General features: G+C 65.6%; 55 protein-coding genes (1 of these 55 cut by a window edge). 31 read left to right on the top strand and 24 right to left on the bottom strand.

Annotation, left to right across the window (positions count from 1 at the left end; translation table 11 throughout):
- Positions 1-1,127: the 3' portion of a peptidoglycan-binding protein gene (locus tag ACZ6YI_RS09655; protein ID WP_465778457.1), read on the top strand. 139 nt of this gene lie to the left of the window's left edge; 1,127 of the gene's 1,266 nt are visible here — the last part of the coding sequence; its start codon lies off the left edge, out of view; its stop codon occupies positions 1,125-1,127.
- A gap of 13 nt (positions 1,128-1,140) precedes the next feature.
- A complete protein-coding gene (locus ACZ6YI_RS09650) occupies positions 1,141-1,710 on the top strand; it encodes a relaxation protein (protein WP_465778456.1) in 570 nt (189 codons plus the stop codon).
- A gap of 157 nt (positions 1,711-1,867) precedes the next feature.
- On the opposite strand, the gene ACZ6YI_RS09645 is transcribed toward ACZ6YI_RS09650, so the two are convergent.
- From ACZ6YI_RS09645 to ACZ6YI_RS09620, 6 genes are all read right to left on the bottom strand, one after another.
- Positions 1,868-2,692 (bottom strand): DUF6159 family protein, encoded by an 825-nt coding sequence (locus tag ACZ6YI_RS09645; RefSeq protein WP_465778455.1) that lies wholly within the window; start codon positions 2,690-2,692, stop codon positions 1,868-1,870.
- Between the two features lie 213 nt (positions 2,693-2,905).
- Complete coding sequence (locus tag ACZ6YI_RS09640; RefSeq protein ID WP_465778454.1) at positions 2,906-3,451, bottom strand: carboxymuconolactone decarboxylase family protein; 546 nt, start codon at positions 3,449-3,451, stop codon at positions 2,906-2,908.
- 34 nt (positions 3,452-3,485) lie between these two features.
- Positions 3,486-4,103: a nitroreductase family protein gene (locus tag ACZ6YI_RS09635; protein WP_465778453.1), complete on the bottom strand. Its 618-nt coding sequence runs from the start codon at positions 4,101-4,103 to the stop codon at positions 3,486-3,488.
- Positions 4,104-4,219: 116 nt separating this feature from the next.
- Entirely contained in the window at positions 4,220-5,137 is a 918-nt protein-coding gene (locus ACZ6YI_RS09630; RefSeq protein ID WP_465778452.1) for an NADP-dependent oxidoreductase, read from the bottom strand.
- Between the two features lie 5 nt (positions 5,138-5,142).
- Positions 5,143-6,261, bottom strand: coding sequence for an AraC family transcriptional regulator (locus ACZ6YI_RS09625; RefSeq protein WP_440326610.1), 1,119 nt, complete (start codon positions 6,259-6,261; stop codon positions 5,143-5,145).
- Between the two features lie 47 nt (positions 6,262-6,308).
- Complete coding sequence (locus tag ACZ6YI_RS09620; RefSeq protein ID WP_465778451.1) at positions 6,309-6,932, bottom strand: OsmC family protein; 624 nt, start codon at positions 6,930-6,932, stop codon at positions 6,309-6,311.
- A gap of 215 nt (positions 6,933-7,147) precedes the next feature.
- Here ACZ6YI_RS09620 and ACZ6YI_RS09615 point away from each other — a divergent pair, with 215 nt between their 5' ends.
- The gene (locus ACZ6YI_RS09615) at positions 7,148-8,089 is read left to right on the top strand and encodes a helix-turn-helix transcriptional regulator (protein WP_465778450.1); all 942 of its coding nucleotides are present in this window, start codon (positions 7,148-7,150) and stop codon (positions 8,087-8,089) included.
- Between the two features lie 15 nt (positions 8,090-8,104).
- On the opposite strand, the gene folK is transcribed toward ACZ6YI_RS09615, so the two are convergent.
- The 4 genes from folK to tsaD all read right to left on the bottom strand — a co-directional run bounded on the left by folK (position 8,105) and on the right by tsaD (position 11,440).
- On the bottom strand, positions 8,105-8,593 hold the full coding sequence (folK, locus tag ACZ6YI_RS09610; RefSeq protein WP_465778449.1) for a 2-amino-4-hydroxy-6-hydroxymethyldihydropteridine diphosphokinase: 489 nt from the start codon (positions 8,591-8,593) through the stop codon (positions 8,105-8,107).
- A complete protein-coding gene (locus tag ACZ6YI_RS09605) occupies positions 8,594-9,835 on the bottom strand; it encodes a mechanosensitive ion channel family protein (RefSeq protein ID WP_465778448.1) in 1,242 nt (413 codons plus the stop codon).
- A gap of 27 nt (positions 9,836-9,862) precedes the next feature.
- Positions 9,863-10,222 (bottom strand): dihydroneopterin aldolase, encoded by a 360-nt coding sequence (gene folB, locus ACZ6YI_RS09600; protein ID WP_465778447.1) that lies wholly within the window; start codon positions 10,220-10,222, stop codon positions 9,863-9,865.
- Between the two features lie 174 nt (positions 10,223-10,396).
- Entirely contained in the window at positions 10,397-11,440 is a 1,044-nt protein-coding gene (gene tsaD / locus ACZ6YI_RS09595) for a tRNA (adenosine(37)-N6)-threonylcarbamoyltransferase complex transferase subunit TsaD (protein ID WP_465778446.1), read from the bottom strand.
- Between the two features lie 65 nt (positions 11,441-11,505).
- On the opposite strand from tsaD, the gene rpsU reads away from it, so the two are divergent.
- From rpsU to ACZ6YI_RS09560, 7 genes are all read left to right on the top strand, one after another.
- Positions 11,506-11,721, top strand: coding sequence for a 30S ribosomal protein S21 (rpsU, locus tag ACZ6YI_RS09590; RefSeq protein ID WP_029213735.1), 216 nt, complete (start codon positions 11,506-11,508; stop codon positions 11,719-11,721).
- A 137-nt stretch (positions 11,722-11,858) separates the two neighbouring features.
- Positions 11,859-12,302: a GatB/YqeY domain-containing protein gene (locus ACZ6YI_RS09585; protein WP_465778445.1), complete on the top strand. Its 444-nt coding sequence runs from the start codon at positions 11,859-11,861 to the stop codon at positions 12,300-12,302.
- Positions 12,303-12,433: 131 nt separating this feature from the next.
- Positions 12,434-12,607 carry a DUF1328 domain-containing protein gene (locus tag ACZ6YI_RS09580; RefSeq protein WP_440327235.1) on the top strand — a complete coding sequence of 58 codons (174 nt, stop codon included), beginning with the start codon at positions 12,434-12,436 and terminating at the stop codon, positions 12,605-12,607.
- Positions 12,608-12,658: 51 nt separating this feature from the next.
- Positions 12,659-14,404, top strand: coding sequence for a DNA primase (dnaG, locus tag ACZ6YI_RS09575; RefSeq protein ID WP_465778444.1), 1,746 nt, complete (start codon positions 12,659-12,661; stop codon positions 14,402-14,404).
- 91 nt (positions 14,405-14,495) lie between these two features.
- Complete coding sequence (locus ACZ6YI_RS09570; protein WP_465778443.1) at positions 14,496-15,167, top strand: DedA family protein; 672 nt, start codon at positions 14,496-14,498, stop codon at positions 15,165-15,167.
- 164 nt (positions 15,168-15,331) lie between these two features.
- Positions 15,332-17,644 carry an nSTAND3 domain-containing NTPase gene (locus ACZ6YI_RS09565; RefSeq protein WP_465778442.1) on the top strand — a complete coding sequence of 771 codons (2,313 nt, stop codon included), beginning with the start codon at positions 15,332-15,334 and terminating at the stop codon, positions 17,642-17,644.
- 570 nt (positions 17,645-18,214) lie between these two features.
- Entirely contained in the window at positions 18,215-18,631 is a 417-nt protein-coding gene (locus ACZ6YI_RS09560) for a hypothetical protein (protein ID WP_465778441.1), read from the top strand.
- 37 nt (positions 18,632-18,668) lie between these two features.
- Here ACZ6YI_RS09560 and ACZ6YI_RS09555 read toward each other — a convergent pair whose 3' ends face one another.
- Positions 18,669-19,535 carry a LysR substrate-binding domain-containing protein gene (locus ACZ6YI_RS09555; protein ID WP_465778440.1) on the bottom strand — a complete coding sequence of 289 codons (867 nt, stop codon included), beginning with the start codon at positions 19,533-19,535 and terminating at the stop codon, positions 18,669-18,671.
- A gap of 104 nt (positions 19,536-19,639) precedes the next feature.
- Here ACZ6YI_RS09555 and ACZ6YI_RS09550 point away from each other — a divergent pair, with 104 nt between their 5' ends.
- Genes ACZ6YI_RS09550 through dgoD form a run of 8 tightly spaced genes read left to right on the top strand, consistent with a single transcriptional unit; the run spans position 19,640 to position 27,669 of the window.
- On the top strand, positions 19,640-20,638 hold the full coding sequence (locus tag ACZ6YI_RS09550) for a 2-dehydro-3-deoxygalactonokinase (protein WP_465778439.1): 999 nt from the start codon (positions 19,640-19,642) through the stop codon (positions 20,636-20,638).
- Between the two features lie 27 nt (positions 20,639-20,665).
- On the top strand, positions 20,666-21,658 hold the full coding sequence (locus ACZ6YI_RS09545) for an arabinose ABC transporter substrate-binding protein (protein ID WP_465778438.1): 993 nt from the start codon (positions 20,666-20,668) through the stop codon (positions 21,656-21,658).
- Positions 21,658-23,187, top strand: coding sequence for an L-arabinose ABC transporter ATP-binding protein AraG (araG, locus tag ACZ6YI_RS09540; protein ID WP_465778437.1), 1,530 nt, complete (start codon positions 21,658-21,660; stop codon positions 23,185-23,187). Before ACZ6YI_RS09545 ends, araG begins: the two co-directional genes overlap by 1 nt.
- 4 nt (positions 23,188-23,191) lie before the next feature.
- Positions 23,192-24,193 carry an L-arabinose ABC transporter permease AraH gene (gene araH / locus ACZ6YI_RS09535; protein ID WP_440327989.1) on the top strand — a complete coding sequence of 334 codons (1,002 nt, stop codon included), beginning with the start codon at positions 23,192-23,194 and terminating at the stop codon, positions 24,191-24,193.
- Positions 24,193-25,080 (top strand): SMP-30/gluconolactonase/LRE family protein, encoded by an 888-nt coding sequence (locus ACZ6YI_RS09530; protein ID WP_465778436.1) that lies wholly within the window; start codon positions 24,193-24,195, stop codon positions 25,078-25,080. The genes araH and ACZ6YI_RS09530 overlap by 1 nt, the downstream gene beginning before the upstream one ends.
- 2 nt (positions 25,081-25,082) lie before the next feature.
- Positions 25,083-25,889, top strand: a complete 807-nt coding sequence (locus ACZ6YI_RS09525) for an SDR family oxidoreductase (protein ID WP_465778435.1) — start codon at positions 25,083-25,085, stop codon at positions 25,887-25,889.
- A 5-nt stretch (positions 25,890-25,894) separates the two neighbouring features.
- Positions 25,895-26,506, top strand: a complete 612-nt coding sequence (locus tag ACZ6YI_RS09520) for a 2-dehydro-3-deoxy-6-phosphogalactonate aldolase (RefSeq protein ID WP_465778434.1) — start codon at positions 25,895-25,897, stop codon at positions 26,504-26,506.
- Positions 26,507-26,517: 11 nt separating this feature from the next.
- The gene (dgoD, locus tag ACZ6YI_RS09515) at positions 26,518-27,669 is read left to right on the top strand and encodes a galactonate dehydratase (RefSeq protein WP_465778433.1); all 1,152 of its coding nucleotides are present in this window, start codon (positions 26,518-26,520) and stop codon (positions 27,667-27,669) included.
- Positions 27,670-27,834: 165 nt separating this feature from the next.
- On the opposite strand, the gene ACZ6YI_RS09510 is transcribed toward dgoD, so the two are convergent.
- Both ACZ6YI_RS09510 and ACZ6YI_RS09505 read right to left on the bottom strand, forming a co-directional pair.
- Entirely contained in the window at positions 27,835-28,416 is a 582-nt protein-coding gene (locus ACZ6YI_RS09510) for an rRNA large subunit pseudouridine synthase E (RefSeq protein ID WP_465778432.1), read from the bottom strand.
- Position 28,417: 1 nt separating this feature from the next.
- Positions 28,418-29,254 (bottom strand): class I SAM-dependent methyltransferase, encoded by an 837-nt coding sequence (locus ACZ6YI_RS09505; RefSeq protein ID WP_440327995.1) that lies wholly within the window; start codon positions 29,252-29,254, stop codon positions 28,418-28,420.
- A 125-nt stretch (positions 29,255-29,379) separates the two neighbouring features.
- On the opposite strand from ACZ6YI_RS09505, the gene ACZ6YI_RS09500 reads away from it, so the two are divergent.
- On the top strand, positions 29,380-31,494 hold the full coding sequence (locus ACZ6YI_RS09500) for a TonB-dependent receptor family protein (RefSeq protein ID WP_465778431.1): 2,115 nt from the start codon (positions 29,380-29,382) through the stop codon (positions 31,492-31,494).
- A gap of 134 nt (positions 31,495-31,628) precedes the next feature.
- Here ACZ6YI_RS09500 and ACZ6YI_RS09495 read toward each other — a convergent pair whose 3' ends face one another.
- From ACZ6YI_RS09495 to ACZ6YI_RS09470, 6 genes are read right to left on the bottom strand one after another with little or no spacing between them, the layout of a single operon-like run.
- A complete protein-coding gene (locus ACZ6YI_RS09495) occupies positions 31,629-32,804 on the bottom strand; it encodes an ABC transporter permease (protein WP_465778430.1) in 1,176 nt (391 codons plus the stop codon).
- Complete coding sequence (locus ACZ6YI_RS09490; RefSeq protein ID WP_440327998.1) at positions 32,801-33,535, bottom strand: ABC transporter ATP-binding protein; 735 nt, start codon at positions 33,533-33,535, stop codon at positions 32,801-32,803. Before ACZ6YI_RS09490 ends, ACZ6YI_RS09495 begins: the two co-directional genes overlap by 4 nt.
- Positions 33,532-35,097 (bottom strand): alpha/beta hydrolase, encoded by a 1,566-nt coding sequence (locus tag ACZ6YI_RS09485; RefSeq protein WP_465778429.1) that lies wholly within the window; start codon positions 35,095-35,097, stop codon positions 33,532-33,534. The genes ACZ6YI_RS09490 and ACZ6YI_RS09485 overlap by 4 nt, the downstream gene beginning before the upstream one ends.
- 4 nt (positions 35,098-35,101) lie before the next feature.
- Complete coding sequence (locus ACZ6YI_RS09480) at positions 35,102-35,296, bottom strand: helix-turn-helix transcriptional regulator (RefSeq protein ID WP_440328000.1); 195 nt, start codon at positions 35,294-35,296, stop codon at positions 35,102-35,104.
- Positions 35,289-35,699 (bottom strand): hypothetical protein, encoded by a 411-nt coding sequence (locus ACZ6YI_RS09475; RefSeq protein ID WP_465778428.1) that lies wholly within the window; start codon positions 35,697-35,699, stop codon positions 35,289-35,291. The genes ACZ6YI_RS09480 and ACZ6YI_RS09475 overlap by 8 nt, the downstream gene beginning before the upstream one ends.
- A 1-nt stretch (position 35,700) precedes the next feature.
- The gene (locus ACZ6YI_RS09470; protein ID WP_465778427.1) at positions 35,701-36,633 is read right to left on the bottom strand and encodes an alpha/beta fold hydrolase; all 933 of its coding nucleotides are present in this window, start codon (positions 36,631-36,633) and stop codon (positions 35,701-35,703) included.
- A 380-nt stretch (positions 36,634-37,013) separates the two neighbouring features.
- Between ACZ6YI_RS09470 and ACZ6YI_RS09465 the strand changes: the two genes are divergently transcribed.
- Genes ACZ6YI_RS09465 through ACZ6YI_RS09450 form a run of 4 tightly spaced genes read left to right on the top strand, consistent with a single transcriptional unit; the run spans position 37,014 to position 41,573 of the window.
- Positions 37,014-37,520 carry a Csu type fimbrial protein gene (locus ACZ6YI_RS09465; protein ID WP_465778426.1) on the top strand — a complete coding sequence of 169 codons (507 nt, stop codon included), beginning with the start codon at positions 37,014-37,016 and terminating at the stop codon, positions 37,518-37,520.
- Between the two features lie 54 nt (positions 37,521-37,574).
- Positions 37,575-38,258 carry a fimbrial biogenesis chaperone gene (locus tag ACZ6YI_RS09460; protein WP_465778550.1) on the top strand — a complete coding sequence of 228 codons (684 nt, stop codon included), beginning with the start codon at positions 37,575-37,577 and terminating at the stop codon, positions 38,256-38,258.
- Complete coding sequence (locus ACZ6YI_RS09455; protein ID WP_465778425.1) at positions 38,212-40,560, top strand: fimbria/pilus outer membrane usher protein; 2,349 nt, start codon at positions 38,212-38,214, stop codon at positions 40,558-40,560. The genes ACZ6YI_RS09460 and ACZ6YI_RS09455 overlap by 47 nt, the downstream gene beginning before the upstream one ends.
- Positions 40,557-41,573 carry a Csu type fimbrial protein gene (locus ACZ6YI_RS09450; RefSeq protein WP_465778424.1) on the top strand — a complete coding sequence of 339 codons (1,017 nt, stop codon included), beginning with the start codon at positions 40,557-40,559 and terminating at the stop codon, positions 41,571-41,573. Before ACZ6YI_RS09455 ends, ACZ6YI_RS09450 begins: the two co-directional genes overlap by 4 nt.
- Here the strand turns inward: ACZ6YI_RS09450 and rsgA are convergent.
- Complete coding sequence (gene rsgA / locus ACZ6YI_RS09445; protein ID WP_465778423.1) at positions 41,570-42,628, bottom strand: ribosome small subunit-dependent GTPase A; 1,059 nt, start codon at positions 42,626-42,628, stop codon at positions 41,570-41,572. The two genes, ACZ6YI_RS09450 and rsgA, sit on opposite strands and share 4 nt — an antisense overlap.
- 120 nt (positions 42,629-42,748) lie before the next feature.
- Between rsgA and ACZ6YI_RS09440 the strand changes: the two genes are divergently transcribed.
- The 5 genes from ACZ6YI_RS09440 to ACZ6YI_RS09420 all read left to right on the top strand — a co-directional run bounded on the left by ACZ6YI_RS09440 (position 42,749) and on the right by ACZ6YI_RS09420 (position 47,034).
- Positions 42,749-43,993 (top strand): aminotransferase class I/II-fold pyridoxal phosphate-dependent enzyme, encoded by a 1,245-nt coding sequence (locus tag ACZ6YI_RS09440; RefSeq protein ID WP_465778422.1) that lies wholly within the window; start codon positions 42,749-42,751, stop codon positions 43,991-43,993.
- Positions 43,993-44,604, top strand: coding sequence for an SGNH/GDSL hydrolase family protein (locus ACZ6YI_RS09435; protein ID WP_465778421.1), 612 nt, complete (start codon positions 43,993-43,995; stop codon positions 44,602-44,604). The genes ACZ6YI_RS09440 and ACZ6YI_RS09435 overlap by 1 nt, the downstream gene beginning before the upstream one ends.
- 188 nt (positions 44,605-44,792) lie before the next feature.
- A complete protein-coding gene (locus tag ACZ6YI_RS09430; RefSeq protein ID WP_465778420.1) occupies positions 44,793-45,665 on the top strand; it encodes a UDP-2,3-diacylglucosamine diphosphatase in 873 nt (290 codons plus the stop codon).
- A 73-nt stretch (positions 45,666-45,738) separates the two neighbouring features.
- Positions 45,739-46,662 (top strand): Grx4 family monothiol glutaredoxin, encoded by a 924-nt coding sequence (grxD, locus tag ACZ6YI_RS09425; protein WP_465778419.1) that lies wholly within the window; start codon positions 45,739-45,741, stop codon positions 46,660-46,662.
- A 195-nt stretch (positions 46,663-46,857) separates the two neighbouring features.
- The gene (locus ACZ6YI_RS09420) at positions 46,858-47,034 is read left to right on the top strand and encodes a type II toxin-antitoxin system CcdA family antitoxin (protein ID WP_465778418.1); all 177 of its coding nucleotides are present in this window, start codon (positions 46,858-46,860) and stop codon (positions 47,032-47,034) included.
- 140 nt (positions 47,035-47,174) lie between these two features.
- On the opposite strand, the gene ACZ6YI_RS09415 is transcribed toward ACZ6YI_RS09420, so the two are convergent.
- Together ACZ6YI_RS09415 and ACZ6YI_RS09410 are read right to left on the bottom strand one after the other, a co-directional pair.
- The gene (locus ACZ6YI_RS09415) at positions 47,175-47,849 is read right to left on the bottom strand and encodes an SDR family NAD(P)-dependent oxidoreductase (RefSeq protein ID WP_465778417.1); all 675 of its coding nucleotides are present in this window, start codon (positions 47,847-47,849) and stop codon (positions 47,175-47,177) included.
- A complete protein-coding gene (locus tag ACZ6YI_RS09410) occupies positions 47,846-48,307 on the bottom strand; it encodes a VOC family protein (protein ID WP_465778416.1) in 462 nt (153 codons plus the stop codon). Before ACZ6YI_RS09410 ends, ACZ6YI_RS09415 begins: the two co-directional genes overlap by 4 nt.
- A 130-nt stretch (positions 48,308-48,437) precedes the next feature.
- Here ACZ6YI_RS09410 and ACZ6YI_RS09405 point away from each other — a divergent pair, with 130 nt between their 5' ends.
- Together ACZ6YI_RS09405 and ACZ6YI_RS09400 are read left to right on the top strand one after the other, a co-directional pair.
- Positions 48,438-49,382 carry a LysR family transcriptional regulator gene (locus tag ACZ6YI_RS09405; RefSeq protein ID WP_465778415.1) on the top strand — a complete coding sequence of 315 codons (945 nt, stop codon included), beginning with the start codon at positions 48,438-48,440 and terminating at the stop codon, positions 49,380-49,382.
- Positions 49,383-49,584: 202 nt separating this feature from the next.
- A complete protein-coding gene (locus ACZ6YI_RS09400; RefSeq protein WP_465778414.1) occupies positions 49,585-51,069 on the top strand; it encodes a hypothetical protein in 1,485 nt (494 codons plus the stop codon).
- A 25-nt stretch (positions 51,070-51,094) separates the two neighbouring features.
- On the opposite strand, the gene ACZ6YI_RS09395 is transcribed toward ACZ6YI_RS09400, so the two are convergent.
- Both ACZ6YI_RS09395 and ACZ6YI_RS09390 read right to left on the bottom strand, forming a co-directional pair.
- On the bottom strand, positions 51,095-52,435 hold the full coding sequence (locus ACZ6YI_RS09395; RefSeq protein ID WP_465778413.1) for a cobyrinate a,c-diamide synthase: 1,341 nt from the start codon (positions 52,433-52,435) through the stop codon (positions 51,095-51,097).
- A gap of 81 nt (positions 52,436-52,516) precedes the next feature.
- The gene (locus ACZ6YI_RS09390) at positions 52,517-53,647 is read right to left on the bottom strand and encodes an acyltransferase family protein (protein WP_465778412.1); all 1,131 of its coding nucleotides are present in this window, start codon (positions 53,645-53,647) and stop codon (positions 52,517-52,519) included.
- Positions 53,648-53,901: 254 nt separating this feature from the next.
- On the opposite strand from ACZ6YI_RS09390, the gene ACZ6YI_RS09385 reads away from it, so the two are divergent.
- Positions 53,902-55,653 carry a GGDEF domain-containing protein gene (locus ACZ6YI_RS09385; protein WP_465778411.1) on the top strand — a complete coding sequence of 584 codons (1,752 nt, stop codon included), beginning with the start codon at positions 53,902-53,904 and terminating at the stop codon, positions 55,651-55,653.
- Positions 55,654-55,759: the final 106 nt, after the last annotated feature.

Raw genomic sequence — 55,759 nt, 5'->3', positions numbered from 1 at the left:
TGGGATATAGAAGCGTCGGCCAAGTCGTCGGCGCTGTTTCGAGCGCGGCCAGACGGAACACTACCCAAGAGATCCAGGAGGCGATCGACTCAAGGGATCCGCAACGGATGGCTCACATCCTTTACGAGGATCGAGCTGATCTCGGCAACACGCAACCCGGTGATGGCTGGAAATTTCACGGACGAGGTTACTTTCAGTACACGGGTCGCGAAAACTATCGCCAGTTCGGCGATAAGTTCCATGTTGATCTCGTGGATAACCCTGATTTGGCCGCCGATCCAGATATGGCGGCTACACTTGCCGTTTCTTACTGGAACGACCGCGTCCCGGAGGCTGACAGGCGCGATCCTTATGCCGCCGGCTATGCAATCAACGGCGGAGATAATGGTGCACAGGCTCGGGCGGATCGGTCTGAGGCGTGGGCGCGCGTAATCACTCCAGAACTCATCGAGCAGGTACGAGACGGTCGCATCGACATTGCCGGGCTGACCAATATAGGTGCAGAAGACCATCGGCGTGCGCGTAGTCCTGCTTCGACAACGCTACGTCTTGGTGGCTCCGGGCAAGCGATCGGTGAGCTTCAAGGCAGCTTGTCAGCGCTCGGCTACACAGGGCCGGACGGAAGGCCTCTGATTGCAGATCGCGACTTCGGGCCAGCAACAGATTACGCCGTGCGTCAGTTTCAGGTCGACCATGGTCTCATCGCCGATGGCGTGGTCGGTCCGGCTACGCGCCGGGAGGTTAGCAACCAGGAACTCGCCAATCGTCAGGCTATTCATCGCAATGAGCTCGGGAAAAATGGACTCGATGCTTACCGCGAGCTCGGAGAGTCAGGCCGCGACGGCCGCGACGTCAACGGCAGCAGAAGCAATTCAGCTCCCGGGGCGCACGACCGCATCAACGAGATGCTCGAAGCCGCCCGCAACGGCGACTGGAACCGGTTCCGCCAGGAGACGCAGGCCTTTGCCGACATGCCGCCGGGCCAGCAGCTTCAACAGAATGCCGTGCAACAGGCCAACCAGATCGAACAGCACGCGGAGCAGCAACGCGCCGCCCAGCTCCAGCAGCAACAAAACGAACAGCAACAGACCCAGCAGCAGGCACACGGCCCGCGCATGGTCCGCTGACAAAGGAACCCCAATGGAAGAAAAGGAAGTCCTGACGCTGGTCAGCAGCACGGCGCTCCTCATGAAGCAGTTCGAGCGGCGCTGCTCCATGATCGAACGGCGGCTCGACCAGACATGGCAAGCGCTGGAAGGTCTCACCAGCCATGTGCCGACGGCGGTACAGCGCTCGGCGGACGGAGTATTGCGCGAGATCCCGGTCCAGATCATGGATCGTGTCCGGGCCGGCATCGATCGCCCGGTCAGCGAGTATGAGCTGCGCCTGCAGAACGCCTCTGGCTCTGCGATGGAGGCTACGCGCGTCGTCGCCGATCAGATGACGCGCCTCGAGAAGCTGCACCGCCACCTGGTCTGGAAAGTCATGGGCGTCGTCGGCGGCGCCATCGTGCTGCTGCTAGTGGCGGCGATCTGGTTGTCGTCGCATTACATGGACGTGATTCTGCAGAACCAGCTATCCGCGGACCTGCTTAAGGCGTACAACAGGGCGGACGTCACGCTATGTGGCGACCAGCTTTGCGCGAATGTGAATACGAAGGGAGCGAAGGCGGGTGCCCAGGGGCAGTATCTGCCGGTGAATCCGCGGTGAGGTGATCTGGCCGCGCCGGTGGCGCAGATCGCGCGCGAGCGCGCTCCCACAAGAGGGCACCGGCGCCCGGCAGTTGTGGGAGCGTGCTTGCACGCGATCCGAGCCGCGACAGCCCCACAACGAAGAAGGCCCGGCATCACTGCCGGGCCTTCCTGTTTTACTTCTTCTGGCGGAATGCGGTTTCCAACAAGGCGCGATCGAAGCCCTGCCCCGGGTCGCCGTGTTCGGCGTAGCGGTAGAGCGCCGCGGCGTAGACACCGTGCATGGCGTTCTGGAACAGGCCGAGCGCCACGACGGCGATGACCGCGACCACACCCACGGCGACCATCAGCGCGATGGAGCCGGTCGACGCCGCGCCGACGAACAGCGCGATGCTGACCACCATCACGCAGAACGTGAGGAGGCCGCCCGCGAGGCCGATGCCGGCGTTACCGATGATGTTCTCGCCCCAGGTGCGCTTCACCAGCGAGGCGCTGTCCTTCAACGCTTCCACCGGGCCGACGTTCTGCGCGGCAAGCACCGGCACGACGAGGAAGGTGGCGACGGTCCAGCCCACGCCGAGCAGGCCGGCGACGAGACGGCCAACGATACCGGCGCGTTCCTGGATGGCACGCAGGATCATGCCGACCGTGGCGGAGATAAGGGCGTAGCCGACGATCGACGGCAGCTTGCTCCACGCGGCGCGCAGGCCATCGTTGAGCGTCGGGTTGCCGCCATCGAGGCGAATGAACGCCGCGGCCGCCAGTGCGGTGTTGAAGAAGATCACTACGCCGTACTGGACGAAGTAGAACAGGAACGAGACGGCGAGGAATACCGGCGAGACGTGCCGGCCGCCATCCTCAAGGCCCGTGCGGTGCCCTTGCCAAAGCGAGATCACCGGCCAGGCGAACGAGGCGATGACCACGAGCGAGGCCAGGCCCGCAAAGAGCGGGAACAGCATCAGCTCCTTGTCCTGGCGGAGGATGTTGGCGCTGGATTTCATCAGCGCCCAACTGCGTGCGAACTTGCCCATTTCCGTTGGAACCCCTGGTGCGTTGCGGTGGCGGTGTTTTAGCACCCCGGCCGGGGCGAGCGCCACCGCGGGGCGATCCGTCTGGGCTGACGGACCGCCCCACCTGTCCGGCGGAAGGCGCGTGGCACCTGCCCTACAGGCACCGGCCCCGAGCTACGCCCCGCGCCCCGCCGGCACCGGCGATCAGATGGCGCCGGCCGGCGTCACGGCCGGGAAGTCCTTGTCGTGGTCGAACACATTGTTAAAGAAGTTCGTCAGCGAATACATCGCCACGAGCGCGACGATCTCCATCACGTTCGCATCGGTATAACCGGCCTCGCGGACCTTCTCGAGATCGGCCTCGCTCACGTGCCCCCTCGCCTCGATGACCTTGCGCGCGAACGCCACGGCGGCGTCACGCTTCGCATCGGTCGCCCGTCCCTTGCGGGCGAGGATGATCTCATCGCCGGGCAGCTTCGCCATGTGTTCCGCGGTGAAGCTGTGCACCGACAGGCAGTAGTTGCAGCCATTCACTTCTGAAACGGCCAGGCCGATGCTGTCGCGGGTCTTCACGTCCAGCGCCTTGCTCAGCGAGCCGAGCAGGACAGCCCATGCGTTGAAGGCGAGCGGGCTCTGCGCGAAAGCGGCCAGCATGTTCGGGGTAAACCCGATGTTTTTGGTAAAGGCATCAAGCGTGGGCTTCGAGTCGGCCGGGACCTGGTCGGCCATGAGTGCGGTGGTTCTTGGCATGACGTTTATTCCACTGAGAGCTAAGAAAGGGAGATCAGGCGAAGTCGAGGACTTCGGCGAGCGGGCGGCGCGGCTTCTGCGCCCAGTTACCGGCGCGTTCCGGCCCGACGGAAAGCAGCATGACCGGCACCTCGTCCTTGCCGAGGCCAAACTCGCGGGCTACGGCGACATCATCGAAACCGATCATCGGCGTCGAACCCCAGCCGAGCGAACGCGCGGCGTAGATCATCGCGGCGGCACCGAACGTACCGGTACGCACCGCTTCGTCGCGCTGGCGCTGCGGGAATTCCTTGTACAGGCCACGCGCGGGAAGCTCCCACTCGGGCACCATCGTTGCCGGCATCACGCCAGCCGCGACGAGCGGCGCAAGGCGATCGGGGATCACGCTGGAATCAGCCAGCTGGCCGACGACGATGAAGGTGACAGCCGCATCGGTCACTGCAGGCTGGTTCCACGCGATTGGGCTCAGTTTCGCCTTGGCTTCCGGCGAGCGCACGGCGATGAAGCGCCAGTTCTGCAGGTGGAACGAGGTGGGTGCGGTCGTGCCGACATGCACGAGTTCGCTGATCTGCTCATCGCTCAGGACTGCGTCCTTGTCGTAATACTTCGCGGCGGTGCGGCTAAGAATGGTGTTGATGACTTCGTTGCTCATGATGAACTCCGGTGACTTTGGGATGGAATGACGCGCAGGAGGGCCCGTGCCTCTCCCGAAAGGAAAGGGGTGTGTTGGAGCTTTGGGAAACGGAGGGGGCGCTTCGCCCCGGAAGGTCAGGAGCGGGGGCGGAAGATGGACTTGCCCTTGCGGCGGTCTTTCGCATTCATCGATGCGATCGCGTCATCCAGGGAGGAGACCTTGCCGATGTGCGTTTTCAGCCGGCCATCGCTAACGCGCTGTGCAATCTCCGCCAGCTGACCGCGGTCGGCTTCGACGACGAAATCGATGACGCGGATGGTGTCGGGCAACCCTTCATAGGGCCCCACGACCGAGACGAAGACACCGCCCGGCCGGACGAGGCGCGCGGATCGCTGGCCGATATCGCCACCGATCACGTCGAACACGAGATCGACCTCGCCGACGTCTTCCAACGCATCGTGCTCGAGATCGACGAAGTCGTTGGCGCCGAAACCCAGCGCCAGCTCACGATCGGCCGCGCGGCCCGTGCCGATCACATGCGCTCCGGCCGCGCGTGCCAGCTGCACGACAAGCGCACCGACCGCGCCGCCCGCGCCATGCGCGAGGACCCGCTGTCCCGGCTGCAGCTGCCCGTGCACGAACAGGCCCTGCCAGGCGGTGAGTCCGGAAATGGGCAGGCTTGCGGCGGACACGAAGTCCACATCGTCGGGCAACGGGGCGAGGTTCCGCGCTTCGATCGCGGTGTACTCGGCGAGCGATCCGTCGCGGTACCAGTCGGCGAGCCCGAACACCCGCTGGCCGATCGAGAAGCCCGTGGTGCCATAACCGATGGCCGTGACCACGCCTGCCAGCTCATGGCCGACGACGGAGGGCGTACGATCGCGACCCAGCCGGTCGGCCCAGGTCGACGGCCACTCAAGCTCAGTGTTCACGAAGCCCGCCGCGTGCACTTCGACGACGACGTCGTTGATCGATGCCTTTGGCTGGGGCCGCTCGGCTAGTTTCAGCCCGGCCATCCCTGCCGCCTGGTCAGTCGCCACGATCGCTTTCATGAAGATCACCTCGGGTCGGATACCGCGTTCTGAGCGTAGTTTCCGTCCACTGCCGGTGCAGAGGGTCCGCGCGTGGAGTCCACCGTTCCACGCCGGTACTCCGACGGATCCATGCCGAACACCTTGCGGAATGCGCGGGCGAAACTGCTACGGCTTTCGTATCCGGTGTTGCGCACTACCTGCTCGATGGAGACCTGGCCGGTCTGGAGTTGCTCGGCTGCCTGGCGCATCCGCAGGTCGCGCAGGACGTTCATGGGCGGCTGGCCGACGATCTCGGTGAACCGCGCCATGAAGGCGGAGCGGCCGAGGTATGCACTCTGTGCGAGGGAACTGACGGTATGCGGCGCACCCGGGTTGCTCGCCATTTCCGCGAAGGCACGGGCGATCTGCGGGTCGCGCAGCAACGCGAAGCGCTCCACCCAGGTGTGGTTGGAGTGCAGCGAACGGCGAAGGATGTTGACGATCACCAGCTTGAGCAGCGCCGAGCTCATGGCGCCGGAACCGACCTCCTGCGCGACGAGTTCGGCTATGGCGCTCTTCAGCGTCGTATCCAGCCGGTCGGCCTCGGAGAACTGCTCGACGATCGGCGTGGTGAGCGTCCCGAACAGATCTACGGCCGAGCCGTAGCAGGCATCGAAGAAACCGCAGATCAGGATGACTTCGGGATCGCCCTCGCCGGCCACGATGTAGTTCACGGCGTCCTTCGATACCGCGACGAGCATGCCATCCACCGTGCGCATGCTGTTAAGGCCACGGTGGAAGCCTTCCGCCTCGATGCGGAAGGGTGCGTTCGGCGGCACGATGACCAGGGTATGCGGGGCCAGCTCGATAGGGGCGCAGCCTTTGATCGAAAGGCGCCCGCTGCCACGGATGTTGTAGTGGATGCCGGGTGCGTTCACGCCGCCCATGTCCAGGCAATAGCCCTCGCTGACGAGGCACTCGGTGAGCGCGACGAAGTTGACCTCGAGGCTCCCCAGGAGCCGGTTGAGGTCATGCGGCGAAATACGTACGGCGGGTCCTTTCAGCACTGCGTCACCCGGGAGGAAGGTAATCGATGGAGTGCAGGCAGCCGAGGTCATCTGTACGCGCCGAACACCGCGCAGGTGGATCGTCGGCAGTGGCACGTTGATATTCGGCCAGTCAGCGCTGCCTGTCCACGAATTCTAGGGTCTCACCAGGGCGGTGGACTAACGGATTCGCGGGGCGGACTTGGCGCACGCGCCGCGCCGCCGGGCATGCCTCCCTGGCCGCAGGCTTCCCGCATCGCCCGCATGTGCGCAGTCCGCCCTATCGCCACCTGGGCTATCCCGGCCTCCCCTACCAGCCGTGTCTCCACCTGCGAGCCGCGCGCGAGGGTCAGGTGGATCGGGCAACGCATGGACACCTCGACGAGGGCCGCGACCTGCGCTGAGGTGAGCCGGCCGGTGATCTGGATCTCCTTCAGGAACCGATCGCGTGCCGCGAGGGCGGGCCGGTCGTGGACCACGCGTACCACCAGCCGCTCCAGCGGCCACGCCCGCTCGGTGGCGTAGCGGCGCATCGTCATGAGCGCGCATGAGCCTAGCGCCGCACTGAGGAGGTCGAAGGGCGTCGGCCCGGAACCGAGGCCGCCGACACCCATGGGTTCGTCGACGATCAGGGTGGAGCTCGCGGCGCGCGCGACCACCTGGTAAGGCCCGTACTTTCCCTCATTAAGCATGACCGATTCGGCCCAGCCATCATCCGGGTCGATGACGGAGGCAGGCGAGGCGTGCGCGGCAGGACCGCTGTTCAGGCTGTCAGAGAGGATGTCCATGGCTGCCACGTTATGCGCGCCATGGTCTTCCCGCGTCCCGCAGTCGCGTCCAATCATCCGGCGTTTCGAACAAGACACGAACATGACGTTGTGTCTTTTCGTCCACTGCGTCGCACGGCGGCCAGCGACAGATGAATTGGACGATGTAGCGGACGATCGGTCGTGGAAGCGCTTGCACAGTGGGGATCAAACCCTTTAGGCGCGCCATGGCAAGAATGAAACAACGGTGCCGCATCGAGCAGGCGTTCGGGGCACGGGACTTAGCGACTTTCTTTACCCTGACCCATGCCGGCCAGCCGCTTACGGTGGCGGAACTCGTCCTGCCGCTGGCATCCGGCGAGTCGGCATCGCCACCCGCGAGCGACGATGCGTACCTCGTGATGACCAACCTCGGCGCGCCCTGCACGATGAAGGTTTCGCACGGCTCGCGCAGGGTGCTGGACGACCGCCTGCCCACCTGGCACACCCTGGTGATGGACCTGGCGGAAGCGGTGCACGTTTCATGGCAAGGCCCGTTGCACGCCGTCGTCGCCTACCTTCCGCGGCCGGCCGTCTTCGCTGGGGAGAAAGGTCTCGCTGACTATTCACTCGACGACAGCGCGCCTTTCGATGATGCGTTGCTGGGCGCCATCATGGCCTGCCTCAGGCACACGACCGCGCCGCTACACCCGAAAGAATCGGCCATGTTCGCGCGCCACCTGCTGGAGGCCGCGTGCTCCTGCCTGGCGCACCAGCATGCCGTGCCAATGAGCGAACCCCGGCTGCTGAGCGTCGCGCTGTCCGAAGCGCAGCGCGCGGTCGCGACCGAGTACATGCTCGCCCGTCTCGGTACGCCGATTTCCATGCACGAGGTGGCTGCGGCGTGCGGGCTGTCTTACCGCTTGTTCACACGCGGCTTCAGGCTTTCCTTCGGCACATCGCCGCACGCCTGGCTCATGGCCGCGCGCGTCGATCTCGCCAAGCGGCTGATGCGCGACGCGAACCTGCGCCTGACCGATATCGCACACATGTCCGGCTTCTGTGACCAGAGCCACTTCAACCGGGTGTTCGCGCGGTTTGCCTCGTGCACGCCGGGCGAGTGGCGGCGGAAGTACACGCCGGAGCCCGCAGACCGGAGCGCGCCGGCGAGCGGGATGCGTGAGGCCGTACTGAAGTAATCGGGCGAGCGAGCTTCAGAGCCGCATGGGTGCGACGGACAACGGCTCCTTCCCTGAGGGAAAGGCAGCCCACAGCGCAGCCATTGTCTGCCCGTTCACCGGGTGACGCACATCCGGCGCAATGTCGGCCATCGGCTTCAACACGAACGCATGGCGAAGCTCGCCGCGCGGAAGCTGCAGGTGGCCCGCGCCGCTGAGCACAAGGTCGTCGTACAGCACGATATCCACGTCGAGCGTGCGGCTGGCGTAACGGTCGCCTCCGCGGATGCGTCCATGGCGGTCTTCCAGGGCGTGCAGCCAGTCGTTCAACGCCTCGGGGCCGAGGTCGCTCTCAAGGCCGACCGCCAGGTTGAAGAAGTCCGGCCCCTCGAAACCGACAGCCACGCTGCGGTACACCGGCGATACGTCCAGCGCGCCGAAACGTGCGCGCAGTTCCGACACCGCCGCGGCGAGCCAGCGCTCCGCGTCGATATTCGACCCAAGGCTCAGGTACGCACGCCCCATTCAGTCCTCCAGCGCCGGGATATCACGCAGCGCGCCGATCGCCTCGCGCACGTCGCCGCCCGAAGGCTGCTGGAACGGACGCAGGCCAAACTCCGGCAGGATAGCGATGAGGTGGTCGAAGATATCGGCCTGGATCCGCTCATAATCCAGCCACACCACGGTGTTGGTGAAGCAATAGACCTCGAGCGGAATGCCCTGCGGCCCGGGATCACGCATGCGGACCATGCGGGTCATCCTGTCGTGCACATCCGGGTGCGCCTTGATGTACGCCTCGGCATAGGCACGGTAGGCGCCGATGTTGGTCTGGCGGCGGCGGTTGGCCGGCAGCTTGCCGGGCTCGCCGAGGGCATCGTTCCAGCGCTGGATGTCTTCGCGTTTCTGCTTCAGGTAGGCGGCGAGCAGGTGGATCTTCGCGAAGCGCTCCAGCTCGCCCTCCTCGAGGAAGCGCACGCAGGCGGCATCGACGAACAGCTCGCGCTTGATCCGACGCCCGCCCGAATCGGACATGCCGCGCCAGTTCTGGAACGAATCGGAGATCAGCCGCCACGTCGGCACGGTGACGATCGTGCGATCGAAGTTGCGCACTTTCACCGTGTGCAGGGTGATGTCGATGACATCGCCATCGACGCCGGCAGACGGCATGGTGATCCAGTCGCCGACGCGCAGCATGTCGTTGGTGCTGAGCTGGATGCCCGCGACGAAGCCGAGGATCGTGTCCTTGAACACTAGCAGAAGCACCGCCGACATCGCGCCGATGCCCGAGAGCAACAAGGCGACGTTCTGGTGCGTGAGCCGCGTGATGACGACGACGACCGCGACGATCCACAGCGCCAGCTGGAACAGCTGTACCACGCCCTTGATGGAACGCTTGCCCGCGGGCGTGGCGCTATACAGCGATTCGAACGCGACCAGCGCCCGACCGAGCGCCGCCATCACGCAGACGATCATCCAGCACACGGCGACGTCGCGGATGAAGCCCGCCCAGCCATCGTCGCTAGTGACATCCAGGAACAGGGCGATGCCGTAGTACACGACGATCGCCGGGAGCATGCGCGCGAGCCAGCGGAACGCGCCGAACTCGTACAGGGCATCGTCCCAGCGCCATGCCGTGTGGCGGGTCGCGACACGCACGACGCGGTGCAGGAACACTCGGCCAAGCAGGCCGACCAGCCAGGCCACGACGAAGAGGCCGGCGATCGCGCCCAGCCGCTTCAGCTCGATGATGTTGAACATGTCGTCCATGTCGCTGTTACCACTCCAGGAGAAACATCATTCCGGCCGCGTGCCGCGCTCGATGCGCACACCGACGGCGCGCGCGCCACGCACGGCACCCGGCTTGGAAAGCTTCAGGCGCACCCAGCTCACGCCGAACTCCTCGCGGATGATCTCGGCGCAACGCTCGGCGAGGGTCTCGACCAGGCCGAAGCTCGAAGCCTCGACATAGGCCTGGAGGCGCTTCGAGATCGACTTGTAGTTCAGCGTGTCGTTGATGTCGTCGGTCGCCGCGGGACGGCGGTTGTCGAACGCCATCTCCAGGTCGAACGAAAGGGTCTGCCGGATCCGGCGTTCCCAGTCGTAGATGCCGATGACCGCGTCGATGCGCAGGTCTTCGATGAAGACGATATCCATGGGGCCGTGGTGCGTGGAAAAGGCCTTACAGGTTAACCGATGCCTGCATGTGCCGTGGGGGGGGGACTGTTGTGGGAGCGTGCTTGCACGCGATGGGTGCTGCCGCGAGCACCCATCGCGTGCAAGCACGCTCCCACAGCACGCTCCCACAGCGCGCTCCCAGAACCAAAGTGTTCACGCCGCGGGCGGAAGCGTCTCCAGGCTCCACCGCGGGAACACCTCGATCGTCTCGTCCTGCTGCTGCCCGGCGGCGAGGCGGATGGCGCCCGCCAGCGCGATCATCGCGCCGTTGTCGGTGCAGAACTGCAGCCGCGGGAAGTACACGCGGAAGCCATCGGCGGCGCCGGATTCAGCGAGCTGGGCACGCAGGCGCTTGTTGGCGCCCACGCCGCCGGCGATCACCAGCCGCTTCGCGCCCGTCGCTTCGAGGGCCCGGCGGCACTTGATGGCCAGGGTATCGACGATCGCCTCTTCGAAGCCCCGGGCGATGTCAGCCCGGGTCTGTTCCGATTTATCGGAAGCCTGCCAGGCCAGCAGCACCTGGGTCTTCAGGCCGGAGAAGCTGAAATCGAGCCCCGGCCGGTCGACCATGGGCCGGGAGAACCGGAACTTGCCCGGCTCGCCCTGCTCGGCCAGCTTCGCCAGCGCCGGGCCGCCGGGGTACGGCAGGCCCATCAGCTTGGCGGTCTTGTCGAAGGCCTCGCCCGCGGCGTCATCCAGGGTATCGCCCAGGATCCGGTACTCGCCGATCGCCTTCACCTCCACCAGCATGGAGTGGCCGCCCGAGACCAGCAGGGCCACGAAGGGCGGCTCCGGCGGGTCGTCTTCGAGCAGCGGCGCCAGCAGGTGTCCTTCCATATGGTGGACGCCGATCGCCGGGACACCGAGCGCCCAGGCCATGGCGCGGGCCGCCGATGCACCCACCAGCAGGGCACCGACCAGCCCCGGGCCGGCCGTATAGGCCACGCCGCCCAGATCCGCCGGGGTGAGCCCGGCATCCTTCAGGGCCTGGCGCACAAGGGGCAGCAGCTTGCGGACGTGGTCGCGGCTGGCCAGTTCGGGCACCACGCCGCCGTATTCGGCGTGCAGGGCGATCTGGCTGAACAGGGCATGGGAAAGCAGCCCGCGGCCCGGGTTTTCCGGGTCCCAGCGCAGCAGGGCCACGCCGGTTTCATCGCAGGAGGTCTCGACACCTAACACAGGCTTTGAAATTTGCATTTCGATCACGTTATAATCCACGGCTCACCCGGGTAGACGGGTCAGTTTAAACAAGTGGAGTTTCCATGCCGAGCGTTAAAGTCCGCGAGAATGAGCCGTTTGAGCTTGCCCTCCGCCGCTTCAAGCGTACGTGCGAAAAGGCTGGCGTGCTGGCCGAAACGCGCAAGCGCGAATTTTACGAAAAGCCGACCCAGGAGCGTAAGCGTAAGCGCGCTGCTGCTGTGAAGCGTCACCTGCGCCGTCTGTCCCGCGACACGACGCGCCGGACCCGCATGTACTGATTGCCACCCGGCCTGTGTAGGGCCGGTGTTGGACCCGCGGCTGGCGCGTTCGCCCGCTGCCGCCGCAATCAGGCGGAAATCCCGAGCCGGCTCCGCCGAAAGGTGGAGCCGGCTTTTCGTCGTTCTGGAGAAAAGCGATGAGCCTCAAGGCCAAGATCACCGAAGACATGAAGACCGCCATGAAGGGCGGCGAGAAGGACCGCCTGGCGGTGATCCGCCTGGTCCAGGCCCAGATCAAGCAGCGCGAGGTCGATGAGCGCATCGAGCTCGACGACGCCCAGGTCCTGGCCGTCCTCGAAAAGATGCAGAAGCAGCGCCGTGACTCACTGGACCAGTTCGAAAAGGCCGGCCGCGAGGACCTGGCCAAGATCGAGCGCTATGAAATGAGCGTCATCGACGCCTACCTGCCGACCAAGCTGACCGACAGCGAGCTCGACGCCCTGATCGACGCCGCCGTGGCCGAATCCGGCGCCACCTCGGCCCGCGACATGGGCAAGGTCGTCGCCCTGGTCAAGGAAAAGGCCGCCGGCCGCGCCGACATGGGCGCGGTAGCCGGCAAGGTGAAAACCAGGCTGGTCTGAGGCCTGAAGGCCTTTTGTGGGAGCGCGCTTGCGCGCTCCCACACACATTCACAATTGCCCCACGCGGCTCGCCGCATCCTTCCCGCCGCGGCAGGGGGAGCGTCCTCCGGCTCTATCTGGAGGGGAACCCCATGCTTAAGTACGCCATCATCTTCGGCATCATCGCGCTCATCACCGGCGCGCTTGGCTTCACCAAGGTCTCCGGCATCGCCGGCACCATCGCCAAGGTCTGTTTCGCCATCTTCCTGATCCTGTTCGTCATCGCCATCCTGGCGGTGGTCGGCGTCTTCAAGATGGCTTTTTAAGCGTCCGCAAGACTCCTTCGGGGAGCGGTTGCGTGGCATCCTAGGCGCCCCATGCGCGGCCGTATTCCTGACAGCTTCATCGACGAGCTCCTGACTCGCGTCGACATCGTCGATGTGATCGAGCGGCGCGTGCCCCTGAAAAAGGCGGGACGGGAGTGGACGGCGTGCTGCCCGTTCCACAACGAGCGCTCGCCCTCGTTCTATGTCAGCCCGGCCAAGCAGTTCTTCCACTGTTTTGGCTGCGGCGCCCACGGCAGCGCCATCAAGTTCTTGATGGACTACGACCGGCTCGAGTTCCCCGATGCGATCGAGGAGCTGGCCCAGTCGGTCGGCATGAAGGTGCCCTACGAGGGCGGCCGCGACGACAAGCCGCGGGAAGACCGCAGCGACCTCTACACCCTGCTGGACGAAGCGGCCAGCTTCTACCAGCGGGAACTGGGCAGCAGTGATGAGGCAAAAGCCTACGTCGACCGGCGCGGGCTGGATGAGGAAATTCTCAAGCGATTCCGGATCGGCTGGGCCCCGGCGGGCTTCGATGGCGTGCTCAAGGCGCTTGGCACCACCGACAACCGGCGCAAGCTGCTCAACGACGCCGGCATGGTGGCCAGCAACGAGCGCGGCAACCGTTATGACCGCTTCCGCGAACGGGTCATGTTCCCGATCCTGGACCGTCGCGGCCGAGTCATCGCCTTTGGCGGCCGGGTACTTTCCTCCGACCAGGGGCCGAAATACCTCAACTCGCCGGAGACCCCGCTGTTCCACAAGGGCCGCGAGCTGTTCGCCCTGTGGCAGGTGAAGCAGGCCAACCAGACGGTCACGCGGATCATGGTGGTCGAGGGCTATATGGATGTGATCGCCCTCCACCAGGCAGGGCTGCCTATCGCCGTGGCCACCCTGGGCACCGCGACCACCCCGGACCATGCCGAGGTCCTGTTCAGGGCGGCGCCCGACGTCTACTTCTGCTTCGACGGCGACCGCGCCGGCCGCCAGGCCGCCTGGCGCGCCGTCGAATCGATCCTCCCGCGCATGCGGGACGGCCGGCAGGCCCATTTCCTGTTCCTGCCGGACGGCGAGGATCCGGACACCCTGGTCCGCAAGGAGGGCAAGGAAGGGTTCGAGAAGCGCATGAAGGATGCGATGCCGCTCTCCGAGTACTTCTTTGAGGAAATGGCCCGCGACGTGGATACCACCCGCCTCGATGGACGGGCCCGCCTCGCTGAACGCGCGCGCCCGCTGATCGCCAAACTGCCCGACGGCGCATTCCGTGACCTGATGGCCGATGAGCTTAAACGGCGCACCGGCGCGGGCGCTGAGCTTGCGGATGCGCCGGTGCCCTCGGTTCAATCGGCAGGCGCTGGAAGCGCGAATAAGCAGCGAAGTCTTGTGCGAATCGCGATCACAATGCTTTTGGCTCAGCCTGCGCTCGCAGCGGAGCTCGACGAAACCTATTCTTTCAAGGGTTACGACGCACCGGGAATAGATATTCTTCAAGAACTTATTGATATCGCTAGAAATAGGCCGGGAGTTAATCCAGCACTACTCGTCGAGCAATTCGCAGAGCGGCCGATTTACGGCGCCTTAGTCAAGCTCATGCAAGCGTCTCTCCTTGGAGATTCGGAAGCTCAGAAGACCGAGTTCCTCGACGCGCTCAGTAGCATGCACATTCAGGCAGTTGCGTCTCGCCGCGATGCCTTGGTCAAGAAGTCACGCCAAGAGGGCCTCGACGATACGGAGAAGGCGGAGCTCCGCGTACTCTTGGCCGACCTCGGCGCGCAGGGCAAGGCGGCCAAGGAATGATGCGGCGCACCTGCGATGTCATGCGATCCATGGGATCATCCGGTCTTCGTACCCCGAAGGACCCGGCCCTCACCGGACGTGCCAAAGCCTGATGGAACTGCTCAATAGCCTCGTCGACGTCTTCGGGCGGAACGGCTACATCGCCGTCTTCCTCGCCCTGATTCTGTGCGGCGCCGGCCTGCCCCTGCCCGAGGACATCACCCTCGTGGCCGGCGGCATCATCACCGGCCTGGGCTATGGCGATGTCCACACCATGGTGGGCGTGGGCATGGCGGGCGTCCTGATGGGCGATTCCACCATGTTCCTGCTCGGCCGGCATTTCGGCGGCCGGATCATGCGCTGGCGCTTCGTGGCCCGCCTGCTTACCCCCGAGCGCTACGCCAAGGTGCAGGAGAAGTTCGAGAAGTACGGCAACCGGCTCATGTTCGTGGCCCGCTTCCTGCCCGGCATGCGCACCGCCGTCTTCATCACCGCCGGCGCCACCCACCGCGTAGGCTTCCTTCGCTTCCTGCTGCTCGATGGCATGGCGGCCGCCATCAGCGTGCCGATCTGGGTCTACCTGGGCTACCTGGGTGCCCACAACCACGAATGGCTCGCCATGTGGATCCGCCGCGGCCAGGCCGGCCTCTGGCTGGCCATCGGCGCCGCCGTCATCGTTGTCGGTGTGCTCTGGTGGCGCCGCAAGAAAGCTGAGCGCGAATGCGATGCCCGTGAGCATCATCAGAAAAACCTCAGCTCGCATCTCCGTAACGACGAGCACTGAGCCTGTCGAGGTTAGGGCTCGCCCTAACCTCGAATCCGCATTCAAGCTGGATCTGACTCACAAAGTCCGGCAATCGCATGCTTCTGACAGTCACGCCCGAACCGGCCAGCTCGGAACATTGATCCAAGTCGCACCAATGGATCGAACGCACGAAGATCAAAAAGATGCCCTACGACTTTAAACAGCTTTCGCCAATCGAATTCGAGGAACTCGTTCGCGATCTTGTGGGCAGGGACCTCATGGTCCGATTTGAAGCTTTCGCACCAGGGCCGGATAACGGAATTGACGGGCGTCACTCGAAAAATGGCACGTCCACAATTCTACAAGCGAAGCACTACGCCCGTTCGGGACTGGCCTCGCTCACTACGGCGATGCGTCGAGAGAGGCCATCCATCGTTAAGCTCGCGCCGGATCGCTATCTCCTCGCAACATCACTAAGCCTCACCCCAAGCAATAAGTCCGCACTAGTGGAGGCCGTTGGCCTATCGTGCATGACGGCTGGCGACATCTACGGGCAGGAGGACCTGAATGGCCTTCTGACTAGATTTCCTGAAGCGGAAGTTGCACATACAAAGCTCTGGCTCACCAGTAGCGCCGTATTAGATAGGATCGTGAATGGGTCCCGATACGCAATTCGGTCCCAAACAAGGGAAGAAATCGAACGGAAGCTTCGTGTTTACGTACCCAACGATAGCTTTCCCGCGTCGAAGAAGATTCTTGAAGATCACCATGTGCTCATAATTGCCGGACCACCCGGCGTAGGCAAAACCACCCTCGCGGAAATGCTGTCGTACGCTTACATGCAGGATGACTGGCAGCTAGTTCCACTGCGAAGCCTGGACGACGGCTTTGGCTCAATCAATGATGCGAAGAAACAGCTATTCCTCTTCGACGATTTCCTTGGCAAGGTGCAACTCGACAAGCGAGCACTCGCGACCTACGACTCTGACTTGGCGAGATTCATACGAATCGTCAAGGCCTCGTCGAACGCACGCTTCATTCTGACAACCAGAGCCTATATCTACGAAGAGGCGAGACGAACATCCGAAGACCTCGCGGATGCGAATCTCGACCTCAGCAAGTTCGTGCTCGACGTAGGAGTGTATGGCCGAAGAATAAGGGCTCACATCCTTTACAACCATTTAGCGGAAGCCAGCATAAAGCAAGAGTTAGTGAACTCCATTATTACGAGTGGGACAGTTGTCGATATCATTGACCACGACAACTACAACCCTCGGGTGATCGAGTGGATGACCGATAGCCACCGCCTCCGCAACCAGTCGCCTGACGAATATCCTTCTGCGTTCATTGAGGCTCTCAACAACCCACATAAATTATGGGATACAGCGTTCAGAACACATATTCCTACGAAATGCCGACATCTTTTGATCGCGCTATTTTTCGGTGAGGAGTACGGTGTCGAAATCGACGAATTGCGCAATTCATTCGAGGCCCTGCACGAACAACTCTGCAGAACATATGGTCACGTGCGAGACACCAAAGATTTCGAGGAATCGCTACGCATTCTTGAAGGAAGCTTCATCACCATAAAAGAACGATCCGTCTCATTTCTCAATCCATCGCTTCGCGACTATCTGCGCTCATATTTGAGTGGCGATGCCCTGCTTACGACTTGCGCTGAAACTGTAGTTAGTATCGGCTCGGCACAGGCTGTGTGGAATCTGGCGAAAGAAACAATGCCAAAGGCAACGCTCCCTGCGTTCGCCATGAAGTTTGAGCAAATAGCGGATCGTTTCGAGAACATACCAACATGGTCAACGAGCGAAGGCGGACGACTGACGTTGAGGTCGGCCGATTTGTCGTACTCGTCAAGGCTCGATCTAATTCTGGACTGGTGGTGTAGTTCGCGTGACAAAAGGTATGCGGAACGTGCAATTTCGCTCGTTCAGCACGGCGAGAGCCTCGGTACCTTCATGGGTTTTGCAACTTGGCGCGATGGTCCGAGTCTCCTCCGAACCTATGACCGTGTGTTTGGGTCAACGGATCTTTCTGAACTACCTGGACGCGATGAGCTACTGGCCGCGATCAACAGCGTTCTCAGCCAGCTCTATTACAGCTCTCCCGAACCAGATGAACTTGAACGACTCGGCAAGGAAATGGATGCCATGAGCCATCGCCTAGAGATGCAAACCTACGACGCTTACGATGAAGCAATCGATTTGGTGTTTTCTGAGATAAGCACCGCCGTGCGCGAGATCGATTCGACATCTGCATTGGATGAACTAGACACAACGCTCATAAGGCTCTCTTCCCGCAGGCGCAAAGCATCTCCTGGTGAACTTTCTCACGCTCGCGAAATTATCTCAGATAGAATCTCGGAGCTTGAGAGCATGGAAAGCGTCGCGGACGAACCATGGACGCCAAGCGATGGACTGAAGCGCGATGAACGATTTGAAGACGATGACATTAGGGCACTTTTCGCCAGCCTCGTTGTACCTCCGGTCACTGACAACTAGCATCGTGGCATTGATATCGCGGGGCCTTGAGCCGTGTGGCTCGTGATTCGATGGGCTGGTGAAAGAGCTTAATTAACCATATACCTCGAAGATTGCCAGCTAAAAAGGCGACCTCTGCTTCGTACTCCATTCGGTAATGAAGGACTATCGAGAACGTCCTATCTAGGATGTGACGAACAATAGCATCTAGGCGAAGGGGTACATCCAGCCGTCCCAGCGAGATCATTTGCAACCAACGAATCTCGAGCCAACACCACGCCCTTTGTTCAACAGCGCCTGCAATAGCAAGCTACTTCGAATACCGCGCCGATGCCACTGAGATGCCGGCAAGCGTCGCAAGGAAAGTGTCATCTCGCATGTCCCTATCGACAAGCACCAAGGGGTGCGTCTTCCCCGCATCCGACAGAGCCGGCGCTATCGTTTGAGCCGACGTAGGCCCTAGATGGCGAACTCCTACGCGCGAATCGGAACTCCCCGACGTAAGGCCGAGCCGACCACCCACATCCCAGCCATTTGATGGCAGGCGACAATCCCTCCCGTCGCGCGACCGTCGTGCATATGGAGCTATCGGTGACCGTCAACTCTTGCACCGTCCCTTACACCCGTCAGATACCCGACCTCCGTCTTGCAAAGGAGGTCAACTGTGTCGTCGTCGGCCTCACTGGCGACGATAGCCAGGCGCAACTTCGTCTTCGCGACTACCGCGACCGCCTCATCGACGTGCGCGTCGACAATGCAGATCTCATTCGAGAAATCAGACCACACCTCAATGAGGGACGCCTACGCGTCCTCGTCGATGGGCCGTGGGAACGCCGGACAACGCACTGGTTCCCGAAACAAGGCGCCTGCTACGCACGCTCGTTCGTGAAACTGAAGACAACCGACATCGCCACGATTCTGGATCGCATCACAAAAGTCGCAGCCGACGGATGGAACTCCCTTGATGATCCCATGGCGACCTGGAAGGAGTGGCGGGGATGCGCCTGAAAGATACGCCAAAGCGCGTGCTGGACCCCGTTGCTGGTCAGGACTTCCCGCCAAGCTCAAGGATGAGCCAGTCGCGGAAAACGTTCGTCTCTTCTCTTGACGCCGCCTCACGTGCAACCGCCAGGTAATAGGTGTGCCGAAGCGGCACGTCAGCCGCGATCGGCGCATCGAGCCGCCCCGCAGCCAGGTCATAAGCCACCAACAAGTCCTGCGCCAGCGCGACGCCCTGCCCTTCAATGGCCGCCTGCAACATCATGGTGCCGTCGCCGAAGCCCATTTCGCGCGAGATCGCCCCGGGCTCCACGCCCACCTGCTCGAACCACTGGTCCCAGCTGGCGATGGGCACGGCGCGACGGCCCGGGCGCTCATGGAGCAGCAGATGCTGGAACAGGTCGGACGGCTCGGTGATGCCCTCGGCCACGCGAGGCGCGCAGACCGGCGTATAGCCCGTCGTCACCAGCAGGTCCATGCCCTCGCCGATCCGGTCGTCGATCGCCAGATCCCAGCCCGCATCGCCCCCGTCCGTGACCACCTCGACGGCAATGTCGGGGTGCTTCGTAAAGAAGCGAAACAGCCGGGGAACGAGCCACTTCGTACCGAACGTAGCAGGCACGGCAACCCGCAAGGAGGCATTCCGCTGGCCCATGACCTGGTCCGTGGCGTGCTGCAACGCACGAAAAACATCCCTGACGCGGGGGAAGTAATTCTCGCCCGCTGCCGTCAGCGCCAGCTTATTGTTGCTACGCACAAACAACGGCGTGCCGAGGTACGCCTCCAGCAATTTGACTTGCGCACTGACCGCAGCCGCTGTCAGCGATAGCTCCTCACCGGCCTTGGTGAAGCTCAAATGCTGCGCCGCAAGTTCGAACACACGCACGGCGTTGAGGGGTAGCGAACGCTTCATCGCGAAGTCTTCAAAAAAAATTTGGGGAAAGCCCGAAGAATTTCTAGTTTGCCTGCCTCGGCGGGCGGCGCCAAGAATCGGGTGGTCTAGCGAACGGACCCTCGATGAACACCCTCACCATCGACACCGGCACCACCAACACACGCGTCACCGCGTGGCGTGACGGCCAGCCCATCGGACAGGCCGCCACCCAGGTGGGCGTCCGCGATACGGCGATCACCGGCAGCACCCGCAAACTGGAAGATGCGCTGCGTGAGACCATCGCCGCGACCCTGGCCGATGCGAACCTCGATCGCGCCGACGTCAGCCGCGTGCTGGCCTCCGGCATGATCACGTCGAACGTCGGCCTCTGCGAGATCCCGCACGTGCCCGCCGCCGCAGGCATCGATGACCTGGCGAAGGCCATGCGCGAGTCGCTGGTCGAAAACGTGTGGCACCAGCCCATCTGGTTCGTGCCCGGCGTGCGCAACAAGGTGGATCACATCGGCCTGCACAACTGCGAGGCCATGGACATGATGCGCGGCGAGGAGACTGAATCCTTTGCCCTGGTCGAGCGCCTCAACCTGCGCGAGCCCACCGTCATCGTCCTGCCCGGCTCGCACTCCAAGTTCGTCAGCATCGATGCCAACCAGCGCATCGATGGCTGCGTGACGACGCTCGCCGGCGAGCTGCTCCACGTGATCTCGCACGACACGATCCTGGCCGGTTCGCTGAAGGAGGGCTTCGCCAAACGCATCGACCCCGAGATGCTGCTGGCCGGTGCCGCCTCCGCCAACAAGATCGGCCTGGGCCGCGCGTGCTTCAGCGTGCGCATCCTCGATCAGTTCGCGGTGTACGACGCCAACGCGCGCGCCAACTTCCTGCTGGGTGCGGTGCTCGGCTCCGACCTGCTCACGCTGAAGAACTCCAGCGCGATCCGGATGAGCCCGGGCACCCGCTTTGTCATCAGCGGCAAGCCGATCCTGCGTGAAGCGATCGGCCGCCTGGTGGAAGGCGACGACTTCTTTTCCGGCACCGTCACGGTGCTGGGCGACGACGAGCAACGCGACCTGGCCGGCTACGGTGCGATCACCATTGCCCGCCGCCGCGGCTTGCTCGGTTAAACAGCGAAACTTTCGAGGAGGGAACGCATGAAGATCAAGATCGCCCTGGGTTTCAAAGCCCTTGCGCTGGCCCTGGCGCTGACCGCCAGCCCGGCGTTCGCCGCCGATGAACCGGTCAAGATCGGCTTCGTCGTGAAGCAGCCCGAGGAACCATGGTTCCAGGATGAATGGAAGTACGCCGAACAGGCCGCGAAGGAGAAGGGCTTCACCCTCGTCAAGATCGGCGCACCGGACGGCGGCCAAGTCCTCACCGCCATCGACAACCTCAAGGCGCAGCACGCCCAGGGCTTCGTCATCTGCACGCCCGATGTGAAGCTCGGCCCGTCGATCGTCGCCAAGGCGAAGATGAACCGGCTCAAGCTCATGACCGTGGACGACCGCCTGGTCGACGGCTCGGGCAAGCCGATCGAATCCGTGCCGCACATGGGCATCTCCGCCACCAAGATCGGCGAACAGGTCGGCCAGGCCATTGCCGATGAAATGAAGAAGCGCGGCTGGAAGCCGGAAGAGACGGGGGCACTGCGCATCTCGTACGACCAGCTGCCGACCGCCAAGGACCGCACCGATGGCGCGATCGCCGCGCTCACGGCGGCCGGTTTCCCGAAGGCCAACGTCGTCAACGCGCCGGAAGCGAAGACCGATACGGAAAACGCCTTCAACGCAGCCAACATCGCCATCACGCAGAACCCGAAGTACAAGCACTGGATCGCGTTCGGCCTGAACGACGAAGCCGTGCTGGGTGCCGTCCGTGCCGCCGAAGGCCGCGGTTTCCGCGCTCCCAACATGATTGGCGTCGGCATCGGCGGCAGCAAGTCCGCGCTGAACGAGTTCGCCAAGGCCGATGCCACCGGCTTCTTCGGCAGCGTGCTGATCAGCCCGAAGCGCCACGGCTATGAAACCTCGGTGGATATGTACGAGTGGATCAAGAATGACAAGGCCCCGCCGCCGCTCACCCTGACCACCGGCCGCCTCATCACCAAGGCCAACGCGGCCGAAGTGCGCAAGGAAATGGGGCTCTGATGGCCGCGGTCGCGCCACGCCTGGAATTCCGCCATATCGGGAAGACCTTCCCCGGCGTGCGCGCGCTCGGCGACGTGGGCTTCAGCGTACGTGCCGGCAGCGTGCACGGCCTGCTCGGCGAGAACGGTGCCGGCAAGTCCACGATGATGAAGATCCTCGGCGGGGAGTACATCCCCGACGAGGGCGAAGTGGCGATCGACGGCGAAGTCATGCACTTCCGTTCGGCCGCCGACGCCATCGGCGCCGGCGTCGCCGTGATCCACCAGGAGCTGCAGTACGTGCCCGAGCTCTCGGTCATGGAAAACCTGCTGCTCGGTCGCCTGCCGACCCGCTTCGGCCTCGTCGATCGGCGCTCGGCCCTGAAGTGGACGCGTGAACGGCTCGACGCGCTCGGCGTCGATCTCGACCCGCGCGCCCGACTCAAGTCGCTCTCCATCGGCCAGCGGCAGATGGTGGAGATCGTGAAGGCGATCCTGCGCGACGCGAAGATCCTTGCCCTCGATGAGCCGACCAGCTCGCTGTCCCACCGCGAGACGGAAGTGCTGTTCCGCCTGGTGAATGACCTGCGCGCGCAGGGCAAGGCGATGATCTACATCTCGCACCGCCTCGATGAGATCTTCGAGCTGTGCGATGCCGCGACCATCTTCCGCGATGGCCGCAAGGTCGCCGATTTCGACACGCTGCAGGGCGTGACCCGAGACGAACTCGTGCAGCGCATGGTCGGCCGCGACATCGGCGACATCTTCGGTTACCAGCCGCGCGAGCACGGGGCCGTGCGCCTTTCCGTGAAGGGCGTGTCTGGCCGCGCCGTGCCGCAGCCCATGAGCTTCGACGTCAAGGCGGGCGAGATCGTCGGCTTCTTTGGCCTGGTTGGCGCGGGCCGCTCGGAAGTCATGCGCGTCGTCTACGGTGCCGACCGCCGGCTGGCCGGCGAGGTCAGCGTCGATGGCCGTCCCGTCAAGCCCTCGCGGATCCGCGACTCGATCCGGCATGGCCTGGTGTTCTGCCCGGAAGACCGCAAGGAAGAAGGCATCATCGGCGTGCGTTCGGTGGCCGAGAACATCAACATCAGCACGCGGCGCAACCACCTGACTGCGGGCCTGTTCATCAACGACCGCAATGAAGCGCGCACCGCCGATACCTTCATCGAGCGCCTGCGCATCCGCACGCCGCACCGGCGCCAGGAGATCCGCCTGCTCTCGGGCGGCAACCAGCAGAAGGCCGTGCTCTCGCGCTGGCTCGCCGAGAAGGACCTGCGCGTCCTGATCGTCGATGAGCCGACCCGCGGCATCGACGTGGGCGCCAAGAACGAAATCTACAACGTGCTGTATGAGCTGGCCGGCCGCGGTGTCGCGATCGTGATGATTTCCAGCGAGCTGCCGGAAGTGCTCGGCGTCTCCGACCGCGTCATCACGCTGTGCCGCGGGCGCATCACCGCCGAGTTCAACCGTGGCGAAGCGAACGAACACAACGTGCTCGCCGCCGCGCTCCCCGAAGGCGCCAGCGCCACCCCCATGAGGAATGTTTGAAGCCATGACCGAGACCAATGCCGCAGCCATCGGGGCCACGCGCGAGACGCAGGCCGACCGCCGCCGCGCCCTGCTCTGGCAGATCGTGGATGACTACAGCCTCATCCTGATCTTCATCGCGCTGTTCACCGTGCTCAGCTTCACGGTGCAGTATTTCTTCAGCTGGGACAACGTGGTCGGCCTTGCGCTGTCCGTGTCGCAGATCGGCATGGTCGCCTGCACCATGATGTTCTGCCTCGCCTCGCGCGATTTCGACCTCTCGGTGGGCTCGGTCGTCGCCTTCTCCGGCGTGCTCTGCGCGATCGTGGCCAATGCCACCGGCAGCGTCACGCTGGGTATCGCGGCGAGCCTGGCCGCGGGCGCGGCGATCGGCGCGTTCAACGGCGTCGTCATCGCCAAGCTCAGGATCAACGCCCTGATCACCACGCTGGCGACCATGGAGATCGTGCGTGGCCTGGCCTTCATCACCTCGCAGGGCCAGGCAGTGGGCGTGACCAGCGAAGCCTTCTTCACCCTGGGCGCTCTGGAGCTGTTCGGCCTGCCGGTGCCGGTGTGGATCACCGTGGCCTGCTTCGTCGTGTTCGGCGTGCTGCTCAACAAGACGATCTACGGCCGCAACACCCTGGCGATCGGCGGCAACCCGGATGCCGCCCGCCTGGCGGGCGTCGCGGTCGACCGCGTGCGCATCGCCATCTTCCTGATCCAGGGCGCGGTCGCCGCGCTGGCGGGCATCATCCTGGCGTCGCGCATGACCAGTGGCCAGCCCAACGCGGGCGAGGGTTTCGAACTGGATGTGATCTCGGCGTGCGTGCTGGGCAGCGTGTCGCTGATGGGCGGCCGGGCGACGATCAGCGGCGTGCTCGTTGGCGTCCTCATCATGGGCACCGTGCAAAATGCCATGAGCCTCCTGAATATCGATGCCTTCTACCAGTACGTGGTGCGCGGCACGATCCTGTTGATCGCCGTGCTCGTGGACCAGCTCAAGAACCGCAGGCAGTCGCGCTGATGACCGATTCGTTCAAGCCGCTTTCCCCGCAACGCCAGGCCCACGCCGAGGGCGTGATCTGGGATGACCTCGCCAACGTGGTGCGCTGGACGGATATCGCGACCTCGCACCTGTACGCTTACGATCCCGCCACGGGCCACGTCAGCGAGGCGAAGCTGCCGGCGCGCGTGTGCTGCTTCGCCCTGACCCACCAGAAGGGCGTGCTCCTGCTCGCGCTGGAGAAGCAGGTGGCGCGCTACGACACCCGCGATGGCACGCTGCACATCCTCGCGGATATCGAGCCCGACATCCTGGGCACGCGCGCGAACGACGGGCGCTGCGACCGCGGCGGCAACCTGGTCTTCGGCACGTTGAATGAAGCCGGGCCGGAGAAGGTCGCTTCGTTCTGGCGTTACACCCACGATGGCCGCCTGCACCGCCTGGCACTGCCCAAGGCTGCGATCACCAACAGCATCTGCTTCAGCCCCGATGGCTGCACGATGTATTTCACCGATTCGCCCACCGCGCAGATCATGGCCTGCGACTACGATGCCGCGAGTGGCGAGGTCGACCGCATCCGCGTGTTCACCGAGCTGCGCAAGGGCATGGAACCGGACGGCTCGACGATCGATGCCGACGGCTTCCTGTGGAATGCCGAGTGGGGCGCATCGCGCGTCGCGCGTTACGCGCCCGATGGCCGCCTCGACGCGACCATCGAGCTTCCCGCCCGCCAGCCGAGCTGTGTCACCTTCGCCGGCCCCGCGCTGGATCGCATGGTGATCACCTCGGCATTCAAGTACATCGACGAGGCCGTGCTCGAAGACGAACCGTTGAACGGTGCCATCTTCATCGGCACGCCCCCGCGCGGCCACGGGCTCCCCGAGGCCCGCTACGGACACAAGGTTTAAGCATGACCACGATCACACCCGATCCGCGTACCACCCCGGTCCCCCGCCTCGCCGGCAAGGTGGCCATCGTGACCGGCGCCACCCAGGGCATCGGCGCGGCCACGGCGAAGCTGTTTGCCGCCCATGGTGCTTCGGTGGTGCTCAACGTCCTCGAGGACAACGCCCAGGCCCGGCAGACGCTCGCCGAGCTCAACACCGAACACGCGATGCTGTTCCAGGCCGACGTCACCGACCCGGCGGCGATCCAGCGCATGGTCGATGCGGCCACCGAGCGCTTCGGTGCGCCCGACGTGCTGGTGAACAATGCCGGCATCAACGTCTTCAACGAACCGCTGTCGCTGACCGACGAGGAATGGACGCGCTGCTTCGAGGTCGACCTGAAGGGCGCCTGGAACTGCGCGAAGGCGGTGCTGCCCGGCATGCTTTCCGTGGGCCACGGCAGCATCATCAATATCGCCTCGGTGCACGGCCACAAGATCATCCCGCACTGCTTCCCCTACCCGGTGGCCAAGCACGGCCTGATCGGCCTGACCAAGGCCCTGGGCCTCGAGTACGCCGCGAAGAACATCCGCGTGAACTCGATCTCGCCCGGCCTGGTCCTCACCGCCATCGCCGAGGCCGGCTTCGCTGCCGCGCCGGACCCGGCGGCCGAGCGCCGCAAGCAGACCGAGATCCTGCCGAACAAGCGGATCGGTGAGCCGCAGGAAATCGCGTACACCGCGCTGTTCCTCGCCTCCGATGAGGCCCGCTACATCAACGCCGCCGACATCCGCATCGATGGCGGCCGTTCCCAGCTCTACCACGAGTGAACCCCATGGCCTGGCCTACCGCGCTCCCCCTCATCGCCATCCTCCGTGGCATCACCCCCGATGACGTCGTTGCCCACGTCGAAGCCCTGATCGAGTCCGGCTTCGATGCCATCGAAGTTCCGCTGAACTCGCCCGACTGGCAGCGCAGCATCCCCATGGCGGTCGCGGCCGCGGGCGACCGGGCCCTGGTCGGGGCCGGCACCGTGCTGACCCCGGAAGACGTGGACCGGGTCGCCGACCTGGGCGGCACCCTGCTGGTCACCCCGAATACCGACCCCGACGTGATCCGCCAGGGCCGGGCCCGGGGCATGTACACCTCGATCGGCTTCACCACCCCCACCGAGGCCTTCACCGCCCTGAAGGCCGGCGCCCAGTCGCTGAAGCTGTTCCCGGCCAGCGTCTACGGCCCCTCGTACATCAAGGCGATCCGGGCCGTTTTACCCCCGGATATGCCGCTTTTGGCGGTGGGCGGCGTCACGCCGGAAAATGTAGGACAATTCCTCGACGCGGGTTGTATCGGCGCGGGGCTCGGTGGCGATCTGTACAAGCCGGGGCAGCCCGTGTCGCGCACCCGCGAACGCGCAGAAGCCTTCGTCAAAGCCTACCGATCCGTCTAACCGGCCAAAGCATGAAAGTAACCAAGATCACCACGTACCGCGTCGCACCCCGCTGGATGTTCCTGAAGATGGAAACCGACGAGGGCGTGACCGGCTGGGGCGAACCGGTCGTCGAAGGCCGCGCGCGCACCGTGGAAGTCGCCGTGCACGAGCTTTCCGAAATGGTGATCGGCCGCGACCCCTCGCGCATCAACGACATCTGGCAGCAGATGTACCGCGGGGGTTTCTATCGTGGCGGCGCGGTGTTCATGAGCGCGATGGCCGGCATCGACCAGGCGCTGTGGGATATCAAGGGCAAGGTGCTCAACGCGCCGGTGTACGAACTGCTCGGCGGCCGCGTGCGCGATCGCATGAAGACGTATTGCTGGGTCGGTGGCGATCGCCCGGCCGACATCATCGCGCAGATGAAAGAGCGCCTCTCCCACGGCTTCGATACGTTCAAGATGAACGGCTGCGAGGAGATGAGCATCATCGCCTCGAGCAAGCACGTCGATGCCGCGGTGGCGAAGGTCGCGGAGATCCGCGAAGCCTTCGGCAACACCATCGAGTTCGGCCTGGATTTCCACGGCCGCGTCTCGGCGCCGATGGCGAAGGTGCTGGTCAAGGAACTCGAGCCGTTCCGTCCGCTCTTCATCGAGGAGCCGGTGCTTGCGGAACAGGCCGAGTACTACCCGCGCATCGCCGCTGCCACGTCGATCCCCATCGCAGCCGGCGAGCGCATGTATTCGCGTTTCGAGTTCAAGGGCGTGCTGGAGCGTGGCGGCATCTCGATCATCCAGCCCGATCTCTCGCATGCCGGCGGCATCACCGAGTGCGTGAAGATCGCCGCCATGGCCGAGGCCTATGACGTCGCCCTCGCCCCGCACTGCCCGCTCGGCCCGATCGCCCTGGCGGCCTGCCTGCACGTCGACTTCGTCAGCTGGAACGCCACGCTGCAGGAACAGAGCATGGGCATCCACTACAACAAGGGCGGCGAAGTCCTCGACTACGTGCGCAACAAGGAAGCGCTGAAGCTCGACGACGGCGGTTACGCGCAGCCGTTCACCGGCCCGGGTCTCGGCATCGATGTGAACGAAGAGCTGATCATCGAGCGCAGTCGCGAAGTGCAGGACTGGCGCAATCCGCTGTGGCGCCACCCGGATGGGTCTGTCGCGGAGTGGTAGGAGCATCGCGCGCAAGCGCGCTCCCACAGGGGCTTCGCTAGCGTCAGCGCGTTCTGCTCCGTAGGAGCCCACCCTGTGGGCGACGCCGTTCGCGATAACGCCGCAGGGCCTTGTGGCCTTGAGGCGAAAGATGTCGCCCACAAGGTGGGCTCCTACGACGATTTACTAGCGTCGGTTGCGCGGTTCTTTGTGGGAGCGCGCTTGCGCGCGATCGGCGTCAAGGACACGCGTCTCGCCCGAAACGAGCCCATCCAACCGGTAATCCCCGATCGCTTCGCGGATCAGCCGCAACGTCGGCAATCCCACCGCCGCCGTCATCCTGCGCACCTGGCGGTTCCGCCCTTCCTTCAGCGTGATCCTCAGCCAGGCATCCGGCACCGTCTTGCGAAAGCGTACGGGCGGATCGCGCGGCCATAGCCATGCTGGCTCGTCGATCAGCTCGGCGCCTGCCGGCAAGGTCGGCCCATCATTCAGCACGACGCCGCGGCGCAGCTTCTCCAGCGCCTCCTCGGTCGGCGTCCCTTCGACCATCACCACGTACGTCTTCGCCTGCTTGTGCTTCGGGTCGGCAAGCCGGTGCTGCAGCACCCCATCGTCGGTGAGCAGCAGCAGGCCTTCGCTATCGTGGTCGAGGCGCCCGGCGGCGTAGACACCCTTCTGCGTCACGAAGTCGGCCAGCGTACGCCGGCCGGCTTCGTCGGTGAACTGGCACAGCACCCCGAAAGGTTTGTTCAGGGCGACCAGCACGTTACTGCGCGGGCTTCACGAAACGCAGGGTCATGCGGTCGGATTCGCCGATGGCCTGGTACTTCGCCTTGTCCTTGTCACCCAGCTCGAACGTCGGCGGAAGGGTCCAGACGCCCTTCGGGTGGTCGTGGTTGTCCTTCGGGTTGGCGTTGACCTCGCTCTGGCCGTCCAGCTTGAAGCCGGCATCGGTGGCGAGCTTGATCACGTAGTCGGTCGGCAGGTAGCCGGTGTTGACCACCTGGTCGAGGGTCTTGCCCTTGTCGGCGCGGTGGTCTTCCACGCCAAGCACGCCGCCCGGCTTCAGCACCTTGAAGAAGGACTTGAACATCGTCTCGGCGTTGCCGTCGGCAGCCCAGTTATGCACGTTGCGGAAGGTCAGCACCATGTCGGCCGAACCATCCGGGCCGAGCACCGGCTTCTTGTCGTCGAACTCGACCAGCTTCGCGTTCGAGTACTGCTGCGGGGCGAACTTGAACTTGTTCTCGAGCGCGGTCTTGCTCTTCGAGCCCGGGGGCACCGCGCCGATGTAGTGACCGTGCGCGTTTAGGTACGGGGCGAGGATCTCGGTGAACCAGCCGCCCGACGGCCAGATCTCGATGACCGTCATGTCCGGGCGGATGCCGAAGAAGGCGAGCGTTTCCTTCGGATGACGGTACGCGTCACGCGCGGAGTTCTTCGGATCGCGCCACTTGCCGGCGACGGCGGCGTCGAGCTGGGTGGCGGACGCCTGGCTGGCGCTGGCCGGCGGCGTGGCCTGCGCGGGCTGGTCGGCATCCATCGCCATGCTGGCAGCCGGGAGGGAAAGACCGATGAGACCTGCAAGGAGGAGCTTCTTCATGACGGCTACCAGCGTGGGGGACAGGGCACGAAATCTATCACGGCCCCGGCGCGGCGACGCGTGTCTTGCACTGGCCGTCACGGATGGACGAGCATCATGGGGTTTCCCCCCACAGGGACTACCCCATGCACGTCCCCCCGGCCCGCTTCCTCACGGGCGCCATCCTGCTTGCGCTCGGCGGTACGGCCGCCGCGCAGCAGGCCCAGCCGCTTGCGCCCGTCGTCGTCACGGCGACGCGCAGCGCGCAATCGCCTTACGACATTCCCGCCGCCATCGATTCGGTGCGCACGCCGCCCGATGGCACGCTCGACGTCAATCTCTCCGAGCGGCTGCAGTCGATTCCCGGCGTCACCGCGCGCGACCGGCAGAACTACGCGCAGGACACGCAGATCTCGATCCGCGGGTTCGGCGCGCGTTCCACCTTCGGCATCCGCGGCATACGCCTGTACACCGATGGCATACCGGCCACCATGCCAGATGGCCAGGGCCAGGTGACCCACTTCAACCTCGACTCGGCCGTACGGGTCGAAGTCCTGCGCGGCCCCTTCTCCGCCCTGTACGGCAACGCCTCCGGCGGCGTCATCCAGCTGTTCACCGCCGATGGCACGACGCCGCCCGAGTGGCGGTTCGGCGTGGCGGGCGGCAGCAATGGCGTCTTCCGTACCTCGCTCAATGCGCGCGGCGTGGAAGGGCCGGTCGATTACAACGTGGACCTGAGCCACTTCCGCACCAGCGGATACCGCGACCACAGCGCGGCGCGGCGCGAATCCGGTAATGCGAAGCTGGGCTGGAAGATCGACGACGACCGCAAGCTCACCCTGGTGCTCAACGCGGTGGATATTCCGGGGGCGCAGGATCCGCTCGGCCTGACCAAGGCCCAGTTCCATGCCGATCCACGCCAGGTCGCCAGCGTCGCGGACACGTTCAACACGCGCAAGTCGGCGGACCAGCAGCAGGCTGGCCTGATCTACGACCAGCGGATCGACAACGCGAACAGCCTGCGCGTCATGACCTATTACGGCCAGCGCACGGTGACGCAGTACCTGTCGATTCCGGTGGCGACGCAGACCTCGCAGCGCGGGAATTCGGGCGGCGTGGTCGACCTGGGCAACGCCTACGGCGGTGGCGATGCGCGCTGGACCTGGCGCGACGACCTGCTGGGCCGGCCCTTCGAGCTTGCTGCAGGGGTGGCATACGACAACCAGCACCAGCATCGCCAGGGCTACAACAATTTCGTCGGCACCGCGCTGGGCGTGCGCGGTGCGCTACGCCGCGACGAGATCGACCGGGTCTTCGACTTCGACCAGTACGCCCAGGCGACGTGGCGCGTCGCCGAGGCGTGGACCCTGATGGGCGGCGTGCGCCACAGCGATGTGCACTTCGGCTCGGATGACCGCTACATCGTGCCCGGCAATCCGGACGACAGCGGTTCCGAACGCTATTCGGACACCACGCCGGTGTTCGGCGTACTGTGGCGCGCCGCCTCCTGGGCCCATGTGTATGCGAACTGGGGCCGTGGGTTTGAGACGCCGACCTTCTCCGAAATCGGCTACCGGGCCGATGGCGGCGCGGGGCTGGCGTTCGACCTGAAACCCTCGAAGTCGCGCAACAGCGAAGTCGGCATCAAGCTGCAACCCACGGATGGCATGAAGGCCGGGCTGGCTGTGTTCCGTGCGGACAGCGACAACGAACTGGCGGTGGCGACGAACGTCGGCGGGCGTACCACGTACCAGAACATCGCGCGCTCACGTCGCCAGGGCATCGAGGCGTCGTTCGACGGCACGCTCGCGAATGAACTGCACCTCGTGGCGTCCTACACGCACCTCCAGGCGAGCTTCCGCACACCGTTCCTCACCTGCGTGTCGGCCGGCTGCGCGGCACCGGATACACCGGTAAGTGCCGGCACGCGTATCCCTGGCGTCCCCCGCTCGATGGGCTATGCCGCGCTGAAGTACGGCGGCGATACCGGCGTGCAGGCAGGGGTGGACATGAATGCGATGGGCGCCACGACGGCGAACGACCTGGGCACGGCCGTCGCACCCGGCTATGCGCTGTTCGGCCTGTCGGGTGGCTACGTATTCGACGAAGGCCCGTGGCGGGTGAATACCTTCGCCCGCGTGGACAACCTGGCGGACCGGCATGTGATCGGCTCGGTCATCGTCAACGATGGGAACGGCCGGTACTTCGAGCCCGCACCGGGGCGGACGTTCCTGGTCGGTGTCGATGTGACCTGGCGGTAACACCATCGCGCGCAAGCGCGCTCCCACAAAAGCCTGCGCAGCTCTGTTGTGGGAGCGCGCTTGCGCGCGATTCCCTCAGGCCGGAGTAGCTGGCGAAAGATGTCGCCCACAGGGTGGGCTCCTACGCGATGCGCTCAGGCCGAAATGGCCAGCCGCTCCGACCGGTAAAGCACCGCCGTTGCCCACACCGCCACCGCCGCGGCGGCAAACCCACCGGCGAGACACAGCCCCAGCTCCTGCCCGGTGATGCCATCGCCGCGCAGCAGCTGCACGATGCCCAGGTTCTGCCCCAGCAGCGGGACCGAGTACATCCACGGCTCCGGCTTCACCGGGATCACGGACAGCAACGCGCTCGGCAGGATGGGGATGATCATGAGGATCGACAGGTAGGTCTGCGCTTCGCGGTAGCTCTTGGCGAGCGCGGAGACGAACGACTGCAGCGCTGCGAGGAGCACGATGAGCGGCAGCATCAGCAGCACTACCTGCGCGCCGAAGCGGAACCCGAGGTCGAGCACGATGCCCAGCTTCTCCGTCGGGATGAACCAGGGCGCCGTGGAGAACGCGGCGACGCTCAGCAGCAGGCTGATCACCGAGAACGTGCAGATCGCCGCGAGCTTTCCGGCAAGGATCTTCCAGCGCGCCACGGGATTGACGAACAGCGGCTCCAGCGATTGCCGCTCCCGCTCGCCGGCGGTGAGGTCGATGGCGAGGTACATGCCACCCATGAACACGGTGAGCACGAAGAAGTACGGCAGGAACGAGAACATCAGCGCCGAACGCGACTGCGAGGTGGCCTGGTCGCGATCCGCCACGTTGACCGGCCACGCGGTGGACGGCGACAAGCCGCGCGCGATGAGGCGCATCGCACCTTCGCGGCGCGCGAAGCTCTCTACGACGCTACGCACGCGCGCCACCGTGGTGTTCGCATCCCGCCGCGAGGAGTCGTAGATGACCTCCACCTGCACCGACTGCCCCTTGTTCCAGGCTTTCACGTAATCCGGATCGATGCGGATCACGACATCGGCGCGCATGTCGTGCACCGCGCGCTCGGGGTCGTTGATGCCGGGATTCGCATCGATGCCGGCGGCTTTCAATGCGTTCACGAAGTTGGGGGCGAGTTCCGCCCCGATCACCGGCACGCGGATCGGCTGGTCGGCGCGTGCCAGCTCGCGGTTCACCATGACGTTCATCAGCATGATGAACAGCACGGGCCCCAGGAGTGGCCCAGTGATGAGCGCATTAATCAGCGTCCGGCGATCACGCAGGTTCTCGCGGACCTCTTTCCAATAGACGGCTCGGAAGGCATTCATGCGGCGAGGCCCTCGTCGGTACCGATGATCTTCACGAAGGCATCCTCGAGGCTGGCCTGCCCGGTCTTCTCGAGCAGCGCGGCGGGCGTATCGTCCGCGACCACGGTACCGTGGGCGATCACCACGATGCGATCGCACAGCGCGGCGACCTCCTGCATGATGTGGCTGGAGAACAGCACGCAGCGCCCCTCGGCCTTCAACTGGTGCATGAAGCGGCGCATGGCGCGGGTGGCCATGACGTCGAGGCCATTGGTCGGCTCGTCGAGCAGCACATTGCGCGGGTCGTGCACCAGGGCACGCGCGATCGCCGTCTTCACCCGCTGGCCCTGCGAGAAGCCTTCCGTGCGGCGCGTGGCGATGTCGCGCATCTCCAGCGCATCGATCAACGCTTCGCGGCGCACGCGGATCGCCGCATCGGTCATGCCCTGCAGGCGGCCGAAGTACGTGATGTTCTCGGACGCGGTGAGCCGCTTGTACAGGCCGCGCGCATCCGGCAACACGCCGAGCTGCCGGCGGACGGCGACCGGATCCTGCATCGGATCGATCCCATCGACCAGCACCTGCCCGGCGTCGGGCTTCATCAGGGTGTAGAGCATGCGCAGCGTCGTGGTCTTGCCGGCGCCGTTCGGGCCCAGCAAGCCGGTGATCTCGCCATCGCGCGCCGTGAAGCTCACGCCGTCCACGGCCTTCACGTCGCCGAACGACTTATGCAGGTCCTTTACTTCGATCATGGCGTCGCTCCATTGAAACCGACGAATACGGGGGCTGGCGACAGCCGCTCGAGGCACTGCCCGTCCAGCGCCTTCGCGTCCGCCTTGTCGATGAACTGGTCGAGCAGGCGCGGCATGCAGCCACGCGCGACCACGTTGTGGCCCTGGCCCTTCAGGACGAAATGGCGGCCATTCGGCAGGCCCTTGAGCACTTCATCGCCGTAACGCGGGGGCGTCACCGGGTCGAATTCGCCGGACATGAGCAGGGCCGGAACCTGGCTCTTCAATGGCTCGTGGAAGTCCGCCGGGCGCGTGCCGTGCGGCCACACCGAGCACGCCGCCTTGAACGCCTCGATCATGTTGTCACCCAGGATCGTGTCCTTGTCTTGCGGACGCGAGGTCAGCAGGTCGGCATCTTCGGAACAGATCACCGTGTACTGCATGCCGCCGTCCATGGTGTCACCGAGGTCGCCGGTAAGCAGCTTCGCCTGGCCCAGCAGCGGGCCCACGTCACCTCGCGCGGCGGCGTCGATCGACAGTGGCAGCAACGCCGCCGTCTCCGGCGAGTAAGCGAACATGCGCACGACCGTGGCCAGGATGTACTCGCTCAGCACCCGCTGCGTGCTGGCGTACGTCTGCGGATCGCGGAAGCTGACCTTGTGCGGGTTGGCACGCAGCGCATCGCGTAGCTGGTAGAGCGTCTGGTAGGGATCCGCGAAGCGCGCGCGGCACGCCTCGTCGTTGGCGCAACGGGCGAACTGGGCCTTCAGGGCTGCATCGAGGTTCACCGCGAAGTCTTCGCCGAGGACCAGTGCGTTGGGTGCGATGCCATCGAGCACCAGCGTGCGCACGGCATCGGGGTGGCGCATGGCGTACTGCTGCGCCACCCGCGTGCCGTACGACACGCCCAGGATGTTGAAATGGGGCGAGCCCAGTGCCTTGCGTACGTCTTCGAGATCGGCCACCGCATCCGTGGTCGTGTAGAAACGCACATCGGCATTCGCGGAAAGACCGTCCAGGCAGCGCTTCGTCTCCCTGCGAACGGCCTCCGCATCGACGCCGCGACTGTCTTCCGAGCCGCCGGGCACGTCATGGTCGTCGCCCTCGCGGCAGCTCAGCGGGTGTGAGCCGCCGGTGCCACGCTGGTCGAGCAGGATGACGTTGCGGTGCGCCAGCACCAGCGCCATGGCCGGCGCGATGCTGGCATAGGTCTCCGTCGCTGCCTGGCCCGGGCCACCGGCGAGGAAAACGACCGGATCGTCCGCGGGCACCTGGGCGCTGCTGCGCACGACGGCGAGGCGCATGTCGAGCTTGCGCCCCTCTGGATGCGCACGATCCTCCGGGACCTGGAACGGTGCGCACCATGCCGCGGTGGAAAGCCCCGAATGCGGCTGCCCCAGTTCGCACGGGTGCAGCTCCAGCGTGCCCAGTTTCCACGTGCGCGGCACGACGGGCGTGGTGTCGGCGACGGGAGCGGTGGCCGGGGCGGCCGCTTCGGCGCGCGGGTGCTTCATCACCTGCCGGCCAGCGAACGCGGCGACAAGGATCACGACGATGGCAACGATGCGACGCGGACGTTTCATGCCTTCATGGCTCCGGCGTGAAGATGGATTCGATGGAAAGCGAGAACAGCCCGGCGATCTTGAACGCGAGCGGCAGGCTCGGATCGTACTTGCCGGTCTCGATCGCGTTCACGGTCTGCCGCGACACGTCGAGGTGTTCGCCGAGGTCGGCCTGGGACCAGCCCAGCGCCGTGCGCAGTTCGCGAACCCGGTTATTCATGGCTGCGGTAGTAGAAGCGGATGGCGCACTTGGCCACTCCGAACAGGCCAAGCAGGATCGGGAAGACCCAGACCGCCACCGAAGCACCCGTCGGCTGTTCGAGCACCCTGGCGTTCAGGAGCAGGCCGTAGGTGAAGAAGCCAAACCCGCCGATGCCACCCGCGATGGCGATCGCCTCCAGGTCAATGCGCCGTTCGAACTCATCCTGGTCGCGGATCACCCGCACCATGGCGCGGATGACGAAGGCGATGGGCAGGGCGGGAAGCAGGGTGACCAGCGTGCGGGCCAGCGTGCCGTCCAGCGACTTCAGCCAGCTGACCGAGACGAACAGCAGGATCATGTACCCCGCCATGGCCGGGAAGAACTCGCGCAGGTAGCGCTTGTGGACCGCACGCATCGCCATGTCAGTGGGCCTCGATGAAAGCGTTGAGCGCCTTGCCGAACGCGGCAGGCTGGTCGAGCATGACATAGTGGCGCGACGGTGCGAGCGCGATCACTTTCGCCTGCGGCGCATCGGCAAGCAGCGACTGGTAGTAGGCCACCTTCTGCTCCTGCGTGATCTTCATCGGACCCATCTGCGAATCCTGTTCGGCGAACGCCGTGATCTCGAGGATCGGTGCTTTCGCGGCCTTCAGGTCGGGGCGGAAATCGGCACCGGCATCCTCGGCCATGTAGCGTGCGACGGCTTTCTGGTCGCTGCGCGCGTTGAGCGGGGCGACGCGTTCCGCGGTGGCGGGATCGAGCGTGCCGATGTTCTGCATGTAGGCGAGCTGCTGCGCCTTGAACTCATCGGGTGAGGCGCCTTCGGTCTTCGCCTTCAACTGCGCAGCGATACCTGCGCGCTGCTCCGGCGTGACCCGCTCCATGCCCGGGAAGATCGGCAGGCCATCCACTGCGACCACGCCGCGGGTCAGGTCCGGGTGGCGGCCGGCGAAACGCAGGGCCAGGGTGCCACCCAGGCTGTGCCCCACGAGGATCGGCTTGTCGATGTGGTTCCGCTCGATGTACTGCGCGAGCGACGCGTCGGCACGGTCCATCCAGTTGCCGTCCGCCGAGGGTGCCGGCGTGCCATCGAAGCCCGCGAGGGTCACGGCGTAGACGACGTGACGCTTCTCGAGGTCGGCGATGGTGTCCTTCCACACCCACGGGCCGCCCGCCAGGCCTGGGATCAGGATGACCGGGGTGCCGGAGGTGCCGTGGCGTTCGACCGTCAGCGTCCCGGCCTGGACGGTGTGGCTCGCCGCTTTGGCGTTGGCCGGGGTAGCGGCGTGCAGGGTGGAGGCGGCGCAGGCGGCCATCAGCAGGGCGGCGGCGCGCAGGACGATGCGGTACGACATGTTCGAACTCCTTTCGTTGGCGTGGAGCGTGTCAAGCACGCTTGACACCATCCTGCCCCCGGTCGCGACGCATGTCAAGGATGCTTGACATCGCGTTTTTGTGACATGCGTCACCTATCGCCGGGATACCGACGCGACCGGGCGGAAGAGGACGCGCCACGTCATGCCCGTTCCCGGCCGGGGCCGGTAATTGCATGTCGCGGCAGGATTTTTTGCCGTTTTTACCCCCGTCGGATGTCAAGCGACCTTGGCAGAACCGTGCGCACTTCCGGCACCTGTAGGCCAATACGGCAGCAGACCGCCTATTTCACTTCACAGGGAACGCGTAGTCCCGAACCTTGCAGGTGACGGAAGTACGTCGCGCCACCTGGAGAGCTCCGATGACCCCGATTCGCCGTCTTGCCACCGCCGCAGTAGCCACCTTTGCTTTCGTCGCGGGCAGCGCCCACGCCGCGACCGCCACCACCACGTTCAACGTACGCATCACCATCACCGCCGCGTGCGACATCAGCACGACGGCGCCAACGGATGTGAACTTCGGCTCGCAGCCTTCCACGGCCACCAACGTGGATAACCAGGGGGCGCTCAACGTGAACTGCACCCCGAGCGCGCCGTACACGATAGCGCTGGATAACGGCCAGAACGGCACCGACGCCAATTCGCGGAAGATGAGCAATGGCACGTCACTGGTGCCTTACCAGCTCTACCGCGCGGCGGGCCGCACGGCGGCCGATATCTGGGGCAGCACCACCGGTGGCAGTGGCAACGTCTACGCCGGCACCGGTACCGGCAGCGTCCAGACCCTGCCCGTGTTCGGCCGGGTGCCCTCCACCAACTTCCCGGCTGGCAGCTACGCCGACGTCATCACCGCCACGATCACCTACTGAGCCCTGGTGCGCACACGGACGCCCCGGCTCGCTGGCCTCATCGCGCTGCTCGCGATGGGCGTCGTGCCGTCCGCGTTCGCCAGCGGCCTGCAGGTGTCGCCGATCGGGCTGCACCTCGCCGCTTCCGAACAGGCGCAGGCGTTGTGGTTGACCAATACGGGCACCGACACGCTGCACGCGCAGGTGCGCGTGTTCCGCTGGACCCAGGCGGATGGCAAGGATCTGCTCGAAGCCTCGCGTGACCTGGTGGTAAGCCCGCCCATGGTCACGATCGCCCCGGGTGACCGTCAGCTCGTCCGCGTCATCCGCCAGGTCGCGCCACCGGCGGATGGTGCCGAGTCCGCCTACCGCATCGTCGTGGACGAGCTTCCGGTCGACGGCGCGGACAAGGGTGGCCTCAAGTTCGTCCTCCGCTATTCGGTGCCCGTGTTCCTGGCGCCCGCGGGCGATCCGACGGTCAGTGCCACCCTGAAAGCCAGCGTCGAGGATTCAGCGGGTGGCACGGTCCTCCGCGTGAGCAACACGGGCAAAGGCCACGCCCAGCTCGCCGATGTCAGCACGCACGGCGCCAACGGCAAGGACACCCCTCTTCTCTCCGGCCTGGTGGGCTATGCATTGCCCGGTAGCACCATGAGCTGGCCCCTGCCACCGGAAGCGCGCCGTGCCGGCGCACTACGCGCGAGGATCAATGGTGAGGCGAGCGAGTCGACCCTGGTCGTGGACGCGGGCAGCCGCTAGCGTCATCGCGCTCAAGGCCGCCACCGTGCATGCGCTGGACCACGCCACCGATGCCATCCCTCCGCCCACGATGGATCCGCGGGTGAGCGTGGCTGGCGAGGATCTCTATCTCGAAGTGGTGCTCAATGGCACCGCGACCGAACGACTGATGCACTTCATCCGCCGTGGCAACTCACTGTGCGCAAGCGCCGCCGACCTGCGCGGGCTGGGTTTCGTACTGCCGCCCGGCGACGAGATGCGCTGCCTGCTCGATATCCAGGGCGTTCGTTATGGCTACGACGCCGGCCAGCAGCGGGTCACCATCGATGTGCCCACCGGCACGCTCGACCTGCCGCGACGCATCCTCAACCAGCCGGAACGCAGCGCGACCAAGGCCAGCAGTGGCACGGGGCTGCTGTTGAACTACGACATCTATGCGGCGCACGGCGGCGGCCTCGGCAACGTGAGCGGGCTTGCCGAACTGCGCGGCTTCAGCGAGAACATGGGCGTGCTGAGCAACACGTCACTCACGCGCCGCTACCAGGAGGCCGGCGGCGGCTGGCGTGGCGATACCGTTCGCCTCGATACGCAATGGCGGCTGTCGTTCCCGGATAGCTCGATGGTGCTCACGGTCGGCGACACCTTCACCGGCTACACCTCGTGGAGCCGGGCCACGCGCATCGGCGGCATCGCGCTCGGCACCGATTTCGCGCTGCAGCCCTACCGGGTCACAACGCCCCTGCCGCAGTTCTTCGGCCAGGCCACGGCGCCCTCTTCCGTGGACCTCTACGTGGACGGGATCCGCCAGTACTCCGGCAAGGTGCCGGCCGGCCCGTTCCAGCTCACCGCCGTCCCCGGTGTCGACCAGGCCGGGCAGGCGCAGGTCGTGCTCACCGATGCGCTCGGGCGCGCCAGCACGGTGACGTTTCCGTTCTACGCCGCCCGGCAGTTGCTGCGCGCGGGGTTGAGCGACTGGTCCGTTGAACTTGGGACCGTGCGCGAGGCCTATGGCATCGATTCGTTCGCCTACGGTGACGATCCGGTGGGCAGCGCGACATTGCGGCGTGGCATCACCGACCACCTCACGCTGGAGACGCATGGCGAAGCGGGTGCGGGGCGCAACACCGCAGGCCTCGGGACGGTGTGGAATCCCTTCGGCGCCGGCGTACTGAATGCCTCGTACGCCGCCTCACGCAACGGCGGCGCGCAGTATGGCGCGGGCTTCTCCTGGAGCGGCCGCTTCATGAACTTCTCGCTGGATACGCTGCGCAGCAACGCGCGCTATCGCGACGTCGCATCGAGCTACGGCTCACCGCCACCGCGTGCGAGCGACCGCGCGCTCGTCGGCTTCAACGTGCGCGAATCGAGCTTCGGCGCCAACTACGTGCGCCTGCGTTACCCGGAGCAGCCCACGTCGCGCTATGCCGGGCTGTTCGTGCTGCGCAACCTCGGCCGCGGCATCGCGGTGAATGCCAGCGTGAACCAGAACCTGGACGAGGCCGCGGACCGCAGCTTCTTCATCGGCGTCACCTGGGCCCTGGACGAACGCACTACATACACCGCATCGGCGCAGCGTGATCGCGACCAGACCTTCGGCACGCTTGATGCGAGCCGCCCGATCGATGGTGACGGCGGCTTCGGCTGGCACGTGCAGGGCCGCAGTGGCGAGGCGGCCGGTGGCCTTGGCGAGGTGGGCTGGCTCGGTAACCACGGGCAGTTGACCCTGGGCGCCAGCAACATCGGGCCCTCGTCGTATGCGTATGCCGACGCGAACGGTGCCGTCGTGCTCATGGGTGGCCATGCGTTCTCCGCACGGCGCATCGATGATGCCTTCGCGCTGGTGTCGACCGAAGGCGCGCCGGATATTCCCGTGTTGCTCGAGAATCGCCGCACGGGCGTGACCGACAGCCGCGGGCTGTTGCTCGTGTCCCGACTGAACGCGTGGCAGGACAACCGCCTCGCCATCGACCCGATCGACCTGCCGGCGGACGAACGCGTGCAGCGTGTGGACAGCGTGGTGGCACCCGCGGATCGCTCGGGCGTCATCGTTCGTTTCCCTGTCGTGCGCGTGCGCGCCGCACTGGCCATCCTCGTCGACACGCAGGGCGCACCGTTGCCATTGGGTTCCACTGTCGATACAGGCAGCGGCGAACCCGCGATCGTCGGCTACGACGGCCAGGCCTACCTGGACAATCTCAAGGGCGATACGGAACTCAGGGTGACGAAGCCCGATGGCTCGCGCTGCACGGCAACCCTCGTGTATCCGGCCCATGCGCGGGACCTGCCGCAACTCGGCCCCCTCCCATGCAGGCCGTCGCCATGAAGTGGCTCGCGCTCATGCTGCTCGCGCTCACTGCGCTGTTCGCCGCGCCGCGCGCGGAAGCCGTGACGACCTGCGGCATCACCAGCATCACCAACCTCGCCTTCGGCGCGGTCGATCCCACCGGCACGTCGGTGGATACGACCGCCACGATCAACTACAGCTGCACCTACACCGGCTTCCTCGGCATCCTCTACGGCAGCTACATCACGATGTGCGTCAGCCTCGGCCAGGACGACCTGGGCAACCTCGCACCGCGCACGATGATCGATCCGCTCAGCGACCGCATGCAATACAACGTCTACAAGGACGCGACGCGCACCGCGATATGGGGCGTGGTGAACAACGTGACCTATGCGCCACTCACGGTGACGGCGCAGGTGCCCTTACTTACAGCCGGCAACGCGATCACCGGAAGCGTCGTCGCCTACGGCCGAGTGCCAGCAGGGCAGTCCTCATTATCCCCCGGCAATTACACGGGTACGATCACCGGCGGCACGGCGGGCACCGCACTGACGTACAGCTACAACGAAGCACTGCTATCGCTTGGCACCTACCCTGCCAGCTGCACGGCCGGCGGCACGGCTGCGGCTGCCACCGTTGCCGGGCCATCGACGTCGGTCACCGCCTCCGTCGCCCCGAAGTGCACGCTGGCCACCGCGACGGACCTCAACTTCGGTTCGGTTCCCGGGCTGCTGCGCACCAACACCGACCAGACCTCGCTGATCCGCGCTACCTGCACCAACCGCGCGGCGTACCAGGTCGGGCTCAGCAACGGCCAGAACGCATCGGGCAGCGTCAGGCGCATGGCGGGCGGAGGACGCTTCGTCACCTACGAGCTCTACCGCGATGCCCAGCGCACGCTGCGCTGGGGTAGCGCGCTCAACACCGATACGCAACCGGGCACCGGCAGCGGTGGAGAGCAGACGCTCACCGTCTACGGCCGCGTACCGATCCAGTCGGCCGCGGTCGCAGGCACCTACACCGATATCGTGACGATCACCGTCACGTACTAATCCTCGTCGTGCGACCAGCCGCCGCGGCGTGGCTTGCCGGCACCGGGCTTCGGGCCGCTCTTGCGGCGCAGCCGGGCTTCCAGCGTGGCAGCCTGCTCCTCGCGCTCTTCATGCAGCTTGAGGAAGTTGCGCCAGCGCTGCGGGGCGAGTTCGCCCGACGCCAGCGCGGCCTGGATCGCGCAGCCCGGCTCATTGCCGTGCCCGCAATTGGTGAAGCGGCACTGCCCGATGAGCACTTCGATATCGGCGAACAGGTCGAGGTTTTCCTCGCCGGTCAGCTTCAGCTCGCGCATGCCTGGCGTATCGATGAGGCAACCACCCGTGGGCAGGCTCAGCAACGCGCGGTGCGTCGTGGTGTGCCGGCCGCGGCTGTCGTGCGAGCGCACGGCACCGGTGGCCATGCGTTCCTCGCCGAGCAGCGTGTTGGTCAGCGTCGACTTGCCGGCACCCGACGAACCGACCAGCACCGCGCTCATGCCCGGCCCGAGGTAAGGCGCAAGGAGGGACACCGTGGAAGGGTCCTTGCCATTGATCGCGTGGACGGCCGCGTCCGCGGGCAGGCGTGCGCGCAACGCGGCCACGGCCGCCTCCACGTCCACGCCGGTATCCGCCTTGCTCAGCAGCACCACGGCTTTCGCGCCGGAACCTTCCACCAGGGTGAGGTAACGCTCGATGCGCGAGGGATTGAAGTCGCCATCCAGGCCGGTGAGCACCAGCACGTAATCGATGTTGGCGGCGATCACCTGGCGTTCGTAGCGCTCGCCGGCTGCCGCGCGGGTCAGCGTGGAACGGCGCGGCAGGATCGCCTCGATCACCGGGTGGCTGGCATGGCTGAGCAGCACGAAGTCGCCGACGGACGGGCGCAGGGCCGGGTCGAGCCCACGCTTGAGGAACTGGCCGGCGGGCTGTGCGTTGAACGCGGCGGTGCCGTCGTGCACCTCGTAACCGGCGCGGTGCTGCGCCACGACGCGCGCAAGGCGGCGTGGGTCGCTGGGCAGCGCGTCGTCGCGCCAGCCGATGTGGCGCAGTCGCGCCAGGCCTTCGGGGTCGGTCATGGCAGCGATTATGCCCGCTCTACGCCCGATTTCAGCCTCGCGGGCCCACCACGACGCTGTTAGGATCGGGTGACGACCGCCGGGAACGGGCCTGGCGGGCCGCACCGGAAGTCGCAGAACGTGTCCTCGATCAAGCCCAGCGCGCACCTGGCGGAAGTGCGCTACGAAATCCGTGGCGCCCTCACCCGCCGTGCCCGCGACATGGAAGCGGCCGGCAAGCCGATCATCAAGCTCAACATCGGCAACCCCGGCCGTTGCGGATTCACCACGCCCGCGCACCTGCGCGAGGCGATCGCCGGCCACCTCGGCGAGAGCGAGGCCTACGGGCACGAGCAGGGCCTGGAAGAGGCCCGCGAAGCCATCGTTGCGCAGCAGGCGGCGCGTGGCGCGGCCGGCGTCGACGTGGAGCACGTCTTCATCGGCAATGGCGTCAGCGAGCTCATCGACATCTCGCTGCGCGCCTTGCTGCAGCCCGGCGATGAAGTGCTGCTGCCGAGCCCCGACTATCCGCTGTGGAGTGCCGCCACCATCCTCAACGATGGCAGCCCGCGCTATTATCGCTGCCTGGCCGAGAACGGCCACCTGCCCGATCCGGATGAAATCGACGCGCTGGTCGGCCCGCGCACGCGCGCCCTGGTCCTTATCAACCCGAACAACCCGACCGGCGCCGTTTACCCCAGGGCCTTGCTCGAGCGCATCGTCGAGGTCGCGCGCAAGCACAACCTGCTGCTCCTGTGCGACGAGATCTACGACGAAATCCTCTACGACGGCACGCCGTTCCAGCCGCTCGCCGCGGTGGCGGGCGACCACCCCTGCGTGAGCTTCGGCGGCCTGTCCAAGGTGCATCGCGCGTGTGGCTACCGCGTCGGCTGGATGAGCCTTTCAGGCAGCAAGACGCGCGTGGCCGAGTATCGCGACGCGCTGCAGCTGCTCGCCGCGCTGCGCCTGTGTGCGAACGTCACCGCGCAGTGGGCGGTGCGCCCCGCGCTGCTCGACAAGCCGACCATCGGTGAACTCACCGCGCCGGGCGGCCGTCTGCACGAAGCGCGGCGGATCATCCTCGAGAACGTCGCCGCCAGCCCGTACCTCGATGTCGGCGCACCGGGCGGGGCCATCTACGCGTTCCCGTGGATCCGCGCCGACGCCATCCCGCACTTCGACGACACCGCATTCGCGCTGCGCCTGCTGGAAGAGGAAGAAGTGCTTGTCGTGCCCGGCACGAGCTTCAACCTGCATGCCAGCCGCCACCTGCGCCTCACCCTGTTGCCCGAACCCGCGCAGCTGGCTGAGGTGTTCGCGCGGATGGATCGCGTGCTGGCCCGCATGGCCGCCGAAGGCCGTCCGGCCGCAAGCGCGGTCGCCTGATGCCGGCACCGACGTTCCTCGCCCTCGGCGATTCATACACCATCGGCGAAGGCGTGCCGGAAGCGGGACGCTGGCCCGTGCAGCTCGCCGCGCGGCTGCACGCGGCACACATCGAGGTACAGGCGCCGCGCATCATCGCCACCACCGGCTGGACCACCGATGAGCTTTCCGCCGCCATGGATGCCGCCGCGCTCACGCCAGGCCACGGCCTGGTCACGCTGCTGATCGGGGTTAACAACCAGTACCGCGGACGGTCGCAGGCGGAGTACCGCGAACAGTTCCTCGCCCTGCTCGAACGCGCGATCGCGCTGGCCGGCGATGCCCGCCGCGTCATCGTCGTGTCGATCCCGGACTGGGGCGTCACCCGTTTCGCCGAAGGCCGCGACCGCGCGCAGATCGCGCGCGAGATCGATGCGTTCAACGGCATCGCCCACGACGAAGCCCGCCGCGCCTTCGCCCGCTGGGTGGATGTCACCGCCATCTCACGCAAGGCCGGCGCCGCCGACGACATGCTCGTCGAAGACGGCCTGCACCCCTCGGCCAGGCAGTACGCACTGTGGACCGAGGCGATCCTGCCGGAAGCACGCGCGGCCCTCCGCGAGCTGCCGTAGGAGCCAGCCTTGTGGGAGCGCGCTTGCGCGCGATGGGTGCTCGCGACATCCCCCATCGCGCGCAAGCGCGCTCCCACAACGGCGTTCACCCCCGCCCGCGCCGCAACATCCCTGAAACACGAGCGCCATCCGATGGTTACAGCTCGGCCCGACACTGGTGACCCGGGAAAACCCCGGGAATCGCCGCCATGGCCAAGCTCACCTGTCGCAGCGCCTTCATCTCCGACGTGCACCTCGGCACGCCCGACTGCAAGGCTGCCTACCTCCTCGACTTCCTCCGCAGCGTGGATTGCGAGCGGCTGTACCTCGTCGGCGACATCGTCGACCTGGAAGCCCTCGCGAAGCGCCACTGGTGGCACCCCGACCACAGCGCCGTCATCGCCGAGCTGATCGCGATGGCCGCGCGTGGCATCGAGGTGATCTACATCCCCGGCAACCACGACTACCAGATGCGCGGCCTCGCCGGCTCCACCATCGCCGGCATCCGCGTGGAACTGGATGCCCTGCACGAAGGCGCGGACGGGCGCCGCTACCGGGTCAGCCATGGTGACGAGTTCGACCCGGAGCACATCGGCAAGCGCTGGCTGACCGTACTTGGCGACACGATGCACCGGGTGATCTGCTGGGCGAACCGGCGCATGCACTCGGTGCGACGCAGGATGGAGCTGCCCTACCTGCCCCTCTCCATCATCATCAAATCGCACGTCGGCCTCGCCATGGCCTACATCCGCGGCTACGAACAACGCGTGGCGACCGATGCCGCCGAACGCGGCCTGGACGGGCACATCTGCGGCCACATTCACTTCGGCCACATGCGCCCGATCAACGGCATCCTGTACCTGAACGACGGCGACTGGGTCGAGCACTGCACGGCGCTGGTCGAAGATTTCTCCGGCGCGATGGAGCTGGTCCACTGGACCGAGCGCTACACCCCGCTCGGTCGCGCGAGCCGTGAGACGGTGCTGCCCTCACCCGAAGCCGTCCTGGCGTTCGCGCCGCTGGCCGACTGCCGGGCCGATCTTTCCCACCTGACCCCGATGGAACCCTCGCTGGCGGGTTGATTTCACTTTGATAGCGCCCATGTGCGGAGGATGCCGGTAAAATGGCCCCTTTCCCTTTGCGGTGATCCCCTCCATGGCTCTTGATATCCCCACCCGCGAGCGCATCGAAGCCCTTCTCGCCCAGCACGAGGTCGTGCTGTTCATGAAGGGTACGCGCCAGCAGCCGATGTGCGGCTTCTCCGCCGCCGCCACCAACACGCTGAACGACGTGGTCGACCAGTACCACACGGTGAACGTGCTGGAAGATCCGGAAATCCGCGAGGGCATCAAGGAGTTCGGCCAGTGGCCGACGATCCCGCAGCTTTACGTGAAGGGCGAGCTGGTCGGCGGTTCCGACATCATCCGCCAGCTGTACACCAGCGGTGAGCTGTACACCCTGTTCGGCCGTGGCGCGCCGGACCGCACGCCGCCGGAAATCACCATCACCGACAAGGCTGCCGAAGCCATCCGCGGCGGCATGGCCAACGCCCAGGGCATGGCCCTGCACCTCGAGATCGGCCCGGACCACAGCGCGGGCTTCCAGCTTGCCCCGGCCGGCGACCATGACATCGTCACCGTCGCCAACGGCATCGAAGTGCATTTCGATCCGGGCAGCGCCCAGCGCGCCAAGGGCATCGTCATCGACTGGGTCACCACCATGCAGGGCGAAGGCCTGAGCCTGAAGTTCCCGGGCGCGGTGGAGATCACCACGATCACCGTGCACCAGCTGAAGGACCGCCTGGCTGCCGGCGACATCCTGCTCGTCGACGTCCGCCCGGCGCACGGCCGCGCCATGGCGGCTCCGTTGGCGGGTGCACGCATCCTCGAGGATGAAGGCTACGAAGCCCTGGCCGCGCTGCCGAAGGACACCGCCATCGCTTTCATCTGCCACCACGGCATCTCCAGCCGCGCCGCGGCCGATCGCTTCGCCGCCCACGGCTTCACCAACCTGTTCAACGTGGAAGGCGGCATGGACGCCTGGGCGCGTGAGGTAGACCCGAGCGTCGCGCGGTACTGATCCCGTCTCGTAATGAAGAAAAAAGGGCGCCCACGGCGCCCTTTTTTTCGCCCCACCCCCTGTGGGAGCGCGCTTGCGCGCGATGGGTGCTTGCGGCACTACTCCACCGAGCGCAAGCGCGCCCGAGAAGGGAAACAACAGCGACCTCAAACATCCGCATAGACTGCGCACACGCCCCGCTCCCGGAACCCCTTCATGGCCATCGCCACTAACGACCTCTCCGTTCCAAAGCTGGCATCGAACCTGTCGTTATATGACGATTTAGAAGGGATCCTCGAACAAAGCCGCCGCGAACTTCAGGGAGCAGCCGAGAGCTGGAATTCCTTCGGGCAGGATCACGGCTCGTTTGCTGATGAGTTCTCGACGCTCTGAAGGGGTTGTCCCCTTCGTCGTCGTTCACTCGGCCGTTTACGGCAGTTCAGACAGGCGCGCCGTTGCACCCTTGATCCTTGCAAGAGAATTCGGACGAATCGAGAGCAGGCGATTCGACCGGAAGTTCACGATCAACGCACTCAAGCGCGCGGGTAGATCGCTTCCCACGTCCATGCTTCCGGCGGCTGTGCGTGCAGCGCCCAGAATTCGTCGGCGATCTTCGCGGGGTGGCCTGGATCGGAGGCCACCAGGGTAGATACGCGCACCGTCGCGATGTGGACGCCACGCTGCTTTAGCGGTTCAAACAGCGCTTGCGCCGCAGTCCTGAGCGCCGCCTTACCCACGCTGAGGGTCAGGAAGTCCGCCGACGGCTCGACGGCGAAACCACCGCCGGTCAGCAGGATGGTCCCGGTACCACGTGCTTCCATCGAAGGCAGCACCTTCGCGAGCGTCGCCAGCGGCGTCGCGACATTGACCGCGATATCGGAGGTGATCTCCGCGCTGCCCTGCGCGTCGATCGGCGCACCCACGAGCGCTCCTGATGGGTCGTAGCGCATGGCGGCGGCGTTGTAGTGGATGACGTCGATCCCGGTGTCGGCATAACGCTCGAGCAAGGCGCCTAGCTGCGCCGGATCGGTAGCGTCGGCTGATTCAAAGCGCACGTCGGCGATGTCGTTGCCCAGCATCGCGCGGAGACGGTCGTTATCGGCGGCTGATCGGGAAACAAGCACGATCCGGTAGCCTTCGCGGGCAAAGCGCCTGGCGGTAGCGAGACCAATGCCAGGTCCCGCGCCAATGCACATATAGGTCTTCATGCAACGGACTCCGCGAGTTCGATGAGGTTGCCGAACGGATCGCAGATGAACGCGAGTTTCCGGTTGATCGGCTCGAGATAGAACGGCTCGGTGACGATGGTCACGCCGCGGCTGCGGAGTTCCTCGATCGTCGATTCGATGTCGTCGACGGACAGGCAGAAGTGGTGGTAGCCCGCGAGGCGGAGGCTGTCACCCAGGTCGCTGTAGACAGGCTTGGGGATCGGCCCGGGTTCACCGCCGGCCAGCAGTTCCACGGTGAAGTGATCGTCGGTGGCGGGCGCCACGTAGGCGAGTTGCTGGTCCGCGTAGGGCCACTTATGGACGACGCGGAAGTCGAGTTTCTCGACATACCAGGTGATCGCGCGCTCGAAATCGGGCACGCGGACGGCGACATGGTTGCCGGCCAGGGAAGCGAGCTTGCTGGCCGGGTTCTTCGCGGGGAATGTGACGACGGACATGGCGGACTCCACAGGGGTTGGGCGTGGAGGAAAAACTACGCCGGTCCCATTCCGGAGTGAATCTGCAGAATTTGCCTTACGGAATGAACCTGTGGTTCATTATCAGGAGTCTTCGTCCCGGGGTTTGGACATGGCCGACTCGGATGCGCTGGGCGATATGAGCCTGCGGGAACTACAGGCCCGGTTGCCGGGCCTGCTGGTTTTCCAATCGGTCGCGCAGCACCTTAATTTCGCCCGCGCGGCGGATGACCTGAGGGTGACGCCGACGGCCGTGTCGAAGGCGATCAAGCAGCTTGAAGCGCAGATGGGCATCCGCCTGTTTAACCGAAACACGCGCAGCACGTCGTTGACCGAAGCGGGCCAGCGGCTCTACTCGAACCTCAGGCCAGCGCTCAAGCAGGTGAGCTACTCACTCGAGTCAGCCGCCAGCGACACGGATCATCCGTCAGGCCTGCTTCGCATCAATACATCGTTCGTGGCGTATGCAACGCTGATCGAACCACACCTCGCCGATTTTCTCGCCAGTCATCCCGATATCCGCTTTGAGCTATCGTTGGACAGCACCCTGGTCGATATCGTCGAAAGCGGGTTCGACGCAGGCATCCGCCTTGGCCACGCCTTGCAGCGGGACATGATCGCCGCGCCGCTTGGCCCGCCGCAGGCGATGGTTGCCGTAGCGTCACCGGATTACACGGCCGCGAGTGGACGCCCCACGCACCCAGGGGATCTGCTCGCACACCGGTGCATTCGCCAGCGCTTCTCCAGCCACACCCGGTTCCTTGAATGGACCTTCCATGTCGATGGCAAGCCCGTCGTCATCGACGTCGATGGCCCCATGGTGGTCGATGAAATGCGAGTGGCAACGACCGCAGCGGTCAACGGGATAGGGATCGCTTATGTGTTCCGGCGATTCGTCGAATCACATATCGCGACCGGTGCGCTCGAGGTGGTCCTCGAACGCTACAGCCAGCCGAGGGGCTTGTTCCACGTTTACTACCCAAGCACGCGGCAGATGCCGGGCAAGCTGCGCGCCTTCGTCGATTACATCCGGGCGGCAAACCGGCAGGGTCCCTGAGCCTGCCGCTCCACGGAGATCACGCCACATCCATTCATTGACAACCGCATCACGCCTCGGGACCATGAAGCGATTGGCATATCGATAAGGAAATCTCGTGCGTCTCATGCCTCCAGGAAGGTGGGTAAAGCCACTGGGTTGCTTGCTCCTGCTCTCGACTACGTGCGCGTTTGTCGAGCCGGTCTCCGCAAGCACCCGCTGCATGTCGAAGACGGAGTTGGTCGAAGGGGGGCGCCTCGAGACGACTGTCATGCGGCAGCCGAACCTTCCCCCGTACAGGTTCGGCACTGTCCTCCCCGGCACCAATGAGCGCCATGATCGGGAATATGCCCCGGCCCTGCATTTCTCGGACGGCACGGTGGCCGTTTATACCGAGCTGCTCAGTTCGCGCCTCCCTCAAGACCACGCAACCGATGACGTGCCGTGCTATGTGGCCGCCGACGAAGCGCGTGTGATCGGCCCCGGACAGGCGCGCCTTGCGAGAGTTGCGCAGCCCCGGGCACCGGGATACGTCGTGTTCGGCCGACCGAAGGTGATCCATGGTGGCCCCGCAACGTTCGTCGTCGACCATGGGCTTCCGGCGTGGGCGGTGAGATACATCACGGACGAGACCGCCCGTGCCGCATCGACCTATGCCGACCATCTCGGACCGCGAACGCTGCCACTCATCATCGCCTATGCGTCTCCCGGAAAAGACGCCTACCTTTGGGGTGACCACCTGGAGGGATCGATAACGCTGGGGCTCTACGGTGACTGGAGTGAGGACAACGACAGCCAACGGACCAGGCTGCGCGATTTCATTGACGACGAACTCTTCCATGTCTGGAATGGACGTGCGATCGATCGTTCCGACCCTGCCGCCTTACTCGGCCTTGAAGGTGGCGCGGATCTGGCCCGGATGCTGCTCGCCTTCGAACGGACGCATGACACGTCAGAAGCATTGGGTGAAGCATCGGATGCGATGGCGCGCTGCCAGGCCGAGCAATCCCCACCAGGCACGCTCCGGACCATGCTGCAGGATCCGCAGCCGGGAAAGGTGCCTTACGACTGCGGCATGGCGCTCCTGTTCTTGCTGACCGTTCATCCGGCCGGCGGAACACTGGATGACAGCGCCTTCTGGCGATTGTGGAAACAGCCTGCCAGTGGCGATTCACGGCAGGAAAGGTACACGTGGGCCTCGATGCTGCGCGCGGGCGAGACGCCGGCATCGCCGCTGGTCGACAAGCTGCTCGACACCAGCGATTTCCCCGTGGCCGCGGGAGAAGCATCGCGTGCGGCAGGCTACCGTACGCCCGCACGAGAGAGCTTGCCTGCACCCCTGGCGTCGATGGTCGGCCGGCGCATGATGGCTTCGATCATGGCCTCGGACTGCCACGGCCGCGTGGGATTTTATTCAACGCCTGAGGGGTATCAGCTGGACGACGCGACGCCAGCGTGTGACAACCTGAAGCCGAAGAAGACGGTGCAGGCCATCGCGGGAATCAAGCCATCGGTCGATCCGATCGGGTTGAACGCAAGGATCCAGGCGCTGTGTGCAGAGGGCCAGCCGATCCCGGTGACCTACGTGGATTCTGGGGAACCCTCCCGGATCGCGTGCCCGCAACTTCCGGGCTCATTCGCGTTTTTCTCCCTGTTGCCGGGCGACGGGCGTGTCGTCAGCGCTGCCGCCGCATCGATAGGCGAATAGCCCAACCGTGGAGCTTCAGCGACGCTTACGGCAGGAACAGTCGAGCCGCTGCATCGGGGTTCGACGGGAAGTAGAAGTGCATGAAGCTCGCCGTCATCCGCTTGCGGCGGTACACCGCTTCCGTAGTCGGGCCGCCGTTGGGGTTGGTTGCGAGCGTGAGTGGTTTAGCGTCAATGCTCGCGTGGGCGTAATGGAACGAGTGACCGCGCAACTCGCCTTCGGGTAATGCGACACCCTGCATGCCGAGCGCAGCCATGCGCGGCTGCATCGCCGCGTGTCCGCGTAGCAGTCCGGCCATGGGGTGAGAATTACCTTCGCTAGCCGCGAGGCTGTCCAGCGCGTAAAGCAGCCCGCCGCATTCAGCGAGCAAGGGGCGGCCCGCGTCGACGTGCCCGTGCAATGCCTCGCGCAGGTCGGCGCGTGCACTGAGCGTTTCTAGGTGAAGCTCCGGGTAACCGCCGGGGAGCCATACGGCATCACACTGGGGAAGCGCATCGCCGGCCAGCGGTGAAAAGAACACGAGTTCCGCGCCTGCTTCGCGCAGGACATCCAGATTGGCGGGATAGATGAAAGCGAACGCCGCGTCGCGCGCTACAGCGATCCGGACGCCGGCTAGTGAGACCGTGCGTGCCATGGGTTCGACGGGTTCGAACGGCACGGCGTCGGGCAGGGTCAGTGTCGAGCGTTCCGCGAGGGCATCCGCTAGTGCGTCGAGGCGAGCTTCGAGGTCACTGAGTTCATCAGCCGTGACCAGGCCGAGGTGGCGTTCTGGGAGCGAGAGGGGGCGGGTGGCGCTATCGCGCGCAAGCGCGCTCCCACCGGGCCTGGCTGTTGCCGAATCGCGCGGGAGAGTGCCGTGCCACGCCAGCTCAGGTGGCAGGCTCTCGCGCAGGAGTTGGGCGTGGTAGTCGCTGTCTACGCGGTTGGCGAGCACGCCTTGCACGGTGACATCCCCGCGGTACGTGGCGAGCCCGTGGGCGATCGCGCCGAAGGTCTGCGCCATCGCCGAACCATCGATGACGGTCAGAACAGGAAGGCCAAACCGGGCTGCGAGGTCGGCACTCGAGGGCGCGCCATCGAACAGGCCCATCACGCCTTCGACAAGTATGAGGTCCGCTTCGCCGGCCGCATCGTATAGACGGGCGCGCACATCGGTCTCGCCACCCATCCATGCATCGAGCTGGTAGACCGGCGCACGGCTCGCCCGCGCCAGGATCATGGGATCGAGGAAATCCGGCCCGGTCTTGAACACCCGCACGTGCCGGCCGAGGCGCGCATGCGCGCGTGCCAGTGCGGCAGTGACGCTGGTCTTGCCCTGCCCCGAGGCGGGCGCGGAAACCAGTAACGCGGGGCAATGGCGGGTCACGGCTCGATACCCTTCCAGTCACGTGGGGAAAAGATTCCGGACTGGCGGGAGCGCGCGGCCCGCGAGGCGCCGGATTCCCGTTCAATCCCCGGCGCTGGCGCCCTGGATGACCGGCGGTGCGCGCAGTGTAGCGGAGCGGCGCTCGCGCCAGCGCAGGAAGGGGCGCTCGACCAGGTAATACAGGGCGGCACCCACCGCGAGGACCACCGCAACATGCGCCAGGAAGCGCAGCCACGGGTGGCTGTCCAGACGCCCATCCAGCGCGGCCTCCGTCAGCATGAAGGCGCCCTTGTGGCTCAGGTACAGGCTGTACGATGCGCCGGCCAGCCAGCCCGCACCGGGCACCCGGAGGCGCGCCAGCCACGTGCCGCCACCGGCCATCGCGACGAACCCGGCCATGGCCAGGGCCACCAGCGGATAACCCACCACGATCGGCCAGAACTCCAGGCGGTGCCCATCGAAGAGTGCGATGCAGGCGGCAAGCAGGCACGCCGAAGCCACCAGGACGACGCCAGCCCTGCCACGGAAACGGGACATCCAGTCCGGGCGAAACACGGCGCACGCCGCCAGGGCGACGCCCGCCACCAGCCCATCGAGACGGGCGTAGGTTGGGTAATAGAGGTAACGCAGGTAGGCCGGTTCGTTCGACCCGATCGAGGGCTGGTAGAACGCGAGCCACAGCCACGCACGCAGGCCCATGCCACCCAGCACGATCACGGCGCATGCCATTGCGAGACGGCGCGGGGTCATCCAGCGTGCGAGCCACACGGCCAGCAACGGGAACACCAGGTAGAAGTGCTCTTCCACGCACAACGACCAGGCATGCGAGAAGGCATAGCGTTCGCGGTCGTTGTACAGCAGGTTGAACGTGAAAGTGAGGAACTGCCATGCCGGCTGCATGAGGGGCGTTTCCCGCCAGGCCGGCCAGGCAAGATAGAGGCACAGCACCACGAGGAACGCCGGAAGAATGCGAATTGCCCGACGCGTATAGAACGACCCGAAATCCAGCGAGCCCCTGTCACGCAGGGAGGCGAAGACCTGCGACCCGATCAGGAAACCGCTGAGTACAAAAAACAGGTCGACGCCCATCCACCCGGCGTGTTCGAGCACGCCAAAGTTTTCCCCGAGGCCGCCGATAAGGTAGCTATGGAAAAGCATGACCCACGCGATAGCGATGGCGCGCAGGGTATCCAGTCCGGGCAGGCGGGTCATCGGAGGTCTCGGTGGCGTCGTCTGGCGAGAGTGGAGAGTTCATGCGGCGGTCTCCGGGCCGGTTCATGGCGTTTTGGGGGCGGGGAGCCAGGCCGGTGGATGATCACGCCCAGCCGGTGGCGCCACGCTAAGATGGGTAGGCGTAACGCAGACCGGGGGGCTTGCGGACGCCAATGGGGGGATGTGATGTCGAACAAGATCATGCCGTCCGTGCCAGGGGGCGCGCGCGCGTAAGCGCCCGGCCACGCACGGACGTGCTCTCGCATGCTTCGCGCCGCATCGTCGCGGCGCTCGTCTTCCTGACGCTGGCCCTCCATGCCGGCGAGGGACGCGCTCAGCTCCGCGTGGGCGAGAACCCCGAGACCACCCTGGCCGTCGCGGACGCGACGCGCACCTCCGACCACCCCGCCTTCGTGATCACGCTCGCGCGCCTCACGCAGGCGCGTGCACAGATGTCGCCGGCCGCCCGCATGTACCTCGACTACATGGAGGCCTGGCAGACCGCCTATAGCGGCAACCATGCGAAAGCCACGCCGATGCTCGAGCAGATCGTGGACCATTCGTCCGACAAGGTCCTGCGCCTGCGCGCCACGGCGACCCTGGTCAACCTGCTCGGTGCCGGGCGCCATTACGAAGCGGCGTTCATGCGGCTCGACGAGATGATGGCCGCCCTGCCCTCCGTGACGGATCCACGGGCGCGGTTCCAGGCGTACGCCGAGGCATCGCAGCTGATGACCGCGGCCGGCCAGTACGATCTCGCCGCCGATTACTCCGATCGCGCGGTGGAAGTAGCCGATACGCCGACCACGACCTGCAAGAGCCACGTGGTCGGCCTGCACGCGCTGTACAAGGCCGGCAAGGTCGATCCGGACGATGCGCGCTTCGTGCAGTGGGTCGCGGAGTGCCAGAAGGCCGGGGAAACGCTCGCCGCCAACGAACTGCGCGGCGACGTCGCCGATAGCGCGATCCGCCACGGGCGCGCCGACGTGGCAATCTCGCTCCTCGACCAGTATTACGGCTCCGTCACCCGTGACGCCCAGCCCATGCAGATCGCGCAATACGATGCCCTGCTCGCACGCGCGCACTGGGAGACGGGCGATATCGCCCTGGCCGACCGGTTTGCCGGCGCGGCGATCAAGGCGTCGGTCGCCGGCGAGTTTTCCGAATCGCTGGTATCCGCCACGGAGACCGCGTACCTCGTGGCGAAGAAACGCGGTGACTGGCGTGCCGCAACGATGTGGCTGGAGCGCCACGCCAGTGCGGACAAGGGCCACCTGGACGATGTGAGCGCGCGGGCCCTGGCTTACCAGATCGTGAAGCAGCAACTCGCCGCGAGCCGTTCCGAAACCGATGCGCTGGACAAGCAGAACCAGATCCTGCAGCTCCAGCGCGAGGCCGACAAACACGACGCCGAAACGAACCGCCTGTATTTCCTGCTGACGCTCACGCTGACGGGTGCGATCGTCCTCTGGCTCATCCGCACGCGTCGCTCACAGAAGCGCTTCATGCGCATGGCCCGCCATGACAGCCTCACGGGCATCAGCAACCGCCAGCACTTCGTGGACCAGTGCACGGCCGCGCTGGTGGAAGGCTCGCGCACGGGCCAGCCTATCGCCCTGGTGTTGTTCGACCTCGACCACTTCAAGCAGATCAACGACACGCACGGCCATGCCGAAGGTGACTGGGTACTCCTGCGCGTGGTCGCGGAATGTCGCGACAGCCTCCGCGACAGGGATGTGATCGGCAGGCTGGGTGGCGAAGAATTCGCCGTACTGCTGCGCGGCACGACACCCGCCGAAGCGAACGAGTGCGCCGAGCGCATGCGCGCGGCGATCAGCGCCCCTTCGGACGAACATCGAACGATCGTCCGCGCCACGGCCAGCTTCGGCATCGCCTGCACCACGACCTACGGCTACGACCTCGACCGCCTGCTGATGAAAGCCGACGAAGCGATGTACGCCGCCAAGTCGGCTGGCCGCGACCGCGTCATCACCGCCACGGCGTAAGGCCAAAGCTCTTGTGGGAGCGGGGGGGGGGCGGGCGGGGGGGGGGGGCCCCCCCAACCCCCCCCCACCCCGCCCCCCCAGGCCGGGCACCCCCCCCGCGGCCCCC

The organism is Luteibacter sp. NPDC104163, assembly GCF_055584245.1.
Note: the sequence above shows the minus strand (reverse complement) of the source record. Positions and strands in the feature narration are given on the sequence as shown.

Excerpts from the sequence above, each read along its gene's own strand:
- ACZ6YI_RS09505 (WP_440327995.1), bottom strand. The coding sequence starts at position 29,254 with ATGAAGAAGCTCCTCCTTGCAGGTCTCATCGGTCTTTCCCTCCCGGCT.
- ACZ6YI_RS09640 (WP_465778454.1), bottom strand. The coding sequence starts at position 3,451 with ATGCCAAGAACCACCGCACTCATGGCCGACCAGGTCCCGGCCGACTCG.
- folB (WP_465778447.1), bottom strand. The coding sequence starts at position 10,222 with ATGGATATCGTCTTCATCGAAGACCTGCGCATCGACGCGGTCATCGGC.
- ACZ6YI_RS09545 (WP_465778438.1), top strand. The coding sequence starts at position 20,666 with ATGAAGATCAAGATCGCCCTGGGTTTCAAAGCCCTTGCGCTGGCCCTG.
- ACZ6YI_RS09550 (WP_465778439.1), top strand. The coding sequence starts at position 19,640 with ATGAACACCCTCACCATCGACACCGGCACCACCAACACACGCGTCACC.
- ACZ6YI_RS09465 (WP_465778426.1), top strand. The coding sequence starts at position 37,014 with ATGACCCCGATTCGCCGTCTTGCCACCGCCGCAGTAGCCACCTTTGCT.
- ACZ6YI_RS09645 (WP_465778455.1), bottom strand. The coding sequence starts at position 2,692 with ATGAAATCCAGCGCCAACATCCTCCGCCAGGACAAGGAGCTGATGCTG.
- ACZ6YI_RS09615 (WP_465778450.1), top strand. The coding sequence starts at position 7,148 with ATGAAACAACGGTGCCGCATCGAGCAGGCGTTCGGGGCACGGGACTTA.
- ACZ6YI_RS09620 (WP_465778451.1), bottom strand. The coding sequence starts at position 6,932 with ATGGACATCCTCTCTGACAGCCTGAACAGCGGTCCTGCCGCGCACGCC.
- ACZ6YI_RS09520 (WP_465778434.1), top strand. The coding sequence starts at position 25,895 with ATGGCCTGGCCTACCGCGCTCCCCCTCATCGCCATCCTCCGTGGCATC.
- ACZ6YI_RS09555 (WP_465778440.1), bottom strand. The coding sequence starts at position 19,535 with ATGAAGCGTTCGCTACCCCTCAACGCCGTGCGTGTGTTCGAACTTGCG.
- tsaD (WP_465778446.1), bottom strand. The coding sequence starts at position 11,440 with ATGCAAATTTCAAAGCCTGTGTTAGGTGTCGAGACCTCCTGCGATGAA.
- ACZ6YI_RS09480 (WP_440328000.1), bottom strand. The coding sequence starts at position 35,296 with ATGAATAACCGGGTTCGCGAACTGCGCACGGCGCTGGGCTGGTCCCAG.
- ACZ6YI_RS09435 (WP_465778421.1), top strand. The coding sequence starts at position 43,993 with ATGCCGGCACCGACGTTCCTCGCCCTCGGCGATTCATACACCATCGGC.
- ACZ6YI_RS09630 (WP_465778452.1), bottom strand. The coding sequence starts at position 5,137 with ATGAAAGCGATCGTGGCGACTGACCAGGCGGCAGGGATGGCCGGGCTG.
- araG (WP_465778437.1), top strand. The coding sequence starts at position 21,658 with ATGGCCGCGGTCGCGCCACGCCTGGAATTCCGCCATATCGGGAAGACC.
- dnaG (WP_465778444.1), top strand. The coding sequence starts at position 12,659 with ATGCGCGGCCGTATTCCTGACAGCTTCATCGACGAGCTCCTGACTCGC.
- ACZ6YI_RS09410 (WP_465778416.1), bottom strand. The coding sequence starts at position 48,307 with ATGTCCGTCGTCACATTCCCCGCGAAGAACCCGGCCAGCAAGCTCGCT.
- ACZ6YI_RS09475 (WP_465778428.1), bottom strand. The coding sequence starts at position 35,699 with ATGGCGATGCGTGCGGTCCACAAGCGCTACCTGCGCGAGTTCTTCCCG.
- ACZ6YI_RS09635 (WP_465778453.1), bottom strand. The coding sequence starts at position 4,103 with ATGAGCAACGAAGTCATCAACACCATTCTTAGCCGCACCGCCGCGAAG.
- ACZ6YI_RS09485 (WP_465778429.1), bottom strand. The coding sequence starts at position 35,097 with ATGAAACGTCCGCGTCGCATCGTTGCCATCGTCGTGATCCTTGTCGCC.
- rpsU (WP_029213735.1), top strand. The coding sequence starts at position 11,506 with ATGCCGAGCGTTAAAGTCCGCGAGAATGAGCCGTTTGAGCTTGCCCTC.
- ACZ6YI_RS09390 (WP_465778412.1), bottom strand. The coding sequence starts at position 53,647 with ATGACCCGCCTGCCCGGACTGGATACCCTGCGCGCCATCGCTATCGCG.
- ACZ6YI_RS09580 (WP_440327235.1), top strand. The coding sequence starts at position 12,434 with ATGCTTAAGTACGCCATCATCTTCGGCATCATCGCGCTCATCACCGGC.
- ACZ6YI_RS09400 (WP_465778414.1), top strand. The coding sequence starts at position 49,585 with ATGTCGAAGACGGAGTTGGTCGAAGGGGGGCGCCTCGAGACGACTGTC.
- ACZ6YI_RS09470 (WP_465778427.1), bottom strand. The coding sequence starts at position 36,633 with ATGTCGTACCGCATCGTCCTGCGCGCCGCCGCCCTGCTGATGGCCGCC.
- ACZ6YI_RS09530 (WP_465778436.1), top strand. The coding sequence starts at position 24,193 with ATGACCGATTCGTTCAAGCCGCTTTCCCCGCAACGCCAGGCCCACGCC.
- ACZ6YI_RS09490 (WP_440327998.1), bottom strand. The coding sequence starts at position 33,535 with ATGATCGAAGTAAAGGACCTGCATAAGTCGTTCGGCGACGTGAAGGCC.
- ACZ6YI_RS09495 (WP_465778430.1), bottom strand. The coding sequence starts at position 32,804 with ATGAATGCCTTCCGAGCCGTCTATTGGAAAGAGGTCCGCGAGAACCTG.
- ACZ6YI_RS09460 (WP_465778550.1), top strand. The coding sequence starts at position 37,575 with ATGGGCGTCGTGCCGTCCGCGTTCGCCAGCGGCCTGCAGGTGTCGCCG.
- grxD (WP_465778419.1), top strand. The coding sequence starts at position 45,739 with ATGGCTCTTGATATCCCCACCCGCGAGCGCATCGAAGCCCTTCTCGCC.
- ACZ6YI_RS09450 (WP_465778424.1), top strand. The coding sequence starts at position 40,557 with ATGAAGTGGCTCGCGCTCATGCTGCTCGCGCTCACTGCGCTGTTCGCC.
- ACZ6YI_RS09430 (WP_465778420.1), top strand. The coding sequence starts at position 44,793 with ATGGCCAAGCTCACCTGTCGCAGCGCCTTCATCTCCGACGTGCACCTC.
- rsgA (WP_465778423.1), bottom strand. The coding sequence starts at position 42,628 with ATGACCGACCCCGAAGGCCTGGCGCGACTGCGCCACATCGGCTGGCGC.
- ACZ6YI_RS09605 (WP_465778448.1), bottom strand. The coding sequence starts at position 9,835 with ATGGACGACATGTTCAACATCATCGAGCTGAAGCGGCTGGGCGCGATC.
- ACZ6YI_RS09420 (WP_465778418.1), top strand. The coding sequence starts at position 46,858 with ATGGCCATCGCCACTAACGACCTCTCCGTTCCAAAGCTGGCATCGAAC.
- ACZ6YI_RS09525 (WP_465778435.1), top strand. The coding sequence starts at position 25,083 with ATGACCACGATCACACCCGATCCGCGTACCACCCCGGTCCCCCGCCTC.
- folK (WP_465778449.1), bottom strand. The coding sequence starts at position 8,593 with ATGGGGCGTGCGTACCTGAGCCTTGGGTCGAATATCGACGCGGAGCGC.
- ACZ6YI_RS09500 (WP_465778431.1), top strand. The coding sequence starts at position 29,380 with ATGCACGTCCCCCCGGCCCGCTTCCTCACGGGCGCCATCCTGCTTGCG.
- ACZ6YI_RS09405 (WP_465778415.1), top strand. The coding sequence starts at position 48,438 with ATGGCCGACTCGGATGCGCTGGGCGATATGAGCCTGCGGGAACTACAG.
- ACZ6YI_RS09585 (WP_465778445.1), top strand. The coding sequence starts at position 11,859 with ATGAGCCTCAAGGCCAAGATCACCGAAGACATGAAGACCGCCATGAAG.
- ACZ6YI_RS09570 (WP_465778443.1), top strand. The coding sequence starts at position 14,496 with ATGGAACTGCTCAATAGCCTCGTCGACGTCTTCGGGCGGAACGGCTAC.
- ACZ6YI_RS09415 (WP_465778417.1), bottom strand. The coding sequence starts at position 47,849 with ATGAAGACCTATATGTGCATTGGCGCGGGACCTGGCATTGGTCTCGCT.
- ACZ6YI_RS09565 (WP_465778442.1), top strand. The coding sequence starts at position 15,332 with ATGCCCTACGACTTTAAACAGCTTTCGCCAATCGAATTCGAGGAACTC.
- araH (WP_440327989.1), top strand. The coding sequence starts at position 23,192 with ATGACCGAGACCAATGCCGCAGCCATCGGGGCCACGCGCGAGACGCAG.
- dgoD (WP_465778433.1), top strand. The coding sequence starts at position 26,518 with ATGAAAGTAACCAAGATCACCACGTACCGCGTCGCACCCCGCTGGATG.
- ACZ6YI_RS09650 (WP_465778456.1), top strand. The coding sequence starts at position 1,141 with ATGGAAGAAAAGGAAGTCCTGACGCTGGTCAGCAGCACGGCGCTCCTC.